This window comes from Lentzea sp. NPDC006480, assembly GCF_040611995.1.
Lineage (GTDB): Bacteria > Actinomycetota > Actinomycetes > Mycobacteriales > Pseudonocardiaceae > Lentzea.
The window spans coordinates 1-40,638 of the sequence record NZ_JBEXPJ010000070.1; the positions used below are offsets into that span (position 1 = coordinate 1).

Consider the following 40,638-nt stretch of genomic DNA (forward strand, 5'->3'; position numbering starts at 1 on the left):
CTGCCGAATCGACGGCGAACCGATGACCGTCCTGGTCATCGACCTCGACCACTTCAGTCTGCTGCTGCGCGCCGATCACCTTGTCCGCCACCAGCTCGCCGTGGGTGCGCAGGACGGCGAGCAGGTGTTCGGCGCGCGGGTCGCGGTGTTCGTAGACGTAGTGACCGAAGCCCGGGATCGGCTGGCCGGCGCGCAGGTGTTCGGCGATGGCGCCCATCGGGTCCGCCTTCGCCTGTTGCAGGAAGCGGTGGGCGAGGGTGCTGGCGGTGCCGTGCTTCTGGCCTTCCAGCGCGCCGAGGCCCGCTGACACCACGGCGTAGGGGTGGGCGCGGGCGGAGGCGGCCACTCGGGCGGCCATGGTCGAGATCGCCAGGTCGTGGTCGGCCAGCAGGACGAGCACGGTGTTCATCAGGTCCGGTTGTGGCGGCGCCGGCGAGAGGCGGGCCCACAGGCGGTCGGCGATGTCCGTGCCCTGCGGGCGTTGCTGCAGGGGCAACGACTCCACGACGTCTGCGATCAACGCTTTCGCCGTCGTGACGGCGCGGGAGAGGTCGAAGCGGAGCGGGTCGCCGGCGCCGGCGAGCGCCACGGCTACGCGGACGCGGTCGGTGAGCGTGGCGCTCTCGGGGAGGGCCATCCAGATCTCCTGGCCCTCGGGGAACTGCATGCCGACCGAGTCGATCTCGGTCCACAGCCAGTGCGCGACGTCCTCGAAGCGCTTCGTCGACGACAGCTCCGGGACGGACCGGCCGCGGAAGTAGAGGCGGTCGTTCTCCAGCAGCGAGATGCGCGTGCGGATGCGATCGGTCACAGCGGCCACTGCTCCGCGCGCACCAGTGCGCTGCGCCAGGGCCTCCACGTCGGCGACGTCGAACATGCTCTGCCGGTTGACCTTCTTGCTGGTCAGGAGGCCGCGGCTGACGTAGGCGTACACCGTCGCCGGTTTGACACCCAGGCGGCGTGCAGCTTGATTCGTCGTCAACATTGATTCCATCAACATTGACTGTACATGACATGTTGACGGAGCCTGTTGTACATGTTGATTGATGCACCCAAAGGGCTTAAAGACGTCGTCGTCACCACAACCCTGATCGGGGACGTGAACGGAGCCGCGGGCTACTACCACTACCGCGAGCACGACGCGATCGAGCTGGCCAGGACCCGGACGTTCGAGGACGTGTGGTTCCTCTTCGTCGAGGGCCGGTTGCCGGACGAAGACGAGTCCGCGCTGTTCAAAACCCAAACAGCGCAGCTCAGGGACCTGCCGAAGACCATAAACGAGGTGCTGCCGGCGATCGCCAGGTCGGGCTGCACGGCGCTGGCGGGGCTGCGGACCGCGCTGTCGATGTTGCCCAGCCAGCCGATGTGGGACGCGCCGATGAGCAGCAGGAAGGCGGACGCGCTCAAGGTCAGCGCGATGACGCCGACGATCCTGGCCGCACTGCACAGGCTCAAGCTCGGACTTGATCCAGTCAACCCCAGGGTTGATTTGTCAATGTCGGCGAACTGGTTGTACATGTTGACTGGACTGGAGCCGTCAACATGGACGAGCCGTGCAGTCGAGCAGTACTTGATCGCCACGATCGACCACGGCTTCAACGCGTCGACGTTCACCGCGCGCGTGGTCGCGTCAGCCGGTGCGGACGTCGTGTCGGCCGTGACGGCGGCCATCGGGACGTTCTCGGGGCCTCTGCACGGTGGCGCGCCTGACCGGGCGTTGGAGGCGCTGGACCTCATCGGGTCGCCGGACAACATCGACGCGTGGGTCCGCGAACGCATCGAGCAGGGCGACCGGATCATGGGTTTCGGTCACGCCGTCTACAAGACCGAGGACCCGCGGGCGCGCCTGCTCAAGGAGATCGCCCAACAGCACCCCACCGAACTGACCGGCTTCGCGGTCACGGTGGAGCGCCGGGTCACCGAGCTGCTGGAAGAGCTGAAGCCGGGCCGTCAGCTGTACGCGAACGTGGAGTTCTACGCAGGTGTGGTGATGCAGCTGTGCGGGATCCCGCGCGAGATGTTCACGCCGACGTTCGCGTGCAGCCGGGTGATCGGGTGGTGTGCCAACGCGCTCGAACAGTCCGAGGACACGAAGATCATCCGCCCGGTCGCCCGGTACACAGGTCCCGAACCCCACATCGTCAGGTGAGGTACCTCAGGTCGTCGCGCACGCGGACGCGGTCACGGTCGTTGACGTCGGTTGAGCCTGCGAGACCAGCGGTGCGGTCGCGGTGCCGGTCGAGCCAGACGGAGAGAGCTGCTACTGCCAGGACGATCGCTGCAAGAGTCATGTCTAAAGTTTGCGGCCAACAAAATCCCGCCAACAGTGGCAGATCTGACGATGCGCGTTAAAATCCTGCCATGCTGCGATCGGTGGCGGTTCCGCTCATCGACGGCGTCGCGCCGTTCGAGTTCGGCCTGCTCTGCGAGGTGTTCGGCGTCGACCGGACCGAGGAGGGCGTGCCCCTGATCGACTTCCGCGTGTGCGGCGAGCTCCCCAACCAGCCGGTGCCGACGAGCATTCGAGGCGTCAGCATCACGCCGGAGCACGGGTTCGACGCACTGCTGGACGCCGATCTGGTCGCCCTCCCGGCGGCGCGGATCCGGGACGTCTACCCGGAGAAGCTGCTCAAGACCACCAGGGAGACCAGCGCGACGCTGCTGAGCGTCTGCAACGGCGCGTTCATCCTGGGAGAGGCCGGCCTGCTGGACGACCGCCGCTGCACGACCCACTGGCGCGAGACGAGGGAGTTCCGAGCCAGGTTCCCCAAGGCCCACCTTGACCCGGATGTGCTGTTCGTGGACGACGGCAACATCATCACCAGCGCCGGCACGGCCGCGGGCATCGACGCCTGCCTGCACCTCGTCAGAAGAGAGCTCGGCACCAAGATCGCCAACATCATCGCGCGCCGGATGGTCGTCGCGCCGCAGCGTGACGGCGGGCAGCGGCAGTTCGTGGAGCTCCCGATCCCCGAGTGCAGTCACGACAGCCTCGAACCGGTGCTGGCACAGGTGCTCGACACGATCGCGGACAACCACACGGTGGCGTCCATGGCGAAGCTCGCGGTCATGTCCGAGCGGACGTTCGCGCGCAAGTTCGCCGCGGAGACCGGCACCACCCCGAACAAGTGGCTGTCACTCCAACGAGTGCTGCACGCGCGGACCCTGCTCGAAGAGACCGACCTGGACGTAGACGCGGTGGCCGCCAGCTCAGGCTTCGGGACAGCCGCTCTCCTCCGGCACCACTTCCATCGGGTCGTCGGCGTCGCACCGAGCGATTACCGACGCACATTCTCCTGTCGTTAGCCGCGTGAAGATCTTCTCCGAGATCTCCCGCAACGCCTCGACCTCGGCCTCGGAGAGCTGGTCGAACACCAGCGCGCGCACGGTCTCGGCATGAGACGGCGCGGCCTCCTCGATCGCGGAGCGGCCCTGCTCCGTCAGCACGACGAACGACCCGCGCCCGTCGCTGCCGCAGTTCTCCCTGCGCACCAGCCCGCGCTTCTCCATCCGGGCCACGTGGTGTGAGATGCGACTCTTCTCCCAGTTCAGCAGCCGGGCGAGCTCCAGCACGCGCACCCGTCCGTCGACGGTGTCGGTGAGCTGCACCAGCACCGCGAAGTCGGCCATCGAGATCTCCGAGTCGACCGAGATCTGCCTGCTCAGGTGCGCGTTCAGTTCCCCCTGCATGCGGACGTACGCACGCCACGCCCGCTGCTGCTCGGGTTCAAGCCATCGTGTCACCAGCTCAGCATACGGGAATAGTTGACACATCACCCACGTTCCTGCAAGGTAGATGACACCTCAACCAAATCGCACAACCGAAGGACTGACGAACATGACCACCGCCACCAACCTCTCCGAACTGACCGGCGACTACGTCATCGACGGCTCGCACTCCCGCATCGGCTTCGTCGCACGCCACGCGATGGTCACCAAGGTTCGCGGTGCGTTCAACGAGTTCGACGGCAAGATCTCGATCGACGGTGACAAGCCGGAGAACACCACCGCGCAGGTGACCCTGAAGGTCGCGAGCATCGACACCCGCAACGCGCAGCGCGACGGCCACCTGACCACCAACGACTTCCTCGACGTCGAGAACCACCCGGAGATCACCTTCGTCTCGACCTCCGCCAAGCAGGTCGACGAGGACAACTTCGAGATCACCGGTGACCTGACGATCAAGGGCATCACCAAGAGCATCACCATCCCGTTCGCCTTCGAGGGCGTCGCGGTCGACCCGTACGGCCAGACCCGCGTGGGCTTCGAGGGCTCGCACACCATCAACCGCAAGGACTACGGCGTCACCTGGAACGCCGCCCTCGAGACCGGTGGCGTGCTGGTGAGCGAGAAGGTCGTCCTCGAGTTCGAGATCTCCGCGGTCAAGCAGGCCTGACGACGGCCACCGGGCACGGGGCGTGGTAGATCAGGGCCTGCGAGGTAGATCCGAGCAGCATCCCGGCGAATCCGCCACGCCCCCGCGACCCCACCACGAGGAGTCCGGCCCGCTCCCCCAGCTCCAGCAGCAACGGGATCGGCCGCTCCCCGACAACCAGCAGTTCCACCGCGACGTCCGGGTACTTCTCCAGCCACCCGGACATTCGCGTGTTCAGCAGCGTCGACTGCTCGTCGACACGGGCCATCGCGGCCACCAGCGGCACTTCTCCCGCGGCCGCCTCCTCGAACCCGAAGCCGATGGCCGGGTCCGACTCGGGTGAGAGGTCGACACCCACCACCACAGGTCCTTCATGGTGGTTCCCTCGCACCACCACTACGGGGCACTCACCGTGCTGTGCGAGCGCCACGGCCGTCGAGCCCACCAACGCTCCCGTGAACCCGCCCAGCCCGTGCGACCCCACCACCACTTCCCGCGCGCGTGACGACTCCGCGAGCAACACGGGCGTGGGATGTTCCATTCGCAGGTCGTGCTCCACGGGCACATCAGGTGCTTCCGACCGTGCGACGGCAACGGCCTGAGAGAGCCACATCCGTCCTTGGTCGTACATGGCCGACCGCAGCTCACGAGCCGATGAGATGACTTCGGGATAACCGCGCGTCGGCAGCGTGTACGCGTGCACCAGCCGCAACGGCGCGTCGTGCCGCGCACACTCGCGAGCAGCCCACGCCACCGCGGCCAGCGCGGACGGGGATCCGTCGACTCCGACAACAACGGGAAGACCGCTCATGATCTCAAACTAGGCCCGGACGATGTGGCGAGCCGCGTGCCGATGGTCCCCTCATCGCAGGGACTTTGGGCTACCGTGACGTGAATGGTGACGCGCGTGTTCCTCGTCGACGACCACGAAATCGTCCGCCGCGGCATCGCGGACCTGCTCGGCGAGGAGTCCGATCTCGAAGTGGTCGGTGACGCCGCGTCGGTCGCGGAGGCCCTGGCCAAGGTGCCGGGCGCGCAGGCCGACGTGGCGGTGCTCGACATCAGGCTCCCCGACGGCAACGGCATCGAGCTCTGCCGCGAGCTGCGCAGCCACATCCCGGGCCTGCAGTGCCTGATGCTGACGAGCTTCGCGGACGACGAGGCCCTGTTCGACGCGATCATGGCGGGCGCCTCCGGGTTCGTGCTGAAGCAGATCCTGGGCGCCGACCTGGTCAACGCCGTCCGCACGGTCGCGGCCGGCCAGTCGCTGCTGGACGCCCGCACGACCTCCGCCCTGCTGAACCGCATCCGCCGCGAACGCGAGGAGGGCGACCCGCTGCGCATGCTCAGCGAGCAGGAGCGCACGGTGCTCGACCTGATCGGCGAGGGCCTGACGAACCGGCAGATCGCGGAGCGGATGTTCCTCGCGGAGAAGACCGTGAAGAACTACGTCTCCCACCTGCTGGCGAAGCTCGGCATGCAGCGCCGCACACAGGCCGCCGTGTTCGCGTCGCAGTTCCGCAAGGACGGCGAGAAGCCCCGCTAACCCTCAGCGATCTTCCGCTCGACGGCGTTCGCTGGTCGTCCGGCACGCGCTGGCCACACGACTGGCAGGTGTGGGTGCGAGAGAACTCGGTGCCGGTCTCGGCCGATGTCTTGGAGATCCGCTCGGGAAAGGCGGGCACCTCGGTGACTACGTGAGCGGGACTCGCCACTCCACGCACGCGCCGCCGCCTTCAGTCGCGCGAACCGCGAGCGTGCCGCCGAACTTCGCGGCGCGGCTCGCGAGGTTGCGCAGGCCGCTGCGCGACGCGTCGGCCGGGATGCCGATTCCGTTGTCCTGCACGGTGATCACCACGTCCTCGCCGGCGTCGATGAGCACGGTCAGCTCGGTGGCGGACGCGTGCCGGACGGCGTTCGTGACGGCCTCGCGCACGACGGCCTCGACGTGTTCGGCGAGTTCGGGCGGCACCGAGTTGTCGACGGTGCCGGACATGCGCACGGCGGGCGAGAGGTGCGTGGCCTCGGTCAGGCCCGCCACCAGGTCCAGCAGCCGGCGGCGCAGTGAGGTGTTGTCGGTCGAGTGCAGGTCGAAGATCGAGGTGCGGATCTCGCGCACGGTCTCGTCCAGCTGTTCCACGGCTGTCTGCAGGCGTGCGGCGACTTCGGGCTCGGTGATGCGGCGCATGGTGGCCTGCAGGGTCAGGCCGGTGACGAAGAGCCGTTGGATGACGTGGTCGTGCAGGTCGCGGGCGATGCGGTCGCGGTCCTCCAGCACGTCCAGCAGGCGCTGCGAGCGTTGCTGCTCGGCGAACTCCAGCGCGACGGCCGCCTGGTCCGCGAACGACGCCAGCATCGGCACCTGGTCCGGCAGGAAGCGCGTCTCGCCGCCTCGGCGCAGCACGACCAGCGCTCCCGTGACGCCCACGCCGGACCGCAGTGGCACGGCCAGCGCGGGGCCGAACGCCGAGCCCAGGTCGTCCACCAGCAGCGGGATGCCGGAGCGGATCACCTCGTCGACCGCGTGGTCGGCGGCGTCGAAGTCGTCGATCTTCACGCCCGCGCTCGCGGCCACGGACAACGGGGTGTCGGCGCCGTCGCCGAGCACCACCAGGGCCGAGTCCGCACCGGCCAGCTCCACGGTGCGCTGGGTGATCAGGCGCAGCGCGTACTCGCCGGAGGCGCCGCCCAGCAGTTCGGAGTTGACCTCGCCGATCGCCTCCAGCCACCGCTCGCGCATCCGGGAGCGCTCGAACAGCCGGGCGTTCTCGATCGCGATGCCGGCGGCCGCGGCCAGCGCCAGCAGCACGGCCTCGTCGTCCGCGGTGAACTCGGCGGCGTCGATCTTCTCGGTCATGTAGAGGTTGCCGAACACCTCGTCGCGCACCCGGACGGGCACCCCGAGGAAGCTGTGCATCGGCGGGTGGTTCGGCGGGAAACCGACGGACATGTCGTGCCGGCTGAGGTCGAGCAACCGCAGCGGCGTCGGGTCCTTGATCAGCAGTCCGAGCAGGCCCTTGCCCTCCGGCAGGTGGCCCATGGTCGCCCGCGTCGCCTCGTCCACGCCCACGTAGACGAACTCGGACAGGTCGTCGCGCGTGCCCAAGACACCCAGAGCGCCGTAGCGGGCACCGACGAGGTCGACCGCGGCTTGGACGATGCGCTGCAACGTCGAATCGAGCTCCAGCCCGGACGCGACGGCGAGGACGGCGCCGAGCAGCTCCTGCATGTGGTCACGGGTGGTGACGATCTCGTCCATGCGGTCTCGCACCTCGTCGAGCAGCTCGTCGAGGCCTCGGCGGTCGGGCGCGTCGGACACGCCGACTAGATTCGCACATTTTCGCCCGTCGCACGGGCCTGCCTGCCCATCGGTCGGCCCTATCAAGTTGGGACCTTCGACCGTGGCCTTCCAACCGCCCCCGGCCGGAAAGTGTGAGCATGACGATCGCCCTGCCCGACTCACTCGGACTCGCGGGTGAGGACGTGCACAGCGTCCTCGCACTCGCGAGAGCCACCGCACCCGGCGTGCGATTCGAGGTGCGTCCCGAGCAGATCGAGCTGCACACCACCAGCCCGCACACCAGGGAGACGCGGCTCGCCTGCGGTGTCGCTCTGCTCAACGTCCGGCTGGCGCTGCAGGGTCACGGCATCCGTCCACTCGTGACGCTCCTGCCCGGCCCGAGCGCCCACGACGCCGCTGCGGCCGTGCGGCTCGGCGGTTATCAGGAGCCGAGTCCGGACGTGCTGGCGTTGCTGCGCACCCTGCACACCCACACCAAGAACCGTCGCACGTGGACGACGTTCCCGGAACTGGCTTCGTGGCGCGGGTTGCTGTCGCGGGCGGCCGAAGTGGAACGCGCGTGGCTGCACGTGAAGAACGGCGCCGAGCTGGTGCTGTGCACGTTCAACCAGGGGGCCGCGGCGGAAATCCGTGCGGGACAGGCGATGCAGCGCGTGGTGCTGACCGCGGGGACGGTCGGCATCGCGGTGAACCCGTCCCTGGACCACACCAGCCTGTCCGCGTTGCGCGCGGACCTGCGCCCGTGCCTCGGCAACACGCTGGTGCCGCAGATGGTCCTGCGGCTGGGCGCGGGATAGACCGTGGCCCGTCTCACGGCGCGCGGGGGTCAGATGACTCGCGGCGTGGGACGGGCACGGTTCCCTCTACCCAGAGGCCCAACTATGTGGTGATGAACTTCGTCGGGTCCGCGACCGGCGACTCGACCACGAGGTCCTTGTACTCGTCCTCGATGCCCTTGTTGTGGATCTGGATCGCGAGCGGCGCCTCACGACCGGCAGGCTCCTTCTTGTCCTCGAACTTCAGGACCTCGGTGGCCTTGCACTTGGTGGCGCCGTTGGGCAGCGGGCAGCACGCCATGCGGGCGACCCCCGTGTCACCGTTGGCGAGGATCTCGCACTGCGCCCACTTCTTCACGTCGATGCTGGGGTGCGGGTACTTGGTGAAGAGCTTGCCGCCGCCGTTGTTGTGGCCGACCCGGTAGTCCCACGCGCCGCCGTTCGGTGGCTGGAACTGGATGGCGCCGAGGCCGTTCAGCGGAGGCGTCTGGATCTTGCCCCAGATCAGCACGGTCGGTTTGTGGTTGCCGGAGATCTGGCGCACCTTGAAGATCCAGCGGAAGTTCTTGTACTGCTGCTTGTTGTAGTAGATCCAGCCGCGCGTGGTGTCCTTCTTGCTGGCGATCGCGCCGTCCTTCACGACGAACGCGTCCTTGGCGTGCATGGTCCAGCCGTCGAGCGTCTTGCCGTCGAAGATGGGCACCAGCACGGGATCCGCGGCCTGTGCCGGCGTCGTTCCGGCGACGAGCGCCAGCACGAAGGCAGCGACTATCCACAATGGACGACGAAACATTTGTTACCGTCCTCGGCTCCGAGGTTTTTTCGGCAGCGACGGTGCAACCCACGGTAGAACCGAGTCATCGGAGCAGTCAACGGAAACGCGTGTTTCTGAAAACGGACAATCTCTACCGGGCGAGCACCGCCCTCCACAGCAAACGGGCCAATTCGGGGTGGCAGATGTCGTTGTGCGCACCCGCGATCCCGTCGATGCGGCGGATCACCGAGGTGCAGTCGACGTTGTGCACCTGGCCGCGCGACAGCTCACCAGGAGATCCGATGTTGTGGCCGTGCGCGTAGGTGCCCTGGACGCCGTGCGAGCCGAGGCCGCCGTACTTCGGGTACTCGTCGAGGTCGACCTGGCGGCCCGACCGCGCGGCCAGCGGGTAGAACTTGCCGATGGCGTGGTCGTGCGCCGACGTGGTGACGATGATCGGGCCCGGCACGCGGCCGAGCACGCCGCGGAAGTAGCCGGAGCCGGGTTCGCCGGGCAGCCGTTCCGCGAACGACCACAGCGACATCGCGCCCTGCATCAACGTCAGCGTCGCGGCGGGCACGACGTTCGCCATCGCGGTCGCGGTGATGCAGCCGAAGCTGTGGCCCATCAGGTGGATCCGCGCGGACGGTGCGGCCTGGGCGACCTCGCGGGCGATCCGGGCGGCGCCGCTCTCGCCGAACACCTTGGCGCGGCGCTTCATCTTCCAGAACGTCAGGATCCGCAACGGCGACAGGATCCCGCCCAGCGCCGGGTCCTCCAGGCACGCCCGGTAGAGCTGCTCGGCGTCGAAAGGCATGCCGTCCTCGCCCGGCAGGTCCGGGACCGAGCTCTCCAGGTAGTCGTAGGCCTGCTTGACCGCGGCCGACATCCGGCACGGGTGCTGCCGCGCGGCTTCGACGATCGTGCGCACCGCGGCGACGCGGCCCGCTCCCCCGCCGAGGCGCTGCGCCGAGGCCTTGATGAACTCGTCGGACCGCACGTCCTCGTCGCCCCACGCCTTGGAGGGCCAGTGCAGGCCGACGAGCAACGACTTGAAGCCGCCGGGAAGCCGGTGTGCCGCCTCACGTTCGGCGCGACAGTCGGCCATGGTCTTGACCCACTGCCCGTACTGCAGCCGGGCGGCCGGCACATCGCCGTTCCACCCGTGGATGAAGAAGAACACGTCGGTGACGTCGCGGCGGGCGTCGTACAAGACGTCCGCGCTCTCGCGCCCCCGCTCGTTGCCGGTCTCGTCGAAACAGACGAGGTGATAGCTGATGTCGTGGCCTGGCACGGATTCTCGGGACATCGCGGATCACCACCACACAAAGCGCGCCCTACTGTTCTCCGGTTATCGGAACCAGAGCGGCTCATGGTTAGCCCTGGCGATCAGGAAAACCCGTTCGGACCAGGCGATTCACCCCGATTGCGCCGGTAGTGGCGGGCCGCGCGGACCCTGTTGCCACAGGATGGCGAGCACCATTCACGGCGCGGATGATCCTTCACGAAGTAGAGCACGCAGCCCGGTGCATAACAGGCGCGCAACAGAACGCGGTTCTCGCCGGCGAACAGCTCCACGGCCGCCGCGGCGATCGACGCGCGCTCCCGGTCCGCGAGCGAGCCTTCACTTTCGTTGCCCCGCACCAGTTCCCCGGCTTCGACCTGGAGCTGCGGCCACTGCCGCGCGCTTCTCGCCGCACGGTTGACCTCAGCCACCGCGCGCTGAAGGTCACGGTCCTGCGCGACCGCACGCGTGTCCTCGGTCAGCACTCCGGCGAGGTCTCTGAGTGCCTGCCGCAGCGCGCGAAACGCGTCGAGGTCGGCCTGGTCCGCCGGCACACCCAGGAAGTCGCGAAGCCCACCGACCGTGGTCAGGTCGTCGTGCACCTGCGACCGGTTGGCCCAGATGGTGTTCATCAGCAGGACCGGACGGGGCTCGTCGGGCGTCAGCACGTCTAACGGTAACACAGACTTGCACCCGTTAGAGACTCGTTCTAACGTTTGCGGAGTCACCTAACCGTTGGAAGGACTCTCGTGAACCTCGTGCCCCCGTTCGACGCCGACACGGCCCGCCTGAAGGTGCGAGCTGCCCAAGATGCCTGGAACACGCGGGATCCGCTGCGCGTCGCCGGCGCTTACACCCCGGATTCGGTGTGGCGCAACAGGTCCGAGTTCGTCCGCGGCACCGACGAGATCGTCGCGTTCCTGACGAAGAAGTGGGAGCGCGAGCACGAGTACGTGCTGCGCAAGTCGTTGTGGGCGTTCGGCGACGACCGCATCGCCGTGCGCTTCCAGTACGAGTGGCACGACGACGACGGCCAGTGGTGGCGCAGCTACGGCAACGAGAACTGGGAGTTCGCGCCGTCCGGCCTCATGAGCAGGCGTGAGGCGAGCATCAACGACGTGCGGATCGCCGAATCCGATCGCCGCATCGACCCCGGGTCGACCTACGAGATCCCGACGGAGTAGCCAAGATGCACGTCGAAGCGTTGTGGCGCTATCCGGTGAAGTCGCTCGGTGGCGAACCACTGCAGGAAGCCGAGTTCACCCGTGACGGCGTGGCGGGCGATCGGCTCGTCCACGTCCAGGGCCCGCGCGGAGTCCTGACCGGGCGCACTCGGCACGGCCTGCTCACGATCCCGGCGTCGACCGGTCCGGACGGCCCGCTGGTGGACGGACATCCCTGGGACAGCTGGGAAGCACACGCGCTGGTGCTGCCGTTCGGCGGCCGGCTGACCCGATACTCCGGGCCGGAGCGCTTCGACGTGCTCAACGTCCTGGTGGCCACCGACGGGCAGGTCGCGGCCGCCGGAGTCGACGTGCGGCGGTTGCGGCCCAACATCCTCATCGGCGGTGTCGAGGCGGGCGAGGAGGACAGCTGGCCGGGACACGCGCTGGTGGCCGGCGACGTGGTGATCGGCATGTTCAAGAAGCGGGCGCGGTGCGTGGTCACGACGATCGATCCCGACACCGGGGCGCAGGACCTGGACGTGCACCGGCGGATCCGGCACGAGTTCGGTGGCGTGCTCTGCCTGGACAGCTGGGTGATCCAGCCTGGCACGGTCCGCGTCGGCGACACCGTGGAGGTGGTGCCGACCGACGAGCTGCCCGACCACGTGGGCGGGTGGATCGTCGGCCGGCCCTACGCGGTCTAGATGTTGCGCCGGTACTGGCCGCCCACCTCGAAGAACGCCTCGGTGATCTGACCGAGCGTGCACACCCGCGCCGCGTCCATCAGCACCGCGAAGACGTTCTCGTTGGTCTGCGCGACTTCCCGCAGCCGGGACAAGGCCTTCTCCGCCTCGTCCCGGTGTGCCGCCTGGTACGCACGCGTGCGCTCGACCTGCGAGGACTTCTCCTCCTCGGTGGCGCGGGCGAGCTCGATCTTCACGACCTCGCGCTCGCCGCCCTCGGGCAGGAAGGTGTTGACGCCGATCAACGGCAGCGAGCCGTCGTGCTTGCGCTGTTCGTAGAGCATCGACTCGTCCTGGATGCGGCCGCGCTGGTAGCCGGTCTCCATCGCGCCGAGCACGCCGCCGCGTTCGGAGATGCGGTCGAACTCCGTCAGCACGGCCTCTTCCACGAGGTCGGTCAGCTCGTCGATGACGAACGAGCCCTGCAGCGGGTTCTCGTTCGCGGACAGGCCCCACTCCTTGTTGATGATCATCTGGATGGCCATCGCGCGCCGGACGCTGGACTCGGTCGGCGTGGTGATCGCCTCGTCGTAAGCGTTGGTGTGCAAGGAGTTGCAGTTGTCGTACAGCGCGCAAAGAGCCTGCAGCGTCGTGCGGATGTCGTTGAAGTCCATCTCCTGCGCGTGCAGCGAACGGCCCGAGGTCTGCACGTGGTACTTGAACTTCTGCGAACGTTCGGCGGCGCCGTAGCGGTCGCGCATGGCCACGGCCCAGATCCGCCGCGCCACCCGGCCGATCACGCTGTACTCGGCGTCCATGCCGTTGGAGAAGAAGAACGACAGGTTCGGCGCGAAGTCGTCGATGTTCATGCCGCGCGCCAGGTACGACTCGACGTAGGTGAAACCGTTGGCGAGCGTGAAAGCGAGCTGCGAGATGGGGTTCGCTCCGGCCTCGGCGATGTGGTAGCCGGAGATCGACACCGAGTAGAAGTTGCGCACCTGCTGCTGGATGAACCACTCCTGGATGTCCGCCATCATGCGCAGCGAGAACTCCGTGGAGAAGATGCAGGTGTTCTGGCCCTGGTCCTCCTTGAGGATGTCGGCCTGCACGGTGCCGCGGACGTTGGCGAGCGCGAACCTCCGGAGCTGGTCGTACTCGGCGGCGTCGGGCTCGCGGTCGTGCTCGTCGCGGAACTTGGCGACCTGCTGGTCGATCACGGTGTTCAGGAAGTAGGCGAGGATCGTCGGCGCCGGGCCGTTGATCGTCATCGACACGGACGTCGTCGGCGCGACCAGGTCGAAACCGTCGTACAACGCCTTCATGTCGTCGAGCGACGCGATCGAGACACCGGACGTGCCGATCTTGCCGTAGACGTCCGGCGGGGTGTCGGGGTCGCGGCCGTAGAGCGTCACCGAGTCGAACGCGGTCGACAGGCGCGTGGCCGGGTTGCCCTTCGACAGGTACTTGAAGCGGCGGTTGGTGCGGAACGCGTCACCCTCGCCCGCGAACATGCGCGCCGGGTCCTCGCCCTCGCGCTTGAACGGGAAAACCCCCGCGGTGTACGGGAAGAAGCCCGGCAGGTTCTCCTTGCGCAGGAACCGCAGCAGCGAGCCCTCGTCGTCGTAGCGCGGCAGGCTCACCCGGCGGACCTGGTTGCCGGACAACGTCTCCCGCGTCAGCTTGGTGTGGATCTCCTTGTCCCGCACCTTGAACACGAGCTCGTCGCCGGAGTACTCCTCGCGGACCTTCTCCCAGCCGCTCAACAGGTCCGCCGTGTCGCGCTCGACCTCGCGCTCGGCGGCCGAAGCCAGCTCCGCGATGTCCGCGACGCCCTTCCCGGCTGCTTCCAACGCCTTCTGCGCGCCGGTGAGCTGGGTGTGCGTGCGGACCGCCTCGACCTGCTCGTCGGTCTTGCGGTGGTAGCCGCGCACGGTGTCGGCGATGTCGGACAGGTAGCGCGCGCGGGAGGCCGGCACGACCGTGGACGCGCTCGTCGACGTCTTGCCGTTGACAGTCGCGAGAGAGCCTTCTTCAACCGTGAGGCCGTGCTCGACGAGCCCGTCGCGCAGGAACTGGTACAGCGCGGTGACGCCGTCGTCGTTGAACGTCGCGGCGGACGTGCCGAAGACCGGCATGTCCTCCCACTTCACGCCGAACGCCTCGCGGTTGCGCACCAGCTGCCGCGCCACGTCACGACGCGCGTCCTCGGCACCGCGGCGCTCGAACTTGTTGATCGCCACGGCGTCCGCGTAGTCGAGCATGTCGATCTTCTCGAGCTGCGACGCGGCACCGAACTCCGGCGTCATCACGTACAGCGAGAAGTCCACGAACGGCACGATTGCCGCGTCGCCCTGACCGATACCGGGCGTCTCGACGATGACCAGGTCCGCGCCCGACGCCTTGCACGCCTTGATGGCCTGCTCCAGGCCGTCCGGGATCTCGCTGCCCGCACGGCGCGTGGCCAGCGAACGGAAGAAGACGTGGTCGCCGTCGAGGCAGTTCATCCGGATGCGGTCGCCGAGCAGCGCGCCACCACCGCGGCGCCGCGTCGGGTCGACGGCGAGCACCGCGATGCGCAACTTGTCCTGCTGGTCGAGCCGGAACCGGCGCACCAGCTCGTCGGTCAGCGACGACTTGCCAGAACCACCGGTGCCGGTGATGCCGAGCACCGGGACGGTGCGGGTGGTCTCGACGTCGACGGGCTGCCCGGCCTCGATGTGCGTGATCGCCCTGGCCAGCGCCTCGTCGGAGCCGGTGAGCAGCGCGTCGTGGCTGAACGGCTCGGTGAGCGCGTGGTCGCACTCCTCGATCATCAGGTTGATCATCCGCGCCAGGCCGAGCGACTGCCCGTCGTGCGGCGAGAAGATGCGCGCCACGCCGCGGGAGTGCAGCAGCTCGATCTCCTCGGGGACGATGACGCCGCCACCGCCGCCGTAGACCCGGATGTGCCCGGCGCCGCGTTCGTTGAGCAGCTCGACCAGGTACGAGAAGTACTCGACGTGCCCGCCCTGGTAGGCGCTGATGGCGATGCCCTGCACGTCCTCCTGGATCGCGGCGTTGACGACCTCCGCCACCGACCTGTTGTGGCCGAGGTGGATGACCTCCGCACCCTGCGACTGCAGGATCCGCCGCATGATGTTGATCGCCGCGTCGTGCCCGTCGAACAGGCTGGACGCCGTCACGAAGCGGACCGGGTTCGCCGGTCGGTGCAGAGAGGTCGCCATAGGAATAGTTTGACTTCCTACTATTGGACGTGCAACCGAGGGTGGTTCACGTCTCTGTATCGAGCACGAACGACATGGTCCCGCGACGCGCCACAGGTTCGCTCGCGGAGCGCTGAGCCCCAGGTAGCGTGCCCGCATGGCCGATGTCGACGACTACTTCGCCGGGCTCGACGCTCCCGCACGGGCCGCGTTCGAACGGGTCCGCGCACTGGCCGAGGAGTCGGCACCCGACGCCGAGCAGGGCACGAGCTACGGCATGGCCGCGCTGCGCCACCACGGCAAACCGCTGCTCGGCTTCAAGGCCTCCGGGAACCACCTGGCCGTGTACCCGTTCAGCCCGGCCGCCGTGGACGCGGTGCGTGACCGGCTGGCCGGCTTCTCCCTGTCCAAGGGCACGATTCGCTTCACCGCGGACACACCGTTGCCGGACGACGTGGTCCGCGACCTGGTCCGCCGGCGCCTCGACGAGATCGGCTAACGCGCCGCCGCACCCCACTCGTGCGCGAGCGCGGCCGCCTCGCCGCGGGAGCCGACGCCCAGCTTTTCCAGGATCTTCGCGACGTGGAACTTCACCGTGGACTCGCTGATGTGCAGGTCACCGGCGATGTCGCGGTTGCGGCGACCGCGGGCGAGCTGTCCCAGCACCTCCAGCTCCCGCGCGCCCAGCACGGTCAGCGGGTCGTCGCGCGGGTTCTCCGGCGGCCCGATCGGCACCTCGATCGTCACCGTCGATCCCCAGCCCGGCACCGCGTCCACCTCCGCGCGCCCGCCGAGCGGCCCCAGGCGTTCGGCGACCCGGCGGGTGTCGAGGCTGCCGCACGAGAGAGTGCCCGGGCCGTCGTCGCGCACGGTCGCCTTCAACGCGGTCCCGACGATCTTCCAGGCGACGTGAACGCGCCGCACGCCCCGTTGGTCGTCCAGCATCGCGTGCACGGCGGACCTGGCCACCGCACTGGCCGTGAACGCGACCTCGGTCGGCAGCACACGATCCGCGCCCTCCTCCGCACCGGGCGGGCCCAGGTCGAGCCGCACGTCACGGCCGCGCAGCACCCGGCGTAGCGACTCCGCCAGGCGTTCGAAGGCGTCACCCGACCGCTCCTCGGTCTGCGCCCGGTCGAGATCGGCCCGCGACCGCAGCTCGATCAGCGCGGTGACGGCGAGGTCGACGGCACGTGCACGGGCGTATTCGTCGTCCACGTCGCGGTCGCGCAGCACGCCGAGCAAGGCGGTCAGGGCGGCCCCGAACGCGTCGCCGAGGTCGGAGATGGCCACGGCACGGGCCGCCGCTGCCGCCCGCGAGACGGCGAGCGTCGCCGGCACCGCCTCGTTGCGCAGGCCCTCCATGTGCGCGGTCACCAGGTCCCACAGCGCCCGCGCGGACGTCAGCAGCTCCTCCGGCACCGGGGTGTCCTCGGACCGCAGCAGCACCAGCAGCGCGCTCGGCTGGGAGACGTCGCTCACCAGGACGACCACGGGAACCTCGACGCCACCCATGACCGCTCGCCCCTGCCAGGTTCCCTTCGAGGACACCAGCGGCCGCAACGCGGCGAGATCGGCGATGGTCGGCCCCGGCGCCCCACCGCGGAACTTGAACGGCGCGAACGAGCAGTTCGACAGCTCGGCGACCGCCTGGTGGGGAATGGTCTCGGCGAGCGCCTCGGACAGCCGCGGCAACGTCTCGCCCAGCGGTGCCTGAATCACGCCGACAGCCGTCTGCAGGTCCATGAGTTCGAGCGTAGTCCGCTCGGCCGGGTCGACGGCTGGTCTTTCGGCCAGGGGGAACTATCCGAAGTGCTGGCTCAGGTCGTTCGGGTCGGCATCCAGGATTGACACATCGACCAACGACTGGAGTGAACGATGAAGGCGATCACCTACGCCGAGTTCGGCGGCCCGGAAGTCCTGCGCCTCGAGGAGGTCGGGGAGCCGCACGCCGGACCGGGACAGATCAGGCTGAAAGTCGTGGCAGCGGCGGTCAACCCGCTCGACCACAAGATCCGCAACGGGTGGATGCCGCACTTCGCGGCCCCCTTCCCGGTGACCCCGGGCCTGGAGGCGGCCGGCGTGGTCGACGAGGTCGGCGACGGCGTCACCGGGGTCGAGGTGGGCGACGAGGTCCTCGGCTGGACCGTCACCGGCGCGTACGCCGAGCACGCGCTCGCCACCGACTTCGCCCTCAAGCCCGCGGGCCTCGACTGGGACGCCGCCGCCGCACTGCCCGTGGCCGTCGAGACATCGGTTCGGGTGCTCGACGCGCTGAAGGTGGACGCCGGCGACACGCTGGTGATCCACGGGGCCGCGGGGGTGGTCGGCGCGGTCGGCGTTCAGCTCGCGATGGCCCGCGGCGCCACGGTCATCGGCACGGCGTCCCCCGCCAACCACGACTACCTCCGTTCACTCGGCGCCACCCCGGTCGCCTACGGAGAGGGCCTCGCGGAGCGGATCCGCGCCGCCGCGCCACAGGGCGTCGACGCCGTCTACGACGCCGCGGGGCAGGGTGACCTGCCGCTGTCGATCGAACTTGTCGGCGGCACGGACCGGATCGTCACCATCGCCGATCCGCGGGCCGCCGAACTGGGGGTCGAGTTCTCGGGCGGCGGCGCACCGTTCGGCACCCGGCTCGCCGAGTACGCCCAGCTCGTCGTCGACGGCAAGCTCGCGGTGCGGGTCGCGCAGAGCCTTCCGCTGGCCGAAGCCGGCAGGGCGCAGGAGCTGAGCGCCACCGGCCACGCGGCGGGCAAGGTGGTGCTGCGCGTGTCATCGTGAGGCAATAATTGAGTCATGACTCAACGTGTCGCGGTGACCGGAGGCAGCGGCAAGCTCGGCCGTGCTGTCGTGGCCGATCTGCTGGAGCACGGCTGGGAGGTGCACAACCTCGACCAGGCGGCTCCCCCGACGCCCCAGGGCGGCGAGTTCACGCGGGTCGACCTGACCGACTACGGCCAGGTCGTGGAGGCGATCAGCGGGATCGACGACAGGTACGCCGGGCTCGACGCCGTGGTGCACCTGGCCGCGATCCCCGGCCCTGGTGTCGCGCCCAACGCGAAGACGTTCCACAACAACGTGACGAGCACCTACAACGTGTTCGCCGCCGCACGGCTCGCCAAGGTGCGCAACGTCGTGTGGGCTTCCAGTGAGACGGTGCTCGGGCTGCCGTTCGACACTCCCCCGCCGTACATCCCGATCGACGAGGAGTACGCGGGCCGCCCGGAGACGTCGTACTCGCTGGGCAAGCTCGTCGACGAGACGCTCGCGCAGCAGTTCTGCCGGTGGGAGCCGGAGATGAAGATCATCGGGCTGCGGTTCTCGAACGTGATGGAGCCACACGACTACGAGCGCTTCCCGTTCGACGCCGACCCGCTCTCGCGCAAGTGGAACCTCTGGTCGTACATCGACGCACGCGACGGTGCGCAGGCCGTGCGCAAGGCACTGCGGCACGACGCGACGGGGTTCGACGTGTTCATCATCGCGAACGCCGACACGTGCATGACGACGCCGAACGACGAGCTGGTCGCGAAGGTCTATCCGGGCGTGCCGCTCAAGAGGGAGTTCGGTCCTCACGAGACTCTGCTGTCGATTGAGAAGGCACGGCGGGTGCTGGGGTTCGAGCCTTCGCACACCTGGCGGTCGTGAACTCCCTGGCGAGCCCGAACAGCTCGTCCGCCGCGCGCGCCCTCGGCCGCGACTGACGCAGGTGGTTGAGGGCGCGGGCGAGCAGCAGTTCGGCCTGCTGCTCGCACCACTTCCGCCCGCCCGCTTCCTCGATTCGGGCGGCCAGCTCGTGCGGTTCGGCATCAGTGGCGTAGACGTCGGTGCCGAAGTGGATCGCCGCCACCACGGGCAGCGTGCGGCGGCGGTGCAGCAGGTCGTCGTAGAGCGGACGACCGGTGACCGTGGCGCCGCCCCAGATCGCCTCGACGTCGTCGACGTGCTTGCGCGCCAGGCCGATGTCGTCGCCGAACTCCCGGAGGTGGTCGGCCTGGCTGCGCGACCCGCCCGCGGACAACGCGCCGAGCTCGCACGCGCAGGCCGTCAGCGTCGAGTGCTTCGCCGCCGCGACGCCCAGGTACTCGGCGATGTCGACGTCGTCGCGTTCGTCCATCTCGACTTCCTGCACATAACCGTCCACAACGGACAGCAGTGCCGCGTTGAGGATCATCACCTCGGGCTTGGTGAGCTGCCCGAAAGCCAGTGAGATCAACGCGTCCGCGGCGGAGACGGCCCGGTCGTCGCCGAACGCCACCCACGCGCTCGGCCGGTGGCCGCGGCTGACCGCGCGGGTCATCAGGTCGGCGTGCAGCTGTTCGTGCTGGACGGCGAGCTCCAGCGCGGTCGCGACCCGGATCGCCTGGGTGGCGTCGCCGATGCAGTCGGCGGCGAGCAACGCCAGTGCGGCGGTCGAGAAGTCCGGACTGTGGTGTTCGACGACCTCGCGCGTTTCGTCCGGAAGCGTGGCGATCGCGGCCTTCCACGGCGTGTCGATCATGGCCCGGCTCCACGCCAGCACGTCCCGCGGCGGCGCGACCACATCGATGCTCGTCACACGAGGAAGCTAAACCCGCAGGTCAGCTGTGACGGCCTGAGTGCCACTGTCGTGTTAAAGAGGGGCACGATCCGGCGACCGGGACTAGGTTGATGTTGCACGGGTTGTTGCCGCCATCACCCGACCGTGATCGTCGTTTTTCCTGAGGGGCTGACCATGCGCTACACCAAGCTCGCCGGCATGGACGTGTCCGAGATCTGTCTCGGCATGATGAGTTACGGAGATCCTGCGCGCGGAGGCCATCCGTGGTCGCTGCCGGAGGAGGAGTCGCGACCGTTCATCAAAGCGGCGCTCGACGCCGGCATCAACTTCTTCGACACCGCGAACGTCTACTCGGACGGTTCCTCGGAGGAGATCACCGGGCGTGCGCTGAAGGACTTCGCGCGGCGCGACGAGATCGTGCTCGCCACCAAGGTCAACGGCCGCATGCACGCCGGTTCGAACGGCGCGGGCCTGTCCCGCAAGGCGATCTTCGCCGAGATCGACAACTCGCTGCGCCGGCTGGGCACGGACTACGTCGACCTGTACCAGATCCACCGCTTCGACTCGTCCGTACCGCTGGAGGAGACGCTCGAAGCGCTGCACGACGTGGTGAAGTCCGGCAAGGCGCGTTACATCGGTGCGTCGTCCATGTACGCGTGGCAGTTCTCCAAGTCGTTGTTCACGCAGCGGCAGAACGGCTGGACGAGGTTCGTGTCGATGCAGAACCACTACAACCTCCTCTACCGCGAGGAGGAGCGCGAGATGCTGCCGTTCTGCGCGGACCAGGGAGTCGCCGTCATCCCGTGGAGCCCGCTGGCCCGCGGCCGCCTCACCCGTGACTGGGACTCGACCACGGCTCGCACCGAGACGGACGAGTTCGGGTCCACTTTGTACACCGAGTCGGACAGCGCGATCGTCTCGCGGGTGGCCGAGGTGGCGGCCGCTCGGGGCGTGTCACGGGCGCAGGTCGCGCTGGCGTGGCTGCACCGCAACCCGGTGGTCACCGCGCCGATCGTCGGCGTGACGAAGCTCGCGCAGCTGGACGACGCGGTGGCGTCGCTGGACGTGGAGCTGACGGACGACGAGGTGCGGCAGCTGGAGTCGGCCTACCAGCCGCACCGCATCGCCGGCCACAGCTGAGGGCGTCCGCAAGTACCACCAACTCGGAGTTGGTGGTACTTGCAGACGCCGGAACAGCTAGAGAAGTCCGGCCTGGCGCAGCCGGTTGCGCGCGTGGTCGATGGCTTCGGGTGTGGTGGCGAACATCGGTACCGGGTGGTTTTCCAGCTGGCGCCGGTGTTCGTCCCGCACACCCGACAGCAGCACGGTGACGCCCCGCTGTTCGAGCTTCTCCACGGCGTCGCGCAGCACCAGCGCACCGGTTCCGTCCATTGTGGTCACGTGCGACATGCGCAGGATCACCACCGACACCGCGCTGATCTCGGTCAGCTCCAGCAGGAACCGGTGCGCCGCCGCGAAGAACAGCGGTCCGTCGAGCCGGTAGGCCACGATGTGCTCGGCGAGCAGCGCGCGTTCCTCCAGCGCGTGATCACCGGTGTCGAGCGGCACCTCGTCGATCCGCACCGACCTCGCCACCGCGCGCAACGCCAGCGCGCCCGCCACCACGAGGCCGACGATCACCGCCGTCACCAGGTCGAGTGCCAGCGTCGCGGCGGCGGTGAGGACGAGCACGAGCGCGTCCGCGCGGTTCGCCCGCACGAGCACCCGCACCGAACCCACCTCGACCATGCGGATCGCCGTCGCCAGCAGCACGCCGGCCAGCACCGCCAACGGGATGCGGCCGACCAGCGGTGCCGCGACCAGCATGATCAACGCGAGCGTCGCGGCGTGCACGAGCGAGGCGAGCCTGGACCCGGCGCCGGAGCGGACGTTGACGGCCGTCCTGGCGATGGCCGCGGTCGCCGGAACGCCGCCGAACAGGGGCGTGATGACGTTCGCGACGCCCTGCCCGAACAGCTCACGGTCGGGGTCGTGCCGCTGGTTCACGCTCATGCCGTCCGCGACGGTCGCCGACAGCAGGCTTTCCAGCGCCGCCAGCGCCGCCACGGCGACCGCGGAGGGCAACAGCGTCCACACGGCATCGAGGTCCACAAAGGACAGAGTTGGTGCGGGCAGGGTCGCCGGCAACGCGCCGATCCTGCTCACCGGCAACGACCAGATCTCCGCGACCACCGTGCCGACCGCCACTGCCAGCAACGAGAACGGGATCGCCGGCCGCCACCGTGCGCCGGCGAGCATGACGACGACCACGCCCGCCGCGAGTGCGACGGAAGGCCAGACCGGACCCGAACCGAAGGCGCGCACGGCGTTCACCACGACGTTGTGGCCGTCCGGTGTCGGCACGCCCAGCGCGGCGGGCACCTGCTGCAACGCGATCACGGCGGCGATGCCGATCGTGAAGCCCTCGACCACCGGCGCCGGCACGTAGCGCATGTACCGGCCTGCCTTCACGAGCGCGAGCCCGATGAGCAGCACGCCCGCCAGCAGGCCGACCGTGAGCACCCCGCCCGGCCCGAACCGGGCCACGATCGGCACCAGCACCACCGTCATCGCACCGGTCGGCCCCGACACCTGCAGGCTCGAACCACCGAACACCGCCGCCAGCGCGCCCGCGACGATCGCCGTCGCGAGCCCGGCCGCGGCGCCGAGCCCGGACGCCACGCCAAAGCCCAGCGCGAGGGGTAACGCCACGACCGCGACGGTGAGCCCGGCGAGGAGGTCCTTCGGCCGCGCGGCCACCCAGTCCTTCGTCGTGGGCAGGAAGCTCACGCGGGTTCCTCGCGCAGCTGGGCCAGCAGCTCGTTCTGGCCCACCAGCAACTCGGTCAGGATGCGTCTGGCGGCCCTGAGCAGATCGGCCACGTCGGCACCCGCGAGGGCGTACACCACGGTCGAGCCCTCGCGGGTCGCCGTGACGATCCCCGATCTGCGCAGCACGGCGAGCTGGGCCGAGAGGTTGGAGGCCTCGACCTCGATCTCGGCGAGCAGCTCGCGCACGGCCTTCGGCCCGTCCTGCAGCAGCTCGAGCACCCGGATGCGGACCGGATGCCCGAGCATGCGGAAGAAGTCGGCCTTGGCCTGGTACAGCGGAACCGGCACGGGCTACTTCACCCCGTGTTCGGCGGCGAGCCGGCGGAGGTTGGCGAGGTCGGCGCCGTGCGTCTCAGCGGCGTACACGTCCTGCTGCTCCTCCGCGCGGCGCACTGCTTCCTCCGCCTGCTCGATGCGGGCGAGGAGGTTGTCCCTGAACTCGTTCACGACACCACAACCTGTCGAATTGAAGAATTCTTCAAGTCGTCAGGTTACCCCAGCTTGGCGACCTCGATGAAGTCAGGGATCTGGGCTTTCAACGCGCCGTTCGGCTGGAACCGGTAGAACAACACCGCCGTGCTGCACGCCGAGTTGCCGAGCCACGCGTGGTCGCACGTGATCTGCGGGCCGAGGAAGCTGTCCAGGTTCTTGACGGACTTCAACGCCAGCTCGGGCGTTCCGTCCGAAGTGGACAGCACTCGCGCCAGCGTCATCATGTCGGCGAACGAGACCACCGCGCCCGCGACGGGTTCGTCGTGCCCCGCCTCTTTCATCGCCGCGCGGTACTCCTCGATCTCGTCCTGGTTCGCGGGCGGCGCGGACAGCGGGTCCGTCGGGTGCCAGAAGTCCGACGACAGCTCGACGCCGATCGACTGGTTCCCCACCGACTTCGGCAGCCCGGTGCACGACGCGGCGAGGATCCGGCCTTCGTAGTTCGACTCCCGCAGCGACCGGACGAGGTGCGTGCACTGCTCCTCGGTGGCGGCGATGCTGCCGGACGCCTCCGCGGTGTGCACCTGGCGGGCCAGGCCGGCCCAGCCGGGGTTGTCCGCCGGGTAGTAGACCGAGCGGTAGCTCAGCCCGAACCGCTTGGCCGACGGGGTGAGCACGGTGTCGGTGAAGGCGTGCGTGATCGGCGACTCGGGCAGCAGCCAGGCGACGGATTTCACGCCCTGGTCCGCGTAGTACTTCAGCGCTGCCGTCCCGTACGCGACGGCCGCGGCGCCGAAGAAGTAGGCGTTCTTGTGGTTCATCAGGCCGGGCGTGAACTGGACGTGCCCGACCAGCGGGATGGCGGCGTCGCTGAGCGTGGGCATGGCGGCGTCGGCGCCGGTGTCGACGCCCTGCACGACCACCTGCACCTTGTCGCGGACGAACTTCTCGGCGCAGGCCGCGGACTGCTCCGGAGTGCCGTCCGTCGGGCAGGTGATCAGCTCGAACGGGCGGTTGCGGACGCCGCCCTTGCGGTTGAGGTGCGCGACGGCGACCTCGGCACCGGTCTGCAGCTCCGGCACCGCGAACGCGCCGGACGCGTTGTTGAGGTATCCGATCTTGATGGGGTCGCCGCCGGGGCCTCTCGCGGGCTCGGCGGCACATCCCGTGGCCAGCAGGAGAACAGCGGCCACGACCCGTAAATGCATGACTCCCCTTGTGGGCATCGGCGGTGATGCGAAGCGCCGATGGTCACCAGGTGAGACGCCACCGATAAGTCGGGTTCCCTCGACTCCTAGCGGCTTCCGCTGCTCGAAATAGTTGAGAGTTCCGCAAACGCGGACATAGACTCCCCATCGTGCCGAATCTGCGGATCAGCGAAGCCGCCGCCCTGCTCGGGGTCAGTGACGACACCCTGCGCCGGTGGATTGATCAGGGGCGCCTGCGGTCCGTCGTGCTGGACAACGGGCGCAAGGGCGTCAGCGGGACGGAGCTCGCGGAGTTCGCCCAGAAGATGACCGAGGTCGCCGAGCCCGGGACGACCGTGGCGGCGTCGGCGCGCAACCGGATGAAGGGCATCGTCACCAGGGTCGTGAAGGACGGGGTGATGGCGCAGGTCGACATGCAGGCCGGGCCGTTCCGCATCACGTCGCTGATCAGTCGCGAGTCCGCCGACGAGCTCGGCCTCGAAGTCGGCAGCGTCGCCGTCGCGTCCATCAAGTCCACGCACGTCGTCGTCGAGATCCCGGAGGCCTGAGTTGAAGAGAGTGCTCGCGGTGGCGGCTCTGGTTCTCGCCGGCTGCGGTTCACCGGCACCCGCGCAGACCGGCGTCTCCGGGAACGTCACGGTGTTCGCGGCCGCGTCGCTGACCGAGTCGTTCCAGAAGCTGGGCAAGGAGTTCGAGGCCGCGAACCCCGGTGCGAAGGTCACGTTCAACTTCGCGGGCAGCTCGGCGCTGGCACAGCAGATCAACCAGGGCGCGCCGGCCGACGTGTTCGCGTCCGCCGCTCCGGCCAACATGAAGCAGGTGACGGAGACCAAGGCCGTCACCGCGACGCCCACGACGTTCGCGAAGAACACGCTGCAGATCGCTGTGCCCAAGGGCAATCCCGGCAAGGTCACCGGGCTCGCGGACTTCGCCGAGGCGGACCTGAAGATCGCGTTGTGCGCGGAGCAGGTGCCGTGCGGGGCGGCGTCGAGGAAGGTGTTCGAGGCGGCCGGGATCACGGCGGCGCCGGACACGCTGGAGCAGGACGTGAAGGCCGTGCTGACCAAGGTGTCGCTGGGTGAGGTCGACGCCGCGCTCGTCTACCGCACGGACGTCAAGGCGGCCGGGGAGAAGGTCGAGGGCAAGGACTTCGCGGAAGCCGAGAAGGCGGTCAACGACTACCCCATCGCGCCACTGGACAAGGCGCCGAACGCCGCCGCTGCCAAGGCTTTCATCGACTACGTGTTGTCGGACCAGGGCAAGAAGGTGCTCTCCGAAGCAGGTTTCGCCGCACCGTGAGGTCCAGGCTGCCAGTCGTCCTCGTCCTTCCGGCGGTCGTCGGGCTCGCGTTCCTGCTCGTACCGCTGGCAGGACTGCTGATCAAGGCGCCGTGGGCGACCCTGCCCGCACAGCTGTTCAGCACGGAGGTCGGGCAGGCGCTGCGGCTCTCGCTGATCTGCGCCTCCCTGGCCACCGTCGTCTGCGTCGTGCTCGGCGTGCCGCTCGCGTGGTTGCTCGCGCGCAGCGATCTGCCGGGACGGGGTGTGCTCCGCGCTCTCGTCACCGTGCCGCTCGTGCTGCCGCCGGTCGTCGGCGGTGTGGCGTTGCTGCTGGTGCTCGGCCGACGTGGTGTCCTAGGCCAGCACCTCGACCAGTGGTTCGGAATCTCGTTGCCGTTCACCACTGCCGGTGTCGTGCTGGCCGAGGCGTTCGTCGCGATGCCGTTCCTGGTGATCTCGGTCGAAGGTGCTTTGCGTGCCGCGGATCCGCGTTTCGAGGAAGCGGCCGCGACTCTGGGTGCGTCGCGCTGGCTGACGTTTCGGCGCGTGACCCTGCCGAGTGTGATGCCGGGGGTCGTCGCGGGAACCGTGCTGTGCTGGGCGCGGGCGCTCGGCGAGTTCGGTGCGACGATCACGTTCGCGGGCAACTTCCCCGGCAGGACGACGACCATGCCGTTGGCCGTGTACCTGGCGCTGGAGACCGATCCGGACGCGGCGATCGTGCTCAGCATCGTGCTGCTGCTGGTGTCCGTCGCCGTGCTGGCCGGGCTGCGCGACAAGTGGATCAGCGGGCCTTCATGACACTCAACGCCTCACTTCGCGTCTCACGCGCCGGCTTCTCGCTCCAGCTCGACCTGACTCTCGAGCCGGGCGAGGTCGTGGCGTTGCTCGGCCCGAACGGCGCGGGCAAGACCACTGCGCTGCGCGCCCTGGCCGGGTTGATCGACAGCTCCAGCCACATCACGCACAACGGGTCCACCTGGGACGGTCTGCCGGCCGAGAAACGGCCCATCGGCGTGGTGTTCCAGGACTACCTGCTCTTCGCGAACATGACCGCGCTCGACAACGTCGCGTTCGGGCTGCGTGCTCGCGGCACCCGCAAGGCCGAGGCGAACGCGCTCGCACTCGAACGGCTGGAACAAGTGGGGCTCGCCGACTTCGCCAAGGCCAAGCCCCGCACGTTGTCCGGTGGCCAAGCTCAACGCGTCGCGCTGGCCCGTGCCCTGGCGACCTCACCGGTACTGCTGCTCCTCGACGAACCGCTGGCAGCTCTGGACGCCAGTACCCGCCTGCGCGTGCGTTCCGAACTGGGCAGGCACCTGCAGAACTACCCCGGCCACACGCTGCTGGTCACGCACGACCCGTTGGACGCCATGGTGCTGGCCGATCGGATCATGATCATCGAGGACGGCCGCCTGGTCCAGCAGGGCACCCCGCGTGACGTCGTCCGGCAACCGCGGACCGACTACGTGGCACACCTCGTCGGCCTCAACTTCTACCGCGGCACAGCGCACGACACCGAGGTCCGGCTCGACGAGGGCGGCACGCTCACGATCGCCGAACCCGCGCAAGGCCCGGTGCACGTGGTGTTCCCTCCGTCCGCGGTCAGCCTGTTCCCCGAAAGGCCCGCCGGCAGTCCGCGAAACACCTGGCAGGCAGTGGTTTCCGGGATCGAGCAGCACGCGCACACCACCCGCGTGGAACTCGACGGCAACCCGCCCGTGCTCGCCGACGTCACCACAGCGACAGTCGCCGAGCTGCGGTTGCAGCCCGGCGACGCGTTGTGGGTTTCACTCAAAGCAACGGAGATCCACACCTATCCCCGCTAGCGATCACACGAAGGCGCTCTGGCCCGTGATCGCCTTGCCGACGATCAGCGTGTTCATCTCGCGGGTGCCCTCGAACGAGTAGATCGCCTCGGCGTCGGCGAAGAAGCGCGCCACGTCGTAGCCGAGCACGATGCCGTTGCCGCCGAAGATCTCCCGGCTCCAGGCCACGACCTCGCGCATGCGGGAGGTGACGAACGCCTTGGCGAGCGACGAGTGCTCGTCCTGGAAGATGCCCGCGTCCTGCAGCTTCGCGAGCTGCACGAGCATGCCCCACGAGGCGGTGATGTTGCCCAGCGACTTCACCAGCAGGTCCTGCACCATCTGGAACCGCGCGATCGGGCGGCCGAACTGCTTGCGCTCCTTCGCGTAGGCCAGGGCCAGTTCGTAGGCGCCGATCATCACGCCCAGGGCCTGCCAGGCGACGCCGCCACGAGTGGCGCGCAGGATCTCGGCCACGTCGCGGAACGAGTTGATGCGCTGGAGCCGGTTGGCCTCCGGCACGCGGACGTCGGTCAGGGTGATCTCGGCGTTCTCGACGATCCGGAACGCGATCTTGCCCTCGATCTTCTCCGCGACGAAGCCGGGCGTGCCCTTCTCGACGACGAACCCCTTGACGTTGTTGTCGTCGAGGTCACGGGCCCACACGACCACGTAGTCGGCGAAGGTGGCGTTGCCGATCCACTTCTTGGCACCGTTGAGGATCCACGTGTCACCGTCGCGCTTCGCCGTGGTGCGCATGCCGCCCGCCACGTCCGAGCCGCCGAGCGGCTCGGTCATCGCGAACGCGCCGATCTTGTCCATCGCGGCCATGGCCGGCAGCCAGCGGTCGCGCTGCTCCTGGTCGCCACCAGCGTAGATCGAGTACATCGCGAGTCCGTTGTGGACTCCGAAGAACGTGGCGACGGAGGCGTCCGTGCGGGTCATCTCCATGGCCAGCATGCCGGTGAGCAGGTTGCTGACTGCTTCCGGGTGCTCGCCGTAGCCCTCGTACGACAGCGCGGTGAGGCCGGCGCCGCGGAACTTGCCGATCAGCTCGTGCGGGAACTCGCCCTTCGCCCAGTACTCGTTCACCATCGGCTTGATCTCGGTGGCCATGAACTCGCGGGCGCTCAGCAGGATCTTGCGCTCTTCGTCGCTGAGCAGCGCCTCGTAGTTGTAGAAGTCGGCCACCAGCTGGTCTTCCAGGCGTTCCATGTCAGTTCTCCTCCAATGCCGTCAGAACGGCGAGCTGCTTGCGGTCGCGCGTCTCGGCCAGTGCCGAGTACGTGGAGGAGCCGTAAGCCTTTTCCACTGCTTCGATGAGCTGTTCGGGGTTGTCGGACGGGGTGCCGAGCTGCAGGCCCTGCATGGACTTGCCGATGTGCTCGGCGAGGTGCCGGTAGCCGCCGGGGCCGCCACCGAGGTGGGCGCCGAGGAACGGGCCGACGGTGGCCCAGCGGATGCCGAGCGAGTTCGTCACGACGGCGTCGAGGTCTTCCGGGGTGACGACACCCTGTTCGACCAGGTAGTTGGCCTCGCGGGACAGCGCGGCCTGCAGGCGGTTGCCGACGAAGCCGGGGATCTCCTTGCGCTCGACGACCGGCGTGCGGCCGAGCGAGCGGTAGAACACGACGGCCTTCTGGACGGACTCCTCGCTCGTCTGCTCGCCCGGCACCACCTCGACCAGCGGGATCAGGTGCGGCGGGTTGAACGGGTGTCCGATGAGGACTCGCGAGCCGTCGATGCCCTGGGTGAAGGCGGTGGACGGGATCGCGGACGACGAGCTGAGCAGCAGTGCGTGCGCCGGGGCTTCCCGCACGAGTTCCGCGAAGAGGTTCTTCTTGAACTCCAGGTTCTCCGGGCCGTTCTCCTGCACGAAGTCCGCGTCCCGCACGGCTTCCGCGACGCTCGCCGCGACCTGCACACCGGCCGGGACGACATCCGCGAGGTCCGGACGCGGGTCGGTGACGCTCACCGTGAGCCCGTGCTCGACGAACAACTTCGCCCACGACAGACCGATGACACCGGCACCGATCACTGCGACCTTGGTCATTTCCCCTCCAGGTAGTTGTGAACCGGCTTGGCGGGAGCGAGCGTCAGGTCGGTGATGATGTGACTGGCGGACACGACCTCCAGTACGGGGAGGTCGGCGAGCGGCGCGAGGACGTGCTGGAACAGCTGCAGCCGCGCCGGGCCGGTGTAGGCCTGCTTGACCACGACGTCGGTGATCTCGGTGCGCACGAGCTCCTGCACCCTGAGCGTTCCGTCATAGTCCGGGATGGTCTTCAGCATGAAGGTTGGAACCGTGATCTCCGCCTCAGCGGCCTGCCGGTCCAGCTCGTAGTGCTTGTAGCCCATGGTCGCGGTGGCGACCCGCAGCGTCCCGTAGTCCAACGTGCCGACCAACGCGCCGTTGTCGGCGTACAGGTTCGGAGTGGCCATCACCTTCGGGTACGCGCTGACCTCGCGGCCGGACGCGGTGGCGGCGAAGCTGTCCAGGTACATCGCGTGCAGGTACTCGCCGCGCTCGCCGTCGAAGACGACCTGGATCGCCTGCCCGGCCTCGGTGTACGGGCCGTAGCCGGTGACGTCGTTCATCTTCATGACCTCGAACCGGACGAGCGGCTCGTCGATCTCCAGCGGCGCCGGCACGACAGCGCGCAGGGCCTCAGGATCGGTGCGGTAGACGATGTTCAGGTACTCGCGGTCGTAGAACCGTGGCTGCACCGCGGGAAACGCGGGAGCGGTCAGAGGTGTGATTCCGAGGTTCATGTCAGCGTCCTGTCCACCGCGGAGCGCGGCGCTCGGCGAACGCGGTCATGCCCTCGCGGACATCGGCCGTGGTCATCAAGCGAGCGGCCTCGGCGCGTTGCGCGGCCCAGCGATCCCGCGAACGCACCACGTTCTTGACGGCGGCCAACGCGAGCGGCGCGTTCTCGGCGATCTTGGCGGCCAGCTGCAACGCGACCGCGGCGGCTTCACCGTTCGCGACGACGCGGTTGGCCAAGCCCAGCTCTCCGGCACGCCGACCGTCGACCGGCTCGCCGGTCAGCAGGATCTCCATCGCGAGGTGGTGCGGGATCCGCTCAGGCAGCCGGACAACTCCCCCACCGGCGGCGATCAGGCCGCGCTTCACCTCGGGCAGCCCGAACTTCGCGTCCTCGGCGGCGACGATCAGGTCGCAACCCAGTGCCAGCTCGAACCCGCCACCCATCGCGAACCCCTCGACCGCGGCGATCAGCGGCTTGGTGAGCACAGCCTCGGTGAGCCCGCCGAACCCGCGGCCGGGGATCTCCGGCGACTCGCCCTTCAACGCGGCCTTGAGGTCCATGCCCGCGCTGAACGTCCCACCGGCTCCGGTGAGCACGCCCACGCGCAGTTCCGGGGTGTTCTCCAGCTCGTCCAACGCGTTGCTCAGCTCAGCGGCCACCGCGGCGTTGACCGCGTTGCGGGCTTCCGGCCGGTCGATCGTGATCAGCAGTGCCGAGCCGATTCGCTCGGTGCGCACGACAGTCATCTCAGGCTCCGATTTCTGCGAGAACGTCAGCGGTGTCCTGGCCGGGCAGGGGCGCTTGACGGCGGATGGAACCCGGCGTCGCGGAGAACCGGACCGGAATGCCGATCGAGCGGATCGCGCCCTCGCTCGGGTGCTGCACGACGTCGAGCAGGTGACCGTCGCGGACGTACTCGTCCTCGTGAGCGCGATCCAGCTCCAGCACCGGCGCGAACGGGATGCTGTGCTTCTCGCAGACCTCGCCCCACTCCTCGGTGGTGAGCGCGGGCGCACACGCGTCGACAAGGTGCATGAGGTCGTCGGAGTCCGCCGGGTCGATCATGTAACCGGAGATGCGCGGGTCCTCGACCAGGTCCGGACGCCCCGCGGCGGCGAAGAAGTCGCGGAAGTTCTGCGGGTTGTACGGCACGACGCAGGCGAGCCCGTCGCTCGTGTGCACGGCGTGGTGGCCCTTGGCCATCGACAGGTTGAACCCGGTCGGTCCCTGCTCCGGCTCGAACGCGTGCCCGGCGAGGTGCTCGACCAGGTTGAACGCGATCATCGTGTCCGTCATGGGGATCTCGATCCGCTGGCCCTGCCCGGTGTTGTTCCGGTGCACCAGCGCGGCGAGCACGCTGTAGGCGATGGTCAGCGACGACACCTTGTCGCCGATGATCGTCGGCAGGTAGACGGGCCGCCCGATCGCGCGGTTCGCGATGTCGACCAGCCCGGACGCGGCCTGCACGGTCTCGTCGTAGGCGGCGTTGCCGGCGCGGTCGGAGTCGCCGCGGAAGCCCTGGGCGTGGGCGTAGATCAGGCCGGGGTTGCGCTCGGCGACGTCGGCGTAGTTCAGGCCGAGCCTGCTGAGCGCGCCGGGACGCATGTTGGTGATCAGCACGTCGGCCGTGTCGATCAGCTTGAGCGCCTTCTCGCGGTCGTCGGAGTCCTTCAGGTTCAGGGCGACGCTGCGCTTGTTGCGGTTGACGTTGAGGTTGAGCGGCGTCATGCCCGGCGTGGTGCGGTACTGGCCGACGCGGACGGTGTCCGCTGGCGACTCGATCTTGATCACGTCGGCGCCGAGGTCTCCGAGGATCTGGGCCGCGTACGGGCCCATGACCACGGTCGAGAGGTCGATCACCCGGACGCCGTCCAGCGGGCCGGTGGTGATGTCCATCATCGTTCGTCCTTTCGCACCTGTTCGTTCTTGCACAACCGAAGTTAGGCGCGAACAGGGAAAAAGGGAACGATCATGTCGCTCATAATGGTATGACCACAGCGGTCACACCATTCTTTTAGCGAACAAGGGCCTCCGCGAAGACCTCCCTGGCGGCTTTCACGACCTCCGCCAGGTCTTGACCGGCCCGGTCGCGGCGCCACAGCAGACCCGTGTCGAGCTGGGCCCGGAAGTCCGCGAAGGGCAGGACCTGCATGTTCTCCAGCCGATAGCCCTGCATGGCGCTGTTCTCGTCCAGCATCGAGATCGAGAACGCCAGCCCGCCGGACACCAGCTCGCTCACGCCGCCGTAACCGGTGTGCGTCAGCTGAATTCGCTTCTTCACTCCCAAATCGTCCAATTGCCGGTCGAGCTGCTCGAAATAGGCGGGCATTATTTCGTCCGGCGATCGCGCATACGCGAGGTTCGTCAGGTCCGCCAGCTTGACCTCGGTGTACCCGGCGAACCGGTCGGCCGGCACCACCGCGCCGAGGCGTTCCGTCATCACGTGCAGGGTGTCGAGAGAGGCCTCCTGCACCGGCAGCCGTGCGAGCGTGATCGCCAGCTCACCGTTCTTCACCGCCGCGACCAGATCGGGCGTCGTGCCGGGCCACCGCTTGAGCTCGAACCGCTCCTCGACCCGCTCGGCCAGCAGGTTCACCCGTTCCCGCAACGCCGGGTGGACGCCCGCGGGCATGCCGACGAACACGGTGGTGCGACTGGGTTTCGTGGCTTGGTCGAGCTGCCACTTGATCGACCCGACGCGGTCGAGCACGTCCCGCGCGATCGGCAGCAGCGCGGTGCCGGCGTCGGTCAGCGCGACGTGGTGGGTGCTGCGGTCGAACAGTCTGCGGCCCAGCTCGTGCTCGAGGTCCTTGATCCGCTGGCTCAGCGGGGAGGCGGCCATGTGCAGCTTCCGCGCGGCCGCCGAGAAGTTCAGCTCCTCCGCGACCGCGACGAAGTACCTGAGGTGCAGCAGTTCCACGTGACCCAGACTAGGCCGTGCCCAGCCCCGCCAGCTTGCGCGACGCCTCCGTCTCACCCCAACGGAAACCGATCCGCCGCGACAGCTCCACCGCCTCGCGGTACGACGCCTTGGCCTCTTCGGTGCGTCCCGCGAGTTCGTGCACGGTGCCGCGGTCGAGCAGCACACCGGCCTCGATCTGCCTGTCCCCCACCGATCGCGCGAGCTGCAGCGCCTCCTCGGACAGCTCCAGCGCCTGGTCCAGCGAGCCCAGCTGGCGGTGCGCGTCGGCCATGTTCGCCAGCGCATGCAGCTCACCGGAACGGTCGCCGCACGTGCGGAAGGTCGTCAAAGTCTCCTCGTAGCAACCCAAAGCGGCGGGGAGATCGCCGAGCGCCGCGTGCACGAGGCCCAGGTTGGTGCGCACGTAGGCAGCGCCCTGGGAGTCGGACAGCTCCTCGCGCAACGTCAGCGAGGCCTCCAGCGAGGTGACGGCGGCGGGCAGGTCGCGGCGGCGCCAGTGCACGATGCCGAGGTTGTTGAGCGTCACGGCTTCGAGCTGCCGGTCGCCCAGCGAGCGGGCCAGGCCGAGTGCCGCCGCCCAGTGCTGCTGGGCCTCGGCGAACTTGAAGCCGCGCTCGCAGGCCGCGCCGAGCTCCTTCAACGCCAACGCTTCCGCGCGCACGTCGCCGAGCGTGCGGGCGGCTTCCAGCGCGAGGGTGTTCAGCTCCGCCCAGTCCGCCACCTCGGAGCGGCGGCGGAAGTACCACGACAGCCCGGCCGCGAACGCGACCGCGTCGGCGGGCGAGGCCTGGTGCGCGGCGGCGATCAGGTTCTCGCGCTCCTCGGCGAGCCAGAGGTCGGTCGGGTTGTCCGCCAGGGCTTCCAGGTAGTGCTTGTGCAGGCGTTCCAGCGCGAGCGAGCGTTCGGCCGACGACTCCGAGCCCCGGCACCGCTCCCGCGCGAACAACCGCAGCAGGTCGTGCAGGGCGAACCGGCCGGGCACGGGTTCCTCGACCAGGTGCGCGTCCGCCAGTTCGCCGAGCAGTTCCTCCACGTCCGGCACGTCCGTCAGCGCCCGTGCCGCCGCCACCGCGAAGTCCGGGCCGTCCAGCAGGCCGAGGAGCCGGAAAACCCTTGCCACATCAGTGGATCCGAGCTCGGCGTAGCTGACCTCGAACGCCGACCGCACCGCGACGTCGCCCGCTTTCAGCTCGTCGAGCCGGCGCGTCTCGTCCGCCAGACGTGCCGCGAGCAGCGGCGCGGTCCACTGTGGACGAGCGGCCAGCCGGGCACCCGCGATCCTCAGTGCCAGCGGTAATCCGCCACACCAGCGCACCAGCTCCGCCGCGTCGTCGACCTTCCCGGCCACGCCTTCGAGCAGCTGGAAGGCGTCCTCCAGCGGCAGCGCGCCGAGCTTGACGTAGGAGGCGCCGTGCAGCGACGTGAGCGGGCGGCGGGACGTGATGAGCACGGCAGAGCCCGGACCGGTGGGCAGCAGGCGTTTGACCTGGGCCGCGGTGGAAACGTTGTCCAGCACCACGAGCAACCGCCGGGACGCGGTCAACGACCGGTAGCGCAAGGCCTCCTCGTCGCCGGGACGTTCGCCGAGCGCGCGCAGGAACTGGCTCAGGACCCGGTCGGAGGCGCCGTCGGAGAGGTCGGCGTAGAGCTGGCCGTCCGGGAACCGCGCGGCGATCTCGTGCGCCGCCCGGATCGCGAGGGCGGACTTGCCGATGCCCGCCTGCCCGGTGAGCACGCACACCGCGACCCGGTCCTGCCGGGGCTGGGCTTTGATCAGGTTCAGCTCGCGCGACCGGCCGGCGAACGTGACCACGTCCGGCGGCAGCTGCCGGATCGCCGACACGCCAACGGGTTTCGCGCGCAGGATCTCGGCCTGGAGCCTGCGCAGCGACTCTCCCGGCTCGACGCCCAGCTCGTCCATGAGCACGCGGCGGCACTCCTGGTACGCGGCCAGCGCCTCGGCCGCGCGTCCGGCGCGGTGCAGCGCCACCATCTGCTGCTCGCGCAGGCGTTCGTGCAACGGGTGCTCGCGGACCCACTCGTTCAGGTCGGCGACGATCTCGACGTGCCGGCCCAGGTCCAGCTCGGCCTCGGCGCACTCGACCCGCGCGGCCAGCCGCAGTTCCTCCAGCTGCGCGACGACCCCGCGCAGCAGCCCGGCGGCGGCGAGATCGGCCAGCGCCGGACCGCGCCACAACGCGAGCGCCTCGCGGTAGCTCTGCGGCGTGCGTTCCTCGCGGGCCAGTTCGAGCAGCGCCGTGAACCGGGTCAGGTCCAGCTCGGCCGGGTCGATCGACATCAGGTAGCCGGGCGCGCGCGACAGCAGCCGCGAGCCGACGATCTTGCGCAGCTGGTAGACGTAGACCTGCAGGTTCTTCAGCGCGGTCTTGGGCGGCGCGTCGTCCCACAGCACGCTGATCAGCCGGTCGACGGAGATCACCCGGCCGGGCTGGGCGAGCAGCAGCGCGAGCACCGCCCGTTGCTTGGGCGGGCCGAGGCTCAGGCGCACGCCGTCATCGGCGTAACACTCCAGCGGCCCGAGCACGCGGAACTCCACGATCCCGATCGTAACTACCGGACGCATACCGAACACATGCCACGCGGCATGACGTTTGACCCATGACGAAAACCTCCCTGGCCCTGGTGGTGGCACTCGGCACGCTGGCCGCCGCCGTGTCCCCCGCTCAGGCCGCCGAGCCCTACTCCGAGAGCCCGTCGCTGTCGCAGGCCGTCCGTTCGGACACCGGCTACGACGTGACCGTTGGTGGCGTCAAGAGAGCCACCGTCCAGGTTTCCGACCCGGCGTACACAGTCCGTTCGACGTCATCGGCCGACGGCTCGTCCGCAGCTGTGATCTCCGACTTCAACGGCACCTACGGCACGTCCGTGCAGACGTTCGACCGCTACGGCAAGTCTCGTTTCATCGCCCGCGGCGCGATCACGTCGGCCGTGTTCCACGGTTCTGTCCTGGCCTATGCGGACGGCGAGAACGTGGTCGTCGACGGGGTGGTCGCGGGCAAGCTCAAGGGCCGCGCACCGCAGCTGCTCGGCTTCACCTCCGACGGCACCGGACTGCTGGCCGTGCAGCACCCGGACGCGGCCGACGACAGCACCTACGTCGGCTCGCTGGTCCGCTTCGACCTGAAGTCCGGCGCCGCGAAGCCGTTGATCAGCAGTGACTCGACGGCTCTGTACCGCGACTTCAAGCTCGTCGACATCTTGGGCGAGCGGCACGTCAGCTTCATCAAGCACAACGAGATCTACCGCTGTGGTGGCGCGGAGCCGCAGTACCTGGGCCTGGTCTCGGAAGACGGTGTCGTCCGGTCGTTGGTCGGCGAGACTCGAAACCACTACCGCAGCGCGGTGTGGAGCACCGACGGCGCACGCGTGGCCTACGAGGTCATGGGTTGCGTGTCCGACAAGTTGCTCGGGCCGAACCAGTTCGACGGCTTGAACGGCGTCTACGTGCAGGAACTGGGGACCGGCAAGGCGTCCCGGGTCGTCGAGGGTCTGTCGTTCAACTACGCGCTGACCGCTCTCAACGGGTCCGAGGCCGTCGTCGGCAGCCCGCAGAAGGGTTACATGAAGGCCGCCGGGCTGAAGGCGTCGACGCTGGACGGCCAGGTCACCACGATGGGCCGCCTCAACCGCGCCGAGTACATCCACCAGCTGTGGGACACGCGCAACGAGTTCAACGGCAACTCCTCCTGCGGCCCGACCAGCGCCGTGATCGACCTCGTCACCTACCAGCTGCCCAACGAGTTCGGCGTGCAGGTCTCGCAGCCGTCCTCGCACTGGTCGAAGTGGGGCCGCTACATCACCGACGAGTTCAGCAACCGCGGCACCACCTTCAACCGCACCATGAACGACTGGTCGCGCACCGGCAGCTGGAAGGGCGCGCACGGCTGGATCACCGGCTACTACTGCGGCGGCAACCCGGCCCGCCCCTGCGCCTCCTGGGAGTCCGAGCGCGACTTCCTGGCCCGCAACGGCGCCGCGGTCCAGCAGGGCAACTTCACCCCGGCCCAGGTCCGCGCGTTCATCGACCAGGGCAAGTTCGTGATCATGAGCGGCTCGTGGGGCTCGACGGCCGGCCACCTGTCCGTGGTGATCGGCTACCACGACAACGGCTCGTTCTACGTCCACGACACCTATGGCGCGGGCACGGACGGCAGCTACGACGGCGCGAACCAGCTCTACACCTGGGGCTACATCGCGCCGGTCCAGATGTGGGCGGCCTAACTACTTGACGGCAGGCGTCAAGTACTTGCTATTGTCTGTCAAGTGGCGACCACCTCGGAACACGTGGACCTGCGCGACGACCTGATCCGGCTCGTGACGAGCCGGCTGCTCGACCCGCTGGAGATCCTGTTGCCGCAGGCCGACCTCGTCGGCCTGCGGTCTTCCGTGTCCGCCGACGCGGAGATGTGGGCGGCTCAGCTGCTGGGCGATGACGACGCGTTGGCCAAAGGCTTGGCCATCAGGCTCATGGCCGTCCTCTACCCCGGCGACGCGCCGTTCGACCCGCCGGACGCGTGGTGGGCGACGCCGCTGGGCCGCGTCACCGCGCGCCGGGCCGGGCACCCGAGCAAGGAGGGCGTGTCGTTCGGGGTGGCCGGCGCCATGCTCGGCATCACCCGGCAGGGCGTTCACGACCTGGTGAGCCGCCACAAACTCGCGCGTCACCCCGACGGCGGCGTCACCGTCGCCTCGATCCGTGCCCGCCTCGACCACCGGAGAGAACTGTGAAGCTCGCGGCTCATGATTTCGGCGGCGACGGCCCGCCGCACCTGCTGTTGCACGGCGCCGGAGGTGCCATGTCGGCGTGGGACTCCGTTGCGCCACAACTGAACGGGCGTTGCGTGGCCGTCGACCTGCGCGGTCACGGTCAGTCTCCGGACGGGCCGTGGGAGTGGGACGCGGTGCTGGACGACCTGGAGGCCACGACTGTCCAGTTCGGACTGACCAATCCGATCGTCGTCGGGCACTCGCTCGGCGGCATCCTCGCCGGGATGTGGGCGCGGCGGCACTCCGACTGCCCGGCGGCGGTCAGCCTGGACGGACATCGTGCGGCCGCAACGGATCCGGCCAACTACGTTCGTTACGAGCGGCTGGAGGCGGACCTCGCCGAGCTGGACGCCATCTTCGCCGCGCAGCAGGAGATGATCACGCGCCCGAACCGCGAGATCACCGGCGTGTGGCGGACATCGGCGGAGTTCGCGGACGCCCTGCCGGTCTTCGCCGCGGTGACGGCGCCGTTCCTGCTGGTGCTGGCCACGAAGAACCTGCCAGTGCCACCGAACCTCGTGCCGCTGCTGGACGCTCACCGCGCGGGCCTGCGGCGCGACCTTCCGCTGGTCTGCCCCAACGTGCGCGTGCACGAGATCGACGCGACGCACGGCATGGTTTCCGAACAGCCCGCCGAGGTGGCCGCGATCGTGAACGACTTCACCCGCCGAGCAGCCGCCTGATCGCTTTGCGGGCCCGGGCGGGTGCGGCGGCGTCGTGCTCCAGCTGCAGGAAGTGGTTGAGCGCCAGCATGATCCCGACGATCTCGTAGATCAGCTGGTCGACGTCGGTGTCCTGCGGCAGCTCGCCGAAGCTCATCGCGCGCCGGATGTGGATCCGCAGATCCCTGCGCCACAACGCGTTCATGCCGGCCAGCGCGTCCCGCACCCGCCCGTCGCGTCCGTCGAACTCCGTCGTGGCCGCGGTGAAGAAGCACCCGCCGGGCAGCACCTCGCGTTCGAGGTAGGAGACCCACGCCTCGCAGACAGCGCGGAGATGCGGCAGCCCGGACGGCGCCTGCTTGACGCGCTCAGGGACCTCCCGCGAGAACACCGCCGCGGCTTCGTCGACCACGGCGAGCTGGAGGCCTTCCTTGGTGCCGAAATGGCCCAGCAGACCGGCCTTGCTCATCCCCAGCTCGTCGGCGAGCCGGCCGATCGTCAGCCCCTCCAAGCCTTCCGCCGACGCGATGGCCAGGCTCCGTTCGAGGATGCGCTGCCGCGTCTCGAGGGTGTCGGCGACGGAACGACGTGGGCTCACACACAGATCCTAACCTCTTTAGCTACCGACCGATCGGTTGCTATATTCGCCGGGCCAGCAGTCTCGCCGAAGGAGCCCACCTTGTCCGGATCCCGTGTCGTCGCGCTCGGCCACCACCAGCCGCAGCGCGTGCTGACCAACGCCGACCTGGAGAAGATGGTCGACACCAACGACGAGTGGATCCGCCAGCGCACCGGCATCGCCACCCGCCACATCGCCGACGACGAGTCCGTGGCCGACATGGCAACGGGCGCGGCGGCCAAGGCCCTCGCCGCCTCCGGGCTGGCGCCGTCCGACATCGGCCAGGTCATCGTCGCCACCTGTTCCGCGATCGACCGCTGCCCGTCGACCGCCGCCCAGGTCGCGGCCCGCCTGAACATCCCGAACGCGGTCTGCTTCGACCTCAACAACGCCTGCGCCGGCTTCTGCACCGCCCTCGCCACCGCCGACCACACGATCAGGGCCGGCGCCGCCCGGCACGCCCTGGTCATCGGCGCCGAGAAGATGTCCGACCTCACCGACTGGACCGACCGCGCCAGCTGCATCCTGCTCGGCGACGGCGCGGGCGCGGCCATCGTCAGCGCCACCGACGACCCCCAGATCGGCCCGGTCACCTGGGGCTCCGACCCGACCCGCAACAACGCCGTCCGCCTCGTCGGCGAGTGGCAGCCGCGGTTCGCCCAGGAAGGCCAGGCCGTGTTCCGCTGGGCCACGAGCGAGCTCCCCGCCGTCGCCGCCCAGGCCTGCGAACGCGCGGGCATCACCACCAAGGACCTCGCGGGCATCGTCACGCACCAGGCCAACCTGCGCATCATCGAGGCCATGACCCGCAGGCTCGACCTGCGCGACGACGTCATCATCGCCCGCGACGTGGTGGACTCCGGCAACACGTCCGCCGCCTCGGTCCCGCTCGCACTGTCCAAAATGGCCGAACGCGGCGAGCTCCCGTCCGGCCAGCCAGTCCTGATCTTCGCTTTCGGTGGCGGCCTCTCCTGGGCGGGCCAGGTCATCACGGCTCCGTGACGCACAGCCGCAGGTCCGCCCCCACGCTGGAACGCAACCACAGCAAGGGAACCACGGACCCAACGGTGCGTTCGGAGCGAAGGCACGTACGTACGAACTGGCCGTACCAGCGTGGCTTTCGCTCCACGAACAACAGAGCCGGGGCGGGCCGCCTGACGAGCAAAGAACTTCTGGCCAGCTGCTCAGCTCTGCTCAGGCCGGTGTGGGGGGCGCGGGGGCCGCCCGGCC

42 protein-coding genes are annotated in these 40,638 nt (G+C 69.0%); 19 read left to right on the plus strand and 23 right to left on the minus strand.

Annotation, left to right across the window (positions count from 1 at the left end):
* On the minus strand, positions 1-994 hold a 994-nt coding region (locus tag ABZX92_RS25370; RefSeq protein WP_355564080.1), incomplete at its 3' end, for a citrate synthase.
* 42 nt (positions 995-1,036) lie between these two features.
* On the opposite strand from ABZX92_RS25370, the gene ABZX92_RS25375 reads away from it, so the two are divergent.
* Positions 1,037-2,149 carry a citrate/2-methylcitrate synthase gene (locus ABZX92_RS25375; RefSeq protein WP_355564083.1) on the plus strand — a complete coding sequence of 371 codons (1,113 nt, stop codon included), beginning with the start codon at positions 1,037-1,039 and terminating at the stop codon, positions 2,147-2,149.
* Here the strand turns inward: ABZX92_RS25375 and ABZX92_RS25380 are convergent.
* Entirely contained in the window at positions 2,142-2,291 is a 150-nt protein-coding gene (locus ABZX92_RS25380) for a hypothetical protein (protein ID WP_355564086.1), read from the minus strand. The genes ABZX92_RS25375 and ABZX92_RS25380 overlap by 8 nt on opposite strands.
* Positions 2,292-2,361: 70 nt before the next feature.
* Here ABZX92_RS25380 and ABZX92_RS25385 point away from each other — a divergent pair, with 70 nt between their 5' ends.
* Positions 2,362-3,306 (plus strand): helix-turn-helix domain-containing protein, encoded by a 945-nt coding sequence (locus ABZX92_RS25385; protein ID WP_355564089.1) that lies wholly within the window; start codon positions 2,362-2,364, stop codon positions 3,304-3,306.
* On the opposite strand, the gene ABZX92_RS25390 is transcribed toward ABZX92_RS25385, so the two are convergent.
* The gene (locus ABZX92_RS25390) at positions 3,211-3,744 is read right to left on the minus strand and encodes a MarR family transcriptional regulator (protein WP_355564092.1); all 534 of its coding nucleotides are present in this window, start codon (positions 3,742-3,744) and stop codon (positions 3,211-3,213) included. The genes ABZX92_RS25385 and ABZX92_RS25390 overlap by 96 nt on opposite strands.
* Before the next feature lie 94 nt (positions 3,745-3,838).
* Between ABZX92_RS25390 and ABZX92_RS25395 the strand changes: the two genes are divergently transcribed.
* Entirely contained in the window at positions 3,839-4,396 is a 558-nt protein-coding gene (locus tag ABZX92_RS25395) for a YceI family protein (RefSeq protein WP_355564095.1), read from the plus strand.
* On the opposite strand, the gene ABZX92_RS25400 is transcribed toward ABZX92_RS25395, so the two are convergent.
* On the minus strand, positions 4,383-5,186 hold the full coding sequence (locus tag ABZX92_RS25400) for a universal stress protein (RefSeq protein WP_355564098.1): 804 nt from the start codon (positions 5,184-5,186) through the stop codon (positions 4,383-4,385). The genes ABZX92_RS25395 and ABZX92_RS25400 overlap by 14 nt on opposite strands.
* A gap of 84 nt (positions 5,187-5,270) precedes the next feature.
* Here ABZX92_RS25400 and ABZX92_RS25405 point away from each other — a divergent pair, with 84 nt between their 5' ends.
* Positions 5,271-5,921: a response regulator transcription factor gene (locus ABZX92_RS25405; protein ID WP_355564101.1), complete on the plus strand. Its 651-nt coding sequence runs from the start codon at positions 5,271-5,273 to the stop codon at positions 5,919-5,921.
* A 147-nt stretch (positions 5,922-6,068) separates the two neighbouring features.
* Here ABZX92_RS25405 and ABZX92_RS25410 read toward each other — a convergent pair whose 3' ends face one another.
* Complete coding sequence (locus tag ABZX92_RS25410) at positions 6,069-7,634, minus strand: GAF domain-containing protein (protein ID WP_355564198.1); 1,566 nt, start codon at positions 7,632-7,634, stop codon at positions 6,069-6,071.
* 179 nt (positions 7,635-7,813) lie between these two features.
* Between ABZX92_RS25410 and ABZX92_RS25415 the strand changes: the two genes are divergently transcribed.
* Positions 7,814-8,473: a hypothetical protein gene (locus tag ABZX92_RS25415; RefSeq protein ID WP_355564104.1), complete on the plus strand. Its 660-nt coding sequence runs from the start codon at positions 7,814-7,816 to the stop codon at positions 8,471-8,473.
* Between the two features lie 82 nt (positions 8,474-8,555).
* Here ABZX92_RS25415 and ABZX92_RS25420 read toward each other — a convergent pair whose 3' ends face one another.
* The 3 genes from ABZX92_RS25420 to ABZX92_RS25430 form a co-directional block, all read right to left on the minus strand.
* Positions 8,556-9,245: a family 16 glycoside hydrolase gene (locus ABZX92_RS25420; protein ID WP_355564107.1), complete on the minus strand. Its 690-nt coding sequence runs from the start codon at positions 9,243-9,245 to the stop codon at positions 8,556-8,558.
* Between the two features lie 112 nt (positions 9,246-9,357).
* Entirely contained in the window at positions 9,358-10,515 is a 1,158-nt protein-coding gene (locus tag ABZX92_RS25425; RefSeq protein WP_355564110.1) for a hypothetical protein, read from the minus strand.
* 80 nt (positions 10,516-10,595) lie between these two features.
* Complete coding sequence (locus ABZX92_RS25430; RefSeq protein ID WP_355564112.1) at positions 10,596-11,159, minus strand: ABATE domain-containing protein; 564 nt, start codon at positions 11,157-11,159, stop codon at positions 10,596-10,598.
* An 81-nt stretch (positions 11,160-11,240) separates the two neighbouring features.
* Between ABZX92_RS25430 and ABZX92_RS25435 the strand changes: the two genes are divergently transcribed.
* Together ABZX92_RS25435 and ABZX92_RS25440 are read left to right on the plus strand one after the other, a co-directional pair.
* A complete protein-coding gene (locus ABZX92_RS25435) occupies positions 11,241-11,675 on the plus strand; it encodes a nuclear transport factor 2 family protein (RefSeq protein ID WP_355564115.1) in 435 nt (144 codons plus the stop codon).
* A gap of 5 nt (positions 11,676-11,680) precedes the next feature.
* Positions 11,681-12,361 (plus strand): MOSC N-terminal beta barrel domain-containing protein, encoded by a 681-nt coding sequence (locus ABZX92_RS25440; RefSeq protein WP_355564118.1) that lies wholly within the window; start codon positions 11,681-11,683, stop codon positions 12,359-12,361.
* Here the strand turns inward: ABZX92_RS25440 and icmF are convergent.
* Positions 12,358-15,564: a fused isobutyryl-CoA mutase/GTPase IcmF gene (gene icmF, locus ABZX92_RS25445; RefSeq protein WP_355564121.1), complete on the minus strand. Its 3,207-nt coding sequence runs from the start codon at positions 15,562-15,564 to the stop codon at positions 12,358-12,360. The two genes, ABZX92_RS25440 and icmF, sit on opposite strands and share 4 nt — an antisense overlap.
* Positions 15,565-15,700: 136 nt before the next feature.
* On the opposite strand from icmF, the gene ABZX92_RS25450 reads away from it, so the two are divergent.
* Positions 15,701-16,042, plus strand: a complete 342-nt coding sequence (locus ABZX92_RS25450) for a DUF1801 domain-containing protein (protein WP_355564123.1) — start codon at positions 15,701-15,703, stop codon at positions 16,040-16,042.
* On the opposite strand, the gene ABZX92_RS25455 is transcribed toward ABZX92_RS25450, so the two are convergent.
* Positions 16,039-17,289, minus strand: a complete 1,251-nt coding sequence (locus ABZX92_RS25455; RefSeq protein ID WP_355564126.1) for a LuxR C-terminal-related transcriptional regulator — start codon at positions 17,287-17,289, stop codon at positions 16,039-16,041. The two genes, ABZX92_RS25450 and ABZX92_RS25455, sit on opposite strands and share 4 nt — an antisense overlap.
* A gap of 132 nt (positions 17,290-17,421) precedes the next feature.
* Here ABZX92_RS25455 and ABZX92_RS25460 point away from each other — a divergent pair, with 132 nt between their 5' ends.
* Both ABZX92_RS25460 and ABZX92_RS25465 read left to right on the plus strand, forming a co-directional pair.
* Entirely contained in the window at positions 17,422-18,327 is a 906-nt protein-coding gene (locus tag ABZX92_RS25460; protein ID WP_355564129.1) for an NADP-dependent oxidoreductase, read from the plus strand.
* A 15-nt stretch (positions 18,328-18,342) separates the two neighbouring features.
* Entirely contained in the window at positions 18,343-19,194 is an 852-nt protein-coding gene (locus ABZX92_RS25465; protein WP_355564132.1) for an NAD(P)-dependent oxidoreductase, read from the plus strand.
* Here the strand turns inward: ABZX92_RS25465 and ABZX92_RS25470 are convergent.
* The gene (locus ABZX92_RS25470) at positions 19,100-20,104 is read right to left on the minus strand and encodes a polyprenyl synthetase family protein (protein ID WP_355564135.1); all 1,005 of its coding nucleotides are present in this window, start codon (positions 20,102-20,104) and stop codon (positions 19,100-19,102) included. The two genes, ABZX92_RS25465 and ABZX92_RS25470, sit on opposite strands and share 95 nt — an antisense overlap.
* A 156-nt stretch (positions 20,105-20,260) precedes the next feature.
* Between ABZX92_RS25470 and ABZX92_RS25475 the strand changes: the two genes are divergently transcribed.
* Positions 20,261-21,226: an aldo/keto reductase gene (locus tag ABZX92_RS25475; protein ID WP_355564138.1), complete on the plus strand. Its 966-nt coding sequence runs from the start codon at positions 20,261-20,263 to the stop codon at positions 21,224-21,226.
* Between the two features lie 57 nt (positions 21,227-21,283).
* Here ABZX92_RS25475 and ABZX92_RS25480 read toward each other — a convergent pair whose 3' ends face one another.
* From ABZX92_RS25480 to ABZX92_RS25495, 4 genes are read right to left on the minus strand one after another with little or no spacing between them, the layout of a single operon-like run.
* Positions 21,284-22,876: a SulP family inorganic anion transporter gene (locus ABZX92_RS25480; protein WP_355564140.1), complete on the minus strand. Its 1,593-nt coding sequence runs from the start codon at positions 22,874-22,876 to the stop codon at positions 21,284-21,286.
* Complete coding sequence (locus ABZX92_RS25485; protein WP_355564143.1) at positions 22,873-23,205, minus strand: metalloregulator ArsR/SmtB family transcription factor; 333 nt, start codon at positions 23,203-23,205, stop codon at positions 22,873-22,875. The genes ABZX92_RS25480 and ABZX92_RS25485 overlap by 4 nt, the downstream gene beginning before the upstream one ends.
* A gap of 3 nt (positions 23,206-23,208) precedes the next feature.
* Positions 23,209-23,364 (minus strand): hypothetical protein, encoded by a 156-nt coding sequence (locus ABZX92_RS25490; protein WP_355564146.1) that lies wholly within the window; start codon positions 23,362-23,364, stop codon positions 23,209-23,211.
* Positions 23,365-23,408: 44 nt separating this feature from the next.
* The gene (locus tag ABZX92_RS25495; RefSeq protein ID WP_355564149.1) at positions 23,409-24,542 is read right to left on the minus strand and encodes an ABC transporter substrate-binding protein; all 1,134 of its coding nucleotides are present in this window, start codon (positions 24,540-24,542) and stop codon (positions 23,409-23,411) included.
* Between the two features lie 164 nt (positions 24,543-24,706).
* On the opposite strand from ABZX92_RS25495, the gene ABZX92_RS25500 reads away from it, so the two are divergent.
* Genes ABZX92_RS25500 through ABZX92_RS25515 form a run of 4 tightly spaced genes read left to right on the plus strand, consistent with a single transcriptional unit; the run spans position 24,707 to position 27,666 of the window.
* Positions 24,707-25,105: a helix-turn-helix transcriptional regulator gene (locus tag ABZX92_RS25500; protein ID WP_355564152.1), complete on the plus strand. Its 399-nt coding sequence runs from the start codon at positions 24,707-24,709 to the stop codon at positions 25,103-25,105.
* 1 nt (position 25,106) lies between these two features.
* Positions 25,107-25,856, plus strand: coding sequence for a molybdate ABC transporter substrate-binding protein (gene modA, locus ABZX92_RS25505; protein ID WP_355564154.1), 750 nt, complete (start codon positions 25,107-25,109; stop codon positions 25,854-25,856).
* A complete protein-coding gene (gene modB, locus ABZX92_RS25510) occupies positions 25,853-26,638 on the plus strand; it encodes a molybdate ABC transporter permease subunit (RefSeq protein WP_355564157.1) in 786 nt (261 codons plus the stop codon). The genes modA and modB overlap by 4 nt, the downstream gene beginning before the upstream one ends.
* Positions 26,635-27,666, plus strand: a complete 1,032-nt coding sequence (locus ABZX92_RS25515) for an ABC transporter ATP-binding protein (RefSeq protein ID WP_355564160.1) — start codon at positions 26,635-26,637, stop codon at positions 27,664-27,666. The genes modB and ABZX92_RS25515 overlap by 4 nt, the downstream gene beginning before the upstream one ends.
* A gap of 3 nt (positions 27,667-27,669) precedes the next feature.
* Here ABZX92_RS25515 and ABZX92_RS25520 read toward each other — a convergent pair whose 3' ends face one another.
* From ABZX92_RS25520 to ABZX92_RS25550, 7 genes are all read right to left on the minus strand, one after another.
* Complete coding sequence (locus ABZX92_RS25520) at positions 27,670-28,860, minus strand: acyl-CoA dehydrogenase family protein (RefSeq protein WP_355564163.1); 1,191 nt, start codon at positions 28,858-28,860, stop codon at positions 27,670-27,672.
* Position 28,861: 1 nt separating this feature from the next.
* Positions 28,862-29,698 (minus strand): 3-hydroxyacyl-CoA dehydrogenase NAD-binding domain-containing protein, encoded by an 837-nt coding sequence (locus ABZX92_RS25525; protein ID WP_355564166.1) that lies wholly within the window; start codon positions 29,696-29,698, stop codon positions 28,862-28,864.
* Complete coding sequence (locus ABZX92_RS25530; protein WP_355564169.1) at positions 29,695-30,417, minus strand: acetoacetate decarboxylase; 723 nt, start codon at positions 30,415-30,417, stop codon at positions 29,695-29,697. The genes ABZX92_RS25525 and ABZX92_RS25530 overlap by 4 nt, the downstream gene beginning before the upstream one ends.
* A 1-nt stretch (position 30,418) precedes the next feature.
* Complete coding sequence (locus ABZX92_RS25535) at positions 30,419-31,162, minus strand: crotonase/enoyl-CoA hydratase family protein (protein ID WP_355564172.1); 744 nt, start codon at positions 31,160-31,162, stop codon at positions 30,419-30,421.
* 1 nt (position 31,163) lies between these two features.
* Complete coding sequence (locus tag ABZX92_RS25540) at positions 31,164-32,315, minus strand: CoA transferase (RefSeq protein WP_355564175.1); 1,152 nt, start codon at positions 32,313-32,315, stop codon at positions 31,164-31,166.
* Between the two features lie 115 nt (positions 32,316-32,430).
* Entirely contained in the window at positions 32,431-33,336 is a 906-nt protein-coding gene (locus ABZX92_RS25545) for a LysR family transcriptional regulator (protein ID WP_355564178.1), read from the minus strand.
* A 10-nt stretch (positions 33,337-33,346) separates the two neighbouring features.
* Positions 33,347-35,896: a BTAD domain-containing putative transcriptional regulator gene (locus ABZX92_RS25550; RefSeq protein ID WP_355564181.1), complete on the minus strand. Its 2,550-nt coding sequence runs from the start codon at positions 35,894-35,896 to the stop codon at positions 33,347-33,349.
* A gap of 62 nt (positions 35,897-35,958) precedes the next feature.
* On the opposite strand from ABZX92_RS25550, the gene ABZX92_RS25555 reads away from it, so the two are divergent.
* The 3 genes from ABZX92_RS25555 to ABZX92_RS25565 are packed head-to-tail and all read left to right on the plus strand — an operon-like array spanning position 35,959 to position 38,810.
* Positions 35,959-37,581 carry a C39 family peptidase gene (locus tag ABZX92_RS25555; protein ID WP_355564184.1) on the plus strand — a complete coding sequence of 541 codons (1,623 nt, stop codon included), beginning with the start codon at positions 35,959-35,961 and terminating at the stop codon, positions 37,579-37,581.
* A 42-nt stretch (positions 37,582-37,623) separates the two neighbouring features.
* Positions 37,624-38,088, plus strand: coding sequence for a hypothetical protein (locus tag ABZX92_RS25560; protein ID WP_355564186.1), 465 nt, complete (start codon positions 37,624-37,626; stop codon positions 38,086-38,088).
* On the plus strand, positions 38,085-38,810 hold the full coding sequence (locus ABZX92_RS25565) for an alpha/beta hydrolase (RefSeq protein WP_355564189.1): 726 nt from the start codon (positions 38,085-38,087) through the stop codon (positions 38,808-38,810). The genes ABZX92_RS25560 and ABZX92_RS25565 overlap by 4 nt, the downstream gene beginning before the upstream one ends.
* Here the strand turns inward: ABZX92_RS25565 and ABZX92_RS25570 are convergent.
* On the minus strand, positions 38,788-39,387 hold the full coding sequence (locus ABZX92_RS25570; RefSeq protein WP_355564192.1) for a TetR/AcrR family transcriptional regulator: 600 nt from the start codon (positions 39,385-39,387) through the stop codon (positions 38,788-38,790). The two genes, ABZX92_RS25565 and ABZX92_RS25570, sit on opposite strands and share 23 nt — an antisense overlap.
* A gap of 81 nt (positions 39,388-39,468) precedes the next feature.
* Between ABZX92_RS25570 and ABZX92_RS25575 the strand changes: the two genes are divergently transcribed.
* On the plus strand, positions 39,469-40,410 hold the full coding sequence (locus ABZX92_RS25575; RefSeq protein WP_355564195.1) for a beta-ketoacyl-ACP synthase III: 942 nt from the start codon (positions 39,469-39,471) through the stop codon (positions 40,408-40,410).
* The last annotated feature ends 228 nt before the right edge of the window (positions 40,411-40,638 follow it).

Excerpts from the sequence above, each read along its gene's own strand:
- ABZX92_RS25440 (WP_355564118.1), top strand. The coding sequence starts at position 11,681 with ATGCACGTCGAAGCGTTGTGGCGCTATCCGGTGAAGTCGCTCGGTGGC.
- ABZX92_RS25400 (WP_355564098.1), bottom strand. The coding sequence starts at position 5,186 with ATGAGCGGTCTTCCCGTTGTTGTCGGAGTCGACGGATCCCCGTCCGCG.
- ABZX92_RS25410 (WP_355564198.1), bottom strand. The coding sequence starts at position 7,634 with ATGGACGAGATCGTCACCACCCGTGACCACATGCAGGAGCTGCTCGGC.
- ABZX92_RS25460 (WP_355564129.1), top strand. The coding sequence starts at position 17,422 with ATGAAGGCGATCACCTACGCCGAGTTCGGCGGCCCGGAAGTCCTGCGC.
- ABZX92_RS25465 (WP_355564132.1), top strand. The coding sequence starts at position 18,343 with ATGACTCAACGTGTCGCGGTGACCGGAGGCAGCGGCAAGCTCGGCCGT.
- ABZX92_RS25425 (WP_355564110.1), bottom strand. The coding sequence starts at position 10,515 with ATGTCCCGAGAATCCGTGCCAGGCCACGACATCAGCTATCACCTCGTC.
- ABZX92_RS25515 (WP_355564160.1), top strand. The coding sequence starts at position 26,635 with ATGACACTCAACGCCTCACTTCGCGTCTCACGCGCCGGCTTCTCGCTC.
- ABZX92_RS25535 (WP_355564172.1), bottom strand. The coding sequence starts at position 31,162 with ATGACTGTCGTGCGCACCGAGCGAATCGGCTCGGCACTGCTGATCACG.
- ABZX92_RS25540 (WP_355564175.1), bottom strand. The coding sequence starts at position 32,315 with ATGATGGACATCACCACCGGCCCGCTGGACGGCGTCCGGGTGATCGAC.
- ABZX92_RS25520 (WP_355564163.1), bottom strand. The coding sequence starts at position 28,860 with ATGGAACGCCTGGAAGACCAGCTGGTGGCCGACTTCTACAACTACGAG.
- icmF (WP_355564121.1), bottom strand. The coding sequence starts at position 15,564 with ATGGCGACCTCTCTGCACCGACCGGCGAACCCGGTCCGCTTCGTGACG.
- ABZX92_RS25525 (WP_355564166.1), bottom strand. The coding sequence starts at position 29,698 with ATGACCAAGGTCGCAGTGATCGGTGCCGGTGTCATCGGTCTGTCGTGG.
- ABZX92_RS25380 (WP_355564086.1), bottom strand. The coding sequence starts at position 2,291 with ATGACTCTTGCAGCGATCGTCCTGGCAGTAGCAGCTCTCTCCGTCTGG.
- ABZX92_RS25450 (WP_355564123.1), top strand. The coding sequence starts at position 15,701 with ATGGCCGATGTCGACGACTACTTCGCCGGGCTCGACGCTCCCGCACGG.
- ABZX92_RS25385 (WP_355564089.1), top strand. The coding sequence starts at position 2,362 with ATGCTGCGATCGGTGGCGGTTCCGCTCATCGACGGCGTCGCGCCGTTC.
- ABZX92_RS25395 (WP_355564095.1), top strand. The coding sequence starts at position 3,839 with ATGACCACCGCCACCAACCTCTCCGAACTGACCGGCGACTACGTCATC.
- ABZX92_RS25415 (WP_355564104.1), top strand. The coding sequence starts at position 7,814 with ATGACGATCGCCCTGCCCGACTCACTCGGACTCGCGGGTGAGGACGTG.
- ABZX92_RS25530 (WP_355564169.1), bottom strand. The coding sequence starts at position 30,417 with ATGAACCTCGGAATCACACCTCTGACCGCTCCCGCGTTTCCCGCGGTG.
- ABZX92_RS25455 (WP_355564126.1), bottom strand. The coding sequence starts at position 17,289 with ATGGACCTGCAGACGGCTGTCGGCGTGATTCAGGCACCGCTGGGCGAG.
- ABZX92_RS25375 (WP_355564083.1), top strand. The coding sequence starts at position 1,037 with ATGTTGATTGATGCACCCAAAGGGCTTAAAGACGTCGTCGTCACCACA.
- ABZX92_RS25555 (WP_355564184.1), top strand. The coding sequence starts at position 35,959 with ATGACGAAAACCTCCCTGGCCCTGGTGGTGGCACTCGGCACGCTGGCC.
- ABZX92_RS25420 (WP_355564107.1), bottom strand. The coding sequence starts at position 9,245 with ATGTTTCGTCGTCCATTGTGGATAGTCGCTGCCTTCGTGCTGGCGCTC.
- ABZX92_RS25475 (WP_355564138.1), top strand. The coding sequence starts at position 20,261 with ATGCGCTACACCAAGCTCGCCGGCATGGACGTGTCCGAGATCTGTCTC.
- ABZX92_RS25405 (WP_355564101.1), top strand. The coding sequence starts at position 5,271 with ATGGTGACGCGCGTGTTCCTCGTCGACGACCACGAAATCGTCCGCCGC.